53 protein-coding genes, 1 tRNA gene and 2 pseudogenes (1 of these 56 cut by a window edge) are annotated in these 55,318 nt (G+C 73.2%); 35 read left to right on the plus strand and 21 right to left on the minus strand.

From position 1 onward, the window contains the following. Together ACFVZH_RS30130 and ACFVZH_RS30135 are read left to right on the plus strand one after the other, a co-directional pair. Positions 1-726 (plus strand): hypothetical protein (locus tag ACFVZH_RS30130; protein WP_384902191.1); only part of this gene is annotated, 726 nt, incomplete at its 5' end. A 96-nt stretch (positions 727-822) separates the two neighbouring features. Beyond that, positions 823-896 (plus strand) — tRNA-Ala (locus tag ACFVZH_RS30135). A gap of 114 nt (positions 897-1,010) precedes the next feature. On the opposite strand, the gene ACFVZH_RS30140 is transcribed toward ACFVZH_RS30135, so the two are convergent. Then, complete coding sequence (locus ACFVZH_RS30140; RefSeq protein ID WP_384902193.1) at positions 1,011-1,490, minus strand: GNAT family N-acetyltransferase; 480 nt, start codon at positions 1,488-1,490, stop codon at positions 1,011-1,013. 50 nt (positions 1,491-1,540) lie between these two features. On the opposite strand from ACFVZH_RS30140, the gene ACFVZH_RS30145 reads away from it, so the two are divergent. Genes ACFVZH_RS30145 through ACFVZH_RS30155 form a run of 3 tightly spaced genes read left to right on the plus strand, consistent with a single transcriptional unit; the run spans position 1,541 to position 4,791 of the window. Continuing rightward, entirely contained in the window at positions 1,541-2,344 is an 804-nt protein-coding gene (locus ACFVZH_RS30145) for an exodeoxyribonuclease III (protein ID WP_384902195.1), read from the plus strand. A 54-nt stretch (positions 2,345-2,398) separates the two neighbouring features. Further along, on the plus strand, positions 2,399-3,103 hold the full coding sequence (locus ACFVZH_RS30150) for a response regulator transcription factor (protein WP_384902197.1): 705 nt from the start codon (positions 2,399-2,401) through the stop codon (positions 3,101-3,103). Further along, positions 3,100-4,791: a sensor histidine kinase gene (locus ACFVZH_RS30155; RefSeq protein ID WP_384902199.1), complete on the plus strand. Its 1,692-nt coding sequence runs from the start codon at positions 3,100-3,102 to the stop codon at positions 4,789-4,791. Before ACFVZH_RS30150 ends, ACFVZH_RS30155 begins: the two co-directional genes overlap by 4 nt. 102 nt (positions 4,792-4,893) lie before the next feature. Here the strand turns inward: ACFVZH_RS30155 and ACFVZH_RS30160 are convergent, their stop codons facing one another. The 6 genes from ACFVZH_RS30160 to ACFVZH_RS30185 form a co-directional block, all read right to left on the minus strand. Continuing rightward, positions 4,894-5,259, minus strand: a complete 366-nt coding sequence (locus ACFVZH_RS30160; RefSeq protein ID WP_384902200.1) for a hypothetical protein — start codon at positions 5,257-5,259, stop codon at positions 4,894-4,896. A gap of 366 nt (positions 5,260-5,625) precedes the next feature. Further along, on the minus strand, positions 5,626-6,867 hold the full coding sequence (locus ACFVZH_RS30165) for an ABC transporter permease (RefSeq protein ID WP_384902202.1): 1,242 nt from the start codon (positions 6,865-6,867) through the stop codon (positions 5,626-5,628). Then, positions 6,864-7,550 carry an ABC transporter ATP-binding protein gene (locus ACFVZH_RS30170; protein WP_384902339.1) on the minus strand — a complete coding sequence of 229 codons (687 nt, stop codon included), beginning with the start codon at positions 7,548-7,550 and terminating at the stop codon, positions 6,864-6,866. Before ACFVZH_RS30170 ends, ACFVZH_RS30165 begins: the two co-directional genes overlap by 4 nt. An 89-nt stretch (positions 7,551-7,639) precedes the next feature. Continuing rightward, complete coding sequence (locus ACFVZH_RS30175; protein WP_384902203.1) at positions 7,640-8,977, minus strand: peptidoglycan-binding protein; 1,338 nt, start codon at positions 8,975-8,977, stop codon at positions 7,640-7,642. 3 nt (positions 8,978-8,980) lie between these two features. Beyond that, positions 8,981-9,583: a hypothetical protein gene (locus ACFVZH_RS30180; RefSeq protein WP_384902204.1), complete on the minus strand. Its 603-nt coding sequence runs from the start codon at positions 9,581-9,583 to the stop codon at positions 8,981-8,983. Positions 9,584-9,717: 134 nt separating this feature from the next. Further along, positions 9,718-10,338: a MerR family transcriptional regulator gene (locus tag ACFVZH_RS30185; protein ID WP_384902340.1), complete on the minus strand. Its 621-nt coding sequence runs from the start codon at positions 10,336-10,338 to the stop codon at positions 9,718-9,720. Positions 10,339-10,526: 188 nt separating this feature from the next. Between ACFVZH_RS30185 and ACFVZH_RS30190 the strand changes: the two genes are divergently transcribed. The 5 genes from ACFVZH_RS30190 to ACFVZH_RS30210 all read left to right on the plus strand — a co-directional run bounded on the left by ACFVZH_RS30190 (position 10,527) and on the right by ACFVZH_RS30210 (position 14,898). Then, positions 10,527-12,068 (plus strand): flavin-containing monooxygenase, encoded by a 1,542-nt coding sequence (locus tag ACFVZH_RS30190; protein ID WP_384902206.1) that lies wholly within the window; start codon positions 10,527-10,529, stop codon positions 12,066-12,068. Then, on the plus strand, positions 12,065-13,000 hold the full coding sequence (locus ACFVZH_RS30195) for an alpha/beta fold hydrolase (RefSeq protein ID WP_384902208.1): 936 nt from the start codon (positions 12,065-12,067) through the stop codon (positions 12,998-13,000). Before ACFVZH_RS30190 ends, ACFVZH_RS30195 begins: the two co-directional genes overlap by 4 nt. Next, a complete protein-coding gene (locus tag ACFVZH_RS30200; protein ID WP_384902209.1) occupies positions 12,997-13,878 on the plus strand; it encodes an SDR family oxidoreductase in 882 nt (293 codons plus the stop codon). Before ACFVZH_RS30195 ends, ACFVZH_RS30200 begins: the two co-directional genes overlap by 4 nt. Positions 13,879-14,030: 152 nt before the next feature. Further along, positions 14,031-14,216 (plus strand): hypothetical protein, encoded by a 186-nt coding sequence (locus ACFVZH_RS30205; protein WP_384902211.1) that lies wholly within the window; start codon positions 14,031-14,033, stop codon positions 14,214-14,216. Positions 14,217-14,391: 175 nt separating this feature from the next. After that, positions 14,392-14,898 carry a GNAT family N-acetyltransferase gene (locus tag ACFVZH_RS30210; RefSeq protein WP_384902213.1) on the plus strand — a complete coding sequence of 169 codons (507 nt, stop codon included), beginning with the start codon at positions 14,392-14,394 and terminating at the stop codon, positions 14,896-14,898. Here ACFVZH_RS30210 and ACFVZH_RS30215 read toward each other — a convergent pair. Then, a complete protein-coding gene (locus ACFVZH_RS30215) occupies positions 14,895-18,191 on the minus strand; it encodes a S41 family peptidase (RefSeq protein ID WP_384902215.1) in 3,297 nt (1,098 codons plus the stop codon). The two genes, ACFVZH_RS30210 and ACFVZH_RS30215, sit on opposite strands and share 4 nt — an antisense overlap. A 206-nt stretch (positions 18,192-18,397) precedes the next feature. On the opposite strand from ACFVZH_RS30215, the gene ACFVZH_RS30220 reads away from it, so the two are divergent. Both ACFVZH_RS30220 and ACFVZH_RS30225 read left to right on the plus strand, forming a co-directional pair. After that, positions 18,398-18,970 (plus strand): TetR/AcrR family transcriptional regulator, encoded by a 573-nt coding sequence (locus ACFVZH_RS30220; RefSeq protein ID WP_384902217.1) that lies wholly within the window; start codon positions 18,398-18,400, stop codon positions 18,968-18,970. A gap of 104 nt (positions 18,971-19,074) precedes the next feature. Continuing rightward, the gene (locus ACFVZH_RS30225; protein ID WP_384902219.1) at positions 19,075-21,246 is read left to right on the plus strand and encodes an MMPL family transporter; all 2,172 of its coding nucleotides are present in this window, start codon (positions 19,075-19,077) and stop codon (positions 21,244-21,246) included. Between the two features lie 64 nt (positions 21,247-21,310). Here ACFVZH_RS30225 and ACFVZH_RS30230 read toward each other — a convergent pair whose 3' ends face one another. Then, positions 21,311-21,670: an SsgA family sporulation/cell division regulator gene (locus ACFVZH_RS30230; RefSeq protein WP_384902221.1), complete on the minus strand. Its 360-nt coding sequence runs from the start codon at positions 21,668-21,670 to the stop codon at positions 21,311-21,313. Positions 21,671-21,848: 178 nt separating this feature from the next. Between ACFVZH_RS30230 and ACFVZH_RS30235 the strand changes: the two genes are divergently transcribed. Genes ACFVZH_RS30235 through ACFVZH_RS30255 form a run of 5 tightly spaced genes read left to right on the plus strand, consistent with a single transcriptional unit; the run spans position 21,849 to position 26,240 of the window. Beyond that, positions 21,849-22,910, plus strand: a complete 1,062-nt coding sequence (locus ACFVZH_RS30235; RefSeq protein WP_384902223.1) for an energy-coupling factor ABC transporter permease — start codon at positions 21,849-21,851, stop codon at positions 22,908-22,910. A 1-nt stretch (position 22,911) separates the two neighbouring features. After that, on the plus strand, positions 22,912-23,673 hold the full coding sequence (gene cbiQ, locus ACFVZH_RS30240) for a cobalt ECF transporter T component CbiQ (protein ID WP_384902225.1): 762 nt from the start codon (positions 22,912-22,914) through the stop codon (positions 23,671-23,673). After that, positions 23,670-24,413: an energy-coupling factor ABC transporter ATP-binding protein gene (locus ACFVZH_RS30245; protein ID WP_384902227.1), complete on the plus strand. Its 744-nt coding sequence runs from the start codon at positions 23,670-23,672 to the stop codon at positions 24,411-24,413. Before cbiQ ends, ACFVZH_RS30245 begins: the two co-directional genes overlap by 4 nt. A 35-nt stretch (positions 24,414-24,448) precedes the next feature. Further along, entirely contained in the window at positions 24,449-25,666 is a 1,218-nt protein-coding gene (locus ACFVZH_RS30250; protein WP_384902228.1) for a serine hydrolase domain-containing protein, read from the plus strand. A gap of 55 nt (positions 25,667-25,721) precedes the next feature. After that, complete coding sequence (locus ACFVZH_RS30255) at positions 25,722-26,240, plus strand: YbaK/EbsC family protein (RefSeq protein ID WP_384902230.1); 519 nt, start codon at positions 25,722-25,724, stop codon at positions 26,238-26,240. A gap of 21 nt (positions 26,241-26,261) precedes the next feature. Here the strand turns inward: ACFVZH_RS30255 and ACFVZH_RS30260 are convergent, their stop codons facing one another. After that, positions 26,262-26,879 (minus strand): LysE family translocator, encoded by a 618-nt coding sequence (locus ACFVZH_RS30260; protein WP_384902232.1) that lies wholly within the window; start codon positions 26,877-26,879, stop codon positions 26,262-26,264. Between the two features lie 154 nt (positions 26,880-27,033). Between ACFVZH_RS30260 and ACFVZH_RS30265 the strand changes: the two genes are divergently transcribed. The 5 genes from ACFVZH_RS30265 (at position 27,034) to ACFVZH_RS30285 (ending at position 29,816) form a co-directional block, all read left to right on the plus strand. Continuing rightward, positions 27,034-27,828 carry an SDR family NAD(P)-dependent oxidoreductase gene (locus ACFVZH_RS30265; protein WP_384902234.1) on the plus strand — a complete coding sequence of 265 codons (795 nt, stop codon included), beginning with the start codon at positions 27,034-27,036 and terminating at the stop codon, positions 27,826-27,828. A 124-nt stretch (positions 27,829-27,952) separates the two neighbouring features. After that, a complete protein-coding gene (locus ACFVZH_RS30270) occupies positions 27,953-28,381 on the plus strand; it encodes a hypothetical protein (RefSeq protein WP_384902236.1) in 429 nt (142 codons plus the stop codon). Positions 28,382-28,440: 59 nt separating this feature from the next. After that, on the plus strand, positions 28,441-29,079 hold the full coding sequence (locus ACFVZH_RS30275; RefSeq protein ID WP_384902238.1) for an RNA polymerase sigma factor: 639 nt from the start codon (positions 28,441-28,443) through the stop codon (positions 29,077-29,079). Continuing rightward, positions 29,076-29,414 (plus strand): hypothetical protein, encoded by a 339-nt coding sequence (locus tag ACFVZH_RS30280; RefSeq protein ID WP_384902239.1) that lies wholly within the window; start codon positions 29,076-29,078, stop codon positions 29,412-29,414. The genes ACFVZH_RS30275 and ACFVZH_RS30280 overlap by 4 nt, the downstream gene beginning before the upstream one ends. A 108-nt stretch (positions 29,415-29,522) precedes the next feature. Then, a complete protein-coding gene (locus ACFVZH_RS30285; protein ID WP_384902241.1) occupies positions 29,523-29,816 on the plus strand; it encodes a hypothetical protein in 294 nt (97 codons plus the stop codon). Positions 29,817-29,828: 12 nt separating this feature from the next. Here the strand turns inward: ACFVZH_RS30285 and ACFVZH_RS30290 are convergent, their stop codons facing one another. From ACFVZH_RS30290 to ACFVZH_RS30300, 3 genes are all read right to left on the minus strand, one after another. After that, a complete protein-coding gene (locus tag ACFVZH_RS30290; RefSeq protein WP_384902243.1) occupies positions 29,829-30,680 on the minus strand; it encodes an EamA family transporter in 852 nt (283 codons plus the stop codon). After that, positions 30,677-31,168, minus strand: a complete 492-nt coding sequence (locus ACFVZH_RS30295) for a YbaK/EbsC family protein (RefSeq protein WP_384902245.1) — start codon at positions 31,166-31,168, stop codon at positions 30,677-30,679. Before ACFVZH_RS30295 ends, ACFVZH_RS30290 begins: the two co-directional genes overlap by 4 nt. A gap of 181 nt (positions 31,169-31,349) precedes the next feature. Then, positions 31,350-32,987 carry a penicillin-binding transpeptidase domain-containing protein gene (locus tag ACFVZH_RS30300; RefSeq protein ID WP_384902247.1) on the minus strand — a complete coding sequence of 546 codons (1,638 nt, stop codon included), beginning with the start codon at positions 32,985-32,987 and terminating at the stop codon, positions 31,350-31,352. A gap of 125 nt (positions 32,988-33,112) precedes the next feature. Here ACFVZH_RS30300 and ACFVZH_RS30305 point away from each other — a divergent pair, with 125 nt between their 5' ends. After that, positions 33,113-33,661 carry a GNAT family N-acetyltransferase gene (locus ACFVZH_RS30305; protein WP_384902249.1) on the plus strand — a complete coding sequence of 183 codons (549 nt, stop codon included), beginning with the start codon at positions 33,113-33,115 and terminating at the stop codon, positions 33,659-33,661. A gap of 79 nt (positions 33,662-33,740) precedes the next feature. On the opposite strand, the gene ACFVZH_RS30310 is transcribed toward ACFVZH_RS30305, so the two are convergent. The 3 genes and pseudogenes from ACFVZH_RS30310 to ACFVZH_RS30320 form a co-directional block, all read right to left on the minus strand. Next, positions 33,741-34,667, minus strand: coding sequence for a serine hydrolase (locus ACFVZH_RS30310; protein WP_384902251.1), 927 nt, complete (start codon positions 34,665-34,667; stop codon positions 33,741-33,743). Positions 34,668-35,205: 538 nt separating this feature from the next. Then, on the minus strand, positions 35,206-36,003 hold the full coding sequence (locus ACFVZH_RS30315; RefSeq protein WP_384902253.1) for a hypothetical protein: 798 nt from the start codon (positions 36,001-36,003) through the stop codon (positions 35,206-35,208). A 41-nt stretch (positions 36,004-36,044) separates the two neighbouring features. Then, positions 36,045-36,170 (minus strand): annotated as a pseudogene (locus ACFVZH_RS30320) (integrase); the annotation flags it as partial. A 116-nt stretch (positions 36,171-36,286) separates the two neighbouring features. Between ACFVZH_RS30320 and ACFVZH_RS30325 the strand changes: the two are divergent. After that, positions 36,287-37,408, plus strand: a pseudogene (locus ACFVZH_RS30325) (IS256 family transposase). A 35-nt stretch (positions 37,409-37,443) separates the two neighbouring features. On the opposite strand, the gene ACFVZH_RS30330 reads toward ACFVZH_RS30325, so the two are convergent. Together ACFVZH_RS30330 and ACFVZH_RS30335 are read right to left on the minus strand one after the other, a co-directional pair. Further along, the gene (locus ACFVZH_RS30330; RefSeq protein WP_384902254.1) at positions 37,444-38,010 is read right to left on the minus strand and encodes a GNAT family N-acetyltransferase; all 567 of its coding nucleotides are present in this window, start codon (positions 38,008-38,010) and stop codon (positions 37,444-37,446) included. A gap of 74 nt (positions 38,011-38,084) precedes the next feature. Then, on the minus strand, positions 38,085-39,023 hold the full coding sequence (locus tag ACFVZH_RS30335) for a MerR family transcriptional regulator (RefSeq protein WP_384902256.1): 939 nt from the start codon (positions 39,021-39,023) through the stop codon (positions 38,085-38,087). 235 nt (positions 39,024-39,258) lie between these two features. Here ACFVZH_RS30335 and ACFVZH_RS30340 point away from each other — a divergent pair, with 235 nt between their 5' ends. Beyond that, on the plus strand, positions 39,259-40,350 hold the full coding sequence (locus tag ACFVZH_RS30340) for a hypothetical protein (protein WP_384902257.1): 1,092 nt from the start codon (positions 39,259-39,261) through the stop codon (positions 40,348-40,350). A 229-nt stretch (positions 40,351-40,579) separates the two neighbouring features. Here ACFVZH_RS30340 and ACFVZH_RS30345 read toward each other — a convergent pair whose 3' ends face one another. Continuing rightward, positions 40,580-42,322 (minus strand): dolichyl-phosphate-mannose--protein mannosyltransferase, encoded by a 1,743-nt coding sequence (locus tag ACFVZH_RS30345; protein WP_384902259.1) that lies wholly within the window; start codon positions 42,320-42,322, stop codon positions 40,580-40,582. Positions 42,323-42,374: 52 nt separating this feature from the next. Between ACFVZH_RS30345 and rsmI the strand changes: the two genes are divergently transcribed. The 7 genes from rsmI to ACFVZH_RS30380 all read left to right on the plus strand — a co-directional run bounded on the left by rsmI (position 42,375) and on the right by ACFVZH_RS30380 (position 49,286). Further along, the gene (rsmI, locus tag ACFVZH_RS30350) at positions 42,375-43,262 is read left to right on the plus strand and encodes a 16S rRNA (cytidine(1402)-2'-O)-methyltransferase (protein WP_384902261.1); all 888 of its coding nucleotides are present in this window, start codon (positions 42,375-42,377) and stop codon (positions 43,260-43,262) included. Between the two features lie 138 nt (positions 43,263-43,400). Next, positions 43,401-43,820 carry a hypothetical protein gene (locus tag ACFVZH_RS30355; protein ID WP_384902263.1) on the plus strand — a complete coding sequence of 140 codons (420 nt, stop codon included), beginning with the start codon at positions 43,401-43,403 and terminating at the stop codon, positions 43,818-43,820. A 41-nt stretch (positions 43,821-43,861) separates the two neighbouring features. Further along, on the plus strand, positions 43,862-44,731 hold the full coding sequence (locus tag ACFVZH_RS30360; protein ID WP_384902265.1) for a TatD family hydrolase: 870 nt from the start codon (positions 43,862-43,864) through the stop codon (positions 44,729-44,731). Between the two features lie 72 nt (positions 44,732-44,803). Beyond that, positions 44,804-46,099 carry a ubiquitin-like domain-containing protein gene (locus ACFVZH_RS30365; protein WP_384902266.1) on the plus strand — a complete coding sequence of 432 codons (1,296 nt, stop codon included), beginning with the start codon at positions 44,804-44,806 and terminating at the stop codon, positions 46,097-46,099. A gap of 29 nt (positions 46,100-46,128) precedes the next feature. Beyond that, complete coding sequence (rsmA, locus tag ACFVZH_RS30370) at positions 46,129-47,001, plus strand: 16S rRNA (adenine(1518)-N(6)/adenine(1519)-N(6))-dimethyltransferase RsmA (RefSeq protein WP_384902268.1); 873 nt, start codon at positions 46,129-46,131, stop codon at positions 46,999-47,001. Beyond that, on the plus strand, positions 46,998-47,897 hold the full coding sequence (locus ACFVZH_RS30375) for a 4-(cytidine 5'-diphospho)-2-C-methyl-D-erythritol kinase (RefSeq protein ID WP_384902270.1): 900 nt from the start codon (positions 46,998-47,000) through the stop codon (positions 47,895-47,897). The genes rsmA and ACFVZH_RS30375 overlap by 4 nt, the downstream gene beginning before the upstream one ends. A 78-nt stretch (positions 47,898-47,975) precedes the next feature. Continuing rightward, on the plus strand, positions 47,976-49,286 hold the full coding sequence (locus tag ACFVZH_RS30380) for an acyltransferase (RefSeq protein WP_384902272.1): 1,311 nt from the start codon (positions 47,976-47,978) through the stop codon (positions 49,284-49,286). Between the two features lie 10 nt (positions 49,287-49,296). Here the strand turns inward: ACFVZH_RS30380 and ACFVZH_RS30385 are convergent, their stop codons facing one another. Together ACFVZH_RS30385 and ACFVZH_RS30390 are read right to left on the minus strand one after the other, a co-directional pair. Further along, on the minus strand, positions 49,297-49,689 hold the full coding sequence (locus ACFVZH_RS30385; protein WP_384902273.1) for a hypothetical protein: 393 nt from the start codon (positions 49,687-49,689) through the stop codon (positions 49,297-49,299). After that, a complete protein-coding gene (locus ACFVZH_RS30390; protein ID WP_384902275.1) occupies positions 49,686-49,973 on the minus strand; it encodes a hypothetical protein in 288 nt (95 codons plus the stop codon). The genes ACFVZH_RS30385 and ACFVZH_RS30390 overlap by 4 nt, the downstream gene beginning before the upstream one ends. 91 nt (positions 49,974-50,064) lie before the next feature. On the opposite strand from ACFVZH_RS30390, the gene ACFVZH_RS30395 reads away from it, so the two are divergent. From ACFVZH_RS30395 to ACFVZH_RS30405, 3 genes are all read left to right on the plus strand, one after another. Then, on the plus strand, positions 50,065-51,870 hold the full coding sequence (locus ACFVZH_RS30395) for an ABC-F family ATP-binding cassette domain-containing protein (RefSeq protein ID WP_384902277.1): 1,806 nt from the start codon (positions 50,065-50,067) through the stop codon (positions 51,868-51,870). Between the two features lie 113 nt (positions 51,871-51,983). Then, the gene (locus ACFVZH_RS30400; RefSeq protein WP_384902279.1) at positions 51,984-53,849 is read left to right on the plus strand and encodes a PQQ-binding-like beta-propeller repeat protein; all 1,866 of its coding nucleotides are present in this window, start codon (positions 51,984-51,986) and stop codon (positions 53,847-53,849) included. 13 nt (positions 53,850-53,862) lie between these two features. Next, on the plus strand, positions 53,863-55,318 hold the 5' portion of the coding sequence (locus tag ACFVZH_RS30405; protein WP_384902281.1) for a PQQ-binding-like beta-propeller repeat protein. The gene runs 440 nt beyond the window's last position; 1,456 of the gene's 1,896 nt are visible here — the first part of the coding sequence; the start codon lies at positions 53,863-53,865; the stop codon falls past the right edge of the window.

Below are 55,318 nucleotides of genomic sequence, written 5' to 3' on the forward strand. Positions count from 1 at the left end.
GGACGCGACCCGAACCGCGAGTCGAACCGAGAACCGGAACCCGCGTCCGCCCCGGCCCGGCCCGCCCCGGGCGCAGCCGAGCGCGCCCGCCGCGGCAAGGTCCTCGCCCGGCGCCGGCGCACCACGACGCTCCTCTTCGCCGGCTTCACCCTCGGCGCGGTCGTCGCGGCCGTCGGCGGCGTCACCTTCCTGTGGGCGCCCGCGGTCCCCGCGCTGCTCCTGAGCACGTACATCGTCCATCTGCGGATCCAGGAGCGGCGGCGCTTCGTCTACGTGATGGACCGGCGCCGCGCCGAGGCCGCGGCCGCCCGGCTGCGCGAGAGCCGCCGCCCGGCCCCGACGCCGGAACCGGCCGCCGACACGGCGCCCTCCCCGCAGGAGGCCGACCGCCGCGCCCTCGTCGAGCAGACCGACCACGCCGAGTGGGTGGACCAGCAGCGCGAGCGCGGCCCCGCCCGCGGCGACAGCTGGGACCCGGTCCCCGTCCCGCTGCCCACCTACGTCACCGCCCCGGTCGCGCCCCGCGCCACCAGCGGCGTCGACATCACCGACCCCGAGACCTGGAGCGCCGCGCGCTCCTCCACGGTGGCCGACCCCGCCCCGGTGCCCTCGCCGGCCCCCCGGCAGCGCACCACCCCGCCGCGTCGCCCCCGCGACCACGGCCGCACGCCCCTCTTCGACCAGTACGCCGACGAGGACGACCGCCCCCGGGCGGCCAACGAATGACCCGGCTCCGGGAGCCCGCGACGGCCCCCGGCTGACCTGCGGAGGAACGGATTTTTGCCTGGGCCGGTCGGGATGCTAATGTTTCACACGTCGCAAGGGCCTGTGGCGCAGTCTGGTAGCGCACCTCGTTCGCATCGAGGGGGTCTGGGGTTCAAATCCCCACAGGTCCACAGACAACGGGAATCCCGTCCGATCGAAAGATCGGGCGGGATTTTCGCGTTCCGGGGGCGCGCACGACGGAACCGACCCGGACTCGGCCGAGTACGGGTCGGTGGCGGTGCGGCTCAGTTCAGCGGCTTGGCGTAGCAGCGGCTGTTGGGGTAGTCGCGGTAGTGGCCGAACTTGGGGCACGCGGTGTAGCCGCTGGAGAGGTAGAGCGCGATGGCCTCGGGCTGGGCGGTGCCGGTTTCGAGGACCATGCGGGTGCGGCCGGCGGCGCGGGCGTCGTCTTCCAGGGCGGCGAGGATGCGGCGGGCGAGGCCGATGCCGCGGGCCTCGGGGACGACGTACATCCGCTTGAGTTCGGCGTCGCCGTCCGAGTAGCCCTCGGGGTTGGTGTCCTGGGTGCGCCACCCGCCGGTGGCGACGGGGCGGCCCTCGGGGTCGTACGCGAGGAGGTACAGGCCGTGGGGCGGGGCGAACATCCCGGCGTCCAGCGGTGTGGCGTCGCCCTCGTCGCCGTAGCGGACGGCGTACTCCGCCTGCACGGCGTCCTCGAGTTCGACGGCGTCCGGGTGGTCATAGGGCAGGGGATGGATGTTCATGCGGAATATCGTACATGTATGCATGGTGCGGGTGTCGGTATTCTCCCGGGATGCTCACTGTCACGTCCGTGAATGTCAATGGTCTCCGCGCCGCCGCCAAGAAGGGCTTCGTCGAGTGGCTGGCCGGTACCTCGGCCGACGCCCTCTGCCTCCAGGAGGTGCGCGCCGAGGAGGCGCAGCTGCCCGAGGAGGTGCGGGCGCCCGAGGGGTGGTTCACCGTGCACGCGCCGGCCGCCGCCAAGGGGCGCGCCGGGGTCTCCCTCTACACGCGGCGCGAGCCCGACCGGGTCCGGGTCGGCTTCGGGTCGAGCGAGTTCGACGGCAGCGGCCGGTACGTCGAGGCCGACCTGCCCGGCGTGACCGTCGCCAGCCTCTACCTGCCCTCCGGCGAGGTCGGCACCGAGCGCCAGGACGAGAAGTACCGGTTCATGGGCGAGTTCCTGCCCTACCTCAAGGAGCTCAGGGCGCGGGCCGCCGCCGACGGCCGGGAGGTCGTCGTCTGCGGCGACTGGAACATCGCCCACCGCGAGGCCGACCTCAAGAACTGGAAGTCCAACAAGAAGAACGCCGGCTTCCTGCCCGAGGAGCGGGAGTGGCTGGGCCGGGTCCTGGAGGAGGACGAGGGCGGCTACGTCGACGTCGTCCGGGCCCTGCACCCCGAGCAGGAGGGCCCCTACTCCTGGTGGTCCTACCGGGGCCGCGCCTTCGACAACGACAGTGGCTGGCGCATCGACTACCAGATCGCCACGCCCGGTCTCGCCGCCAAGGCCGTGAAGGCGTACGTCGAGCGGGCCGCGACCCACGACGAGCGGTGGAGCGACCACGCACCCGTGACCGCCGTCTACGACCTGTAGCCCATTCCCGCGCGGTACCGTTCGGAAAATGGGCGGAACCGGGTGGGGAGAGTCGTGGGCGCGCGCATTCTGATCGCCGAGGACGACGAAAAGCAGTCACGGCTGATTCGGATCTATCTGGAGCGGGAGGGAAATACCGTCCAGGTCGTCGCGGACGGACGCGCCGCATTGGAGCGGGTGCGTTCCGTCCGGCCGGATCTCGTCGTTCTCGACGTGATGCTGCCGTTCGTCGACGGACTCGACGTGTGCCGCATTCTGCGCGCCGAGGGATCGGACGTGCCCATCCTGCTGCTGACCGCGCGCAGCACCGAGGAGGACATGCTCCTCGGCCTCGACCTCGGCGCCGACGACTACCTCACCAAGCCGTACAGCCCGCGCGAACTCACCGCCCGGGTCCGCGCGCTCCTGCGCCGGTCCCGGGCGACCGGCGCCGCCACCCGCGACGAACTCCTCCGGGTGGGCGCCGTGGAGCTCGACACGGCCCGGTTCGAGGTCCGCGTCGACGGCCGGCCGGTGGCCCTGACCTCGAAGGAGTTCTCCCTCCTCGAGGCCCTGGCCCGCGATCCGGGCCGGGTCTTCACCCGCGCCCAGCTCATCGAGCGGGTCTTCGGCTTCGACAGCGACGTCCTGGAACGCACCGTCGACGTCCACGTGCGCAACCTGCGGCTGAAACTGGAGCCCGACCCGGCACGCCCCCGACACCTGGAGACCGTGTACGGCCGCGGGTACCGCCTCGCGGACGGCGGGTACGGGCCATGAGCTTCCGCCTGCGGGTCTTCACCCTCGTCCTCCTCGTCGCCGTCGCCGCCACCTCCGCCACCGCCTGGCTGACCCTGCGCCAGGCCGCCGGCCAGCTCCGCGAGTCCGCCGCCGCCGACCGGCAGTCCATCGCGGCCATCACCGAGCGGCTGCGCGCCTACGGCGCCGGCCACGGCACCTGGGATGGCGTCGCCGCCACCGTGCGCGACCTCACCGAGGAGACCGGACAGCGCATCCGCATCGGCACCGACCGGCAGGGCCAGATCGCCGACTCCGACACCCTCCTCGGCCGCGACCCGCGCCCCGGCGGCACCAGTCCGGCGCTCCTGGTCGACCCCAGGCCCGAGATGGAGCTCCCACCCACCTTCGACCCCGGCTCGATGCGCAAGGTGACCGCCTCCCTGATCCGGGTCTACGAGGCCGGCGCGACGTACGCGGCCTGTCTGACCCGGGTCGGACACCGGGTCACCGCCATCCCCGGCACGTACGCGATCCCGCTCTTCCAGGACGGCGGGAAGGCCCCCGGCGGCCCGCCCGGCAGCGCCCCCTGCCCCCGGAGCGACACCAGCGCCTCCCGCCCGGCCGACGTCGCCGCCGCCGGTGCCTGCCGCGGGCCGGGGGCCGCGGAGACCATCGCCTGCCTGCGCCGGGTCTTCACCGAGCGGACCGCCGCCGTCGCCCCCCAGCCGCTCACCGTGCGGCTCGGCGCCGTGGACGACGCCGGGCAGACCCTGGCGGTCGGCCCGGCCGTCGGCGTCGCGGCCGGGGTGACCGCCGCCGCGCTCGCCTGCGCGCTGCTGCTCAGCCGGGCCGTCCTCAAGCCCGTACGGGCCCTCACGGCGGCCTCCCGGGGGCTCGGCGAGGGCGACCTCGGGCGCCGCGTTCCGGCCTCCGGCCGGGACGAGATCGCCGAACTCGGCCGGTCCTTCAACCGGATGGCCGGCTCCCTCCAGGACAGCGAGGAGCGGCAGCGCCGGCTCGTCGGGGACATCGCCCACGAGCTGCGCACCCCCCTCGCCAATCTGCGCGGCTATCTGGAGGCCCTGCGCGACGGGGTCCTGTCGGCCGACGCCGAGCTGCTCGACTCCCTCCACGAGGAGGTGCTGCTCCAGCAGCGGATCGTGGACGACCTCCAGGACCTGGCACTCGCCGAGGCGGGCGCCCTCACGTACCACCGCAGGACGCTGGACGCGCGCGAGCTGGTCGAGACGTGCCGGACCGCGCACAGCGCCCGGGCGGCGGCCGCCGGGGTGACGCTCGACGTGGTGGGGGCGGGCCCCGGCACCGTACGCCTGCACGGGGACCCCGACCGGCTGCGGCAGGCGCTGGGCAATCTGGTCGGCAACGCGGTGCGGCACACCGCGCGCGGCGGCGGGGTGCGCCTGGAGCTGGCCGAGCGGGACGAGATGGTGCGGATCGCGGTCAGCGACACCGGCAGCGGGATTCCGGCCGCCGACCTGCCCCGGCTCTTCGACCGGTTCTGGCGGGCGGACGCGGCCCGGGGGCGGGCCACCGGCGGCAGCGGCCTCGGACTCTCGATCGCCCGGCAGATCGTGGCCGACCACCACGGGGCCGTAGAGGTGGCCAGCGAGGTCGGGGTGGGCTCGGTGTTCACCGTGGTGCTGCCGGCCCCGCGGGGCGGGACCGGCAGCGGGGTGCGGGATCAGCACGGGACGGCGGCCCCCTAAGGCCAGCACGCGTCGCGCGGCCCGGCCGGCACACGGCGCGCGCCGTGGCCGGTCAGCACGCGGCTCCGGGGCCGCGGCCGCCGGCCGAGGGGCGCCGTCCGGTCAGCACTGGACGTCGGAGCCGTGGCCGTTGAGCAGGCTGTCCTTGATCCATCCGGAGATGCCGGTGGTGTTGTCGCGGACGTGGGACCACGTGCCGTCCTGGCCGGAGACCCAGCAGTGCAGGGTGAGGCCGTGGCTCGCCTGGGCCTGGCCGCCCGAGCCGCACTCGGTCGTGGGGCTGGAGCGGATGTTCACGTAGTTCGTGTTGGTGCTGCCCGCGCGGCCGTCCTTGTTGGACCAGCCGGGGTTGTAGCAGGCGGCGGCACCTTCCGGCGCGGCCACGGCCGCCGTGGTGGGCAGGACCAGGCCGCCGGTGGCCGCGACGGCGCCGAGGGCCACCGCGGCGAGCTTCGTCCGAAGACGCATCGATCTCTCCTGAACTCTTGGTCGTTCCCGCGCGCCGAACCGGCGGGCGGGCCGTTTCGTTCGAGTGCGGAGAAAGAATTGCCCGGGGGAGTGGCGGCCTTCAATGGGCGGCCGTGCTGTCGGCCGCTTTTCGGCGGAGGGGCGCGGGAGGTATTTCCGGACGGTTCCGCGGGGCGGCGGAATTCCCCTCCTGGCTCCGGTCGCCGTGATTCCGGAGCCGTGACGGGGAGAAGAGCGGTGGGGAAATGCGTTCCGGCGCCGGACGGATTTCCCGATTCCGACGCGGGGAAACGGCCAACCGGTCCGGGGCGGCGCCCGGGGCAGGTTGGCCGCTTCCCGGGGGTGGCCCGGCGGGCGGGGACGGCGTCAGGTGCCGGCCAGCGCGACCGTCGGGGCGAGGCGGCTCGCCCGTACCGCCGGATAGAGGCCCGCGAGCATGCCGATCACCAGGGTGGAGCCCACCCCGGCGGCCGTCGCCCACACCGGGACGACCGTCGGCCAGCCCCGGCTGACGGCGTACACCGCCGTGATCACGGTCCCCAGGACGGTGCCGCCGAGGCCGCCGATCACCGAGAGCAGCAGCGACTCGGTGACGAACTGGGTGCGGATCTGGCCCCGGGTGGCGCCCAGGGCCCGGCGCAGGCCGATCTCCGGGCGGCGTTCGAGGACGGAGATCACCATGGTGTTGCCGACCCCGACGCCGCCGACCAGCAGCGCGACCCCGCCGAGACCGAGCAGCAGACCGGTCAGCGCCGACTCGGTGGCCTCGCGGGCGGCGAGCGCGTCCGAGGGGCGGGAGACCTGCACCTCGCCGGGGTTCTCCGGGTTCGCCGTGGCCGGGAGGACCGCCCGTACCGCCGCGACGGCGCCGTCGTCGGCCCGGACGTACACGGTCGAGGGGTGGCCGTCGAACCGCAGGTAGGTGCGGGCCGCCGGCCAGCCGACGAGCGCCGCGCCGTCCAGCTCGGGGGCGAGGGGTACGGGGTCGAGGACACCGATCAGGGAGAACCAGCGGTCCCCGATCCAGATCCGGGTCCCCGGGGCGTACACGTCGAGCCGGCGGGCGGCCGTCGCGCCGAGCACGACCGCCGGATAGCGCTCGGTCGCCGCGTCCAGCCAGCGGCCGTGGCGGAGCCGGCCGCCGACGGCCGGGAGCAGACCGTCGCCGGCCGCGAGGACGGTGAGGGAGCCGGTGCGTCCGACGGCGATCCGCTCGTTGCGGTAGACGTGGGCCTCGGTCGCGCCGGTGGCGGCGACCTCGCGGACCGGCGGAACGCGGTCGATCATGCGGACCGCCTCGGCCGGCAGCCGCGTCCGCTGCCCGCCCAGGGTGGCGCCGGGGGCGACCCGGAGCAGGTTGGTGCCGAGCGCGTCGAGGCGGCGGTCCACCTCCGCCTGGCCGGAGCCGGAGATGCCGACCACCGCGATCATGGCGGCGACGCCGATCGCGATGCCCAGCGCGGAGAGGAACACCCGCAGCGGGCGGGTGCGCAGGCCGGTACCGCCGAGCCGGACGACGTCGGCGGGGCGGAGCCGGGCCGGCCGCAGGGCGCCCCGGCCGTGCGGGGTCCGGCGGCCGTGCCGTCCCCGTCGGGGGGCGGGGATCATCCGAGTGCTCCGATCGCGGGTCCGGTGGAGGTGTCGGCGACCACCCGGCCGTCCCGCATCTCGATGCGGCGGGGGAGGGCGGCCGCGATCTCGCGGTCGTGGGTGATGACCACCACCGTGGTGCCGGCCGCGTGCAGCTCGCGCAGGAGCTCCAGGACCGCCGCGCCCGACGCGGAGTCCAGGTTGCCGGTCGGTTCGTCGGCGAGCAGCACCGCCGGTTCGCCGACCACCGCCCGGGCCACCGCGACCCGCTGGCGCTCGCCGCCGGACAACTGGTGCGGGAGGTGGTGGACGCGGTGGCCGAGCCCGACCCGGTCCAGGGCCGCGGCCGCGCGGGCCCGGCGGCGGCGCGAGGGGACTCCGGCGTACAGCAGGCCGTCCGCGACCGATTCCAGGACCGGGACGCCGACCGCCAGATGGAACTGCTGGAAGACGAAGCCGATCCGGGTGGCCCGCAGCGCGGAGACCTCCCGGTCGGTCAGGGCCGCCACGTCGTGCCCGTCGACCAGGACCGAGCCCGCGGAGGGCCGGTCGAGGCTGCCCATCAGGTTCAGCATGCTGGACTTGCCCGAGCCCGACGGGCCGACGATCGCGACGAGTTCGCCGCGCGCGACGCGCAGGCTCACGTCCCGGACCGCCGAGACCCCGCCGGGGTACGTCTTCGAGACCGCGCGGAACTCCACGACGGCCGGGCCGCCGCCGCTCGCCGCGGGGTCGCCCGCCGAGGGGGCTCCGGTCGCCGACGGGTCCCCGGTCGCCGGGGGAGTCGCGTTCACCGGGGGATCCTCACCTTCATGCCCGCGTGGAGAGCGGGGCCGCTCACCTCGACCATGCCGTCGGCGAACAGGCCCGTCCGGGCGGCGACGAAGCGGCCGTCCGCGGTCTCCAGGCCGTGTCCGCCCTCGGCGAGCGCCACCAGGGCGGCCACCGGGACGGTCAGCACGTCCTCGCGTTTCCGGCCGGTGTACTCGACGGTGACGGGGCCGCTCTCCAGACGGCCCAGGGCCCGCTGGTCGGGGACGGTGATCGTGACGGGGACCGTCGGGGGCGCGTCGCCGGCGCCTCCCTCGGGCGCGGCCGCCTGCCGGCCCACCGAGGCGACCTCGCCCTTCACCGGGCTTCCGTCGGGCAGACCGATGGTGACCGGGGTGCCGCGCACGGCCCAGGAGGCTTCCTGCGCCGAGGCGTTGACGACGACCTTGCGGGTCGTTCCGGTGTAGGTCAGGGCGTTGTCGCCGGCCGCCGCGCCGAGCCGGACGCCGGCCGGGCCGAGGCGTACCCGGCCGGAGGCGTAGACGACGTCGCCGAGGCCGACGCGGCCGGTCTCCGGCACGCCGAGGGCCTTCTGCCAGCGCTTGACGGCCCGTTCGGTGGAGGAGGTGAACTTCTCGTCGACGGTGAAGCCGGTGTAGCCGAGCGCGGCGAGGTTGGACTCGAACTGCAGGACGTCCATACCGCGCAGCGGCTGCGGCGTGGTGGTCGCGGCGGGCGGAGTGGCCGAGGGCGGGGTGGCGACGGTGCCGGCGCCCGAGGGAGTACCGCCCTCGCCGCCGGCCTCGCCCTTGCCTCCGGCGCCCCCCGGCGCCGGTGGTGTGGTGGAGCCGGTCCCGGGCGGCGGGGTGCCCGCCGCCAGGCCCAGTTCGCGGTACATCGGCAGGGTGCCGTAGAGCAGGACGACCGGCCGGTCGTCCACCCGCAGCAGGGTGTCGCCGCGCTCGGCGGTGGTGCCCGCCTCGGGAAGCCAGGTGACGGTGCCGGTCGCCTTGACCGGCAGCGGTATCTCGGTCCCGTACCCCAACGCGCCCTCGACCTTGGTCCGTTCGACCAGGGTGGCGCGGGTGACGGCGACCGTGGAGCCCTCCCGCGGCGGGGCGGCGGGGGTCTCGTCGCCGCCGCCGAGGCCGAGCGCGCCGACCACGGCGACCGCCGTGACCGCCACGAGGGCGGCGGCGAGGAGGACCGTACGGTTCCGGCGGCGGCCCGGGGCGCGCGGGGGCGCCGTCCCCTCCTGCCCCGGTTCCACCTCCGCGCCCTTGTCCGTGCCGGTGTCCGGGCTCGTGTCCGGGCCGGTGTCCGGGCCCGGGTCCGGGTCCGTGAACATGCCGCTCATCGCTCAGCCCTTGCCCGGGCCCTGGTCGACCGGGGCGCCGATGATCGGGGCGCAGGTGCGGGCGGCCCGCTTGGCGGCGGCGGTGGTCGAGTCCCACTGGACGTCCCCGTAGACGTTGCCGTCGGGCTCGGGGTCGGGGAAGTCGGGGGCGCCGTTCTTCTGCATGCAGTCGGCGAACGCGAACTGCGTCCTGATCTGCTCGGGGGTGAGCTTGGGGGCGAGCCGCCGCTCGATCTCCTCGGGGACCGGCGGGCTGACGGAGGAGCACTCCCGCGACGCCTTGAGGAAGGCGGGGTTCTTCTTGAGGGCCGCGCCGTCGCCGAGGTCGACCTGGCCGTTCGCGTCGGGGTCGGGGGCGTCGACGCCGTTCTCGCGCAGGCACTTCACCCAGGCCCGCCGGCCGTCGACGTACGCGGCGACCTCGTCCTTTCCGCTGCCGGACGCCTTGCCGGTACCGGCGGACGTACCCGCGGAGGTACCGGACGACGTGCCGTCGCCGGCCGTCGGGATCTTCCCGGCCTCGTCGTCGCCGCCGCCTCCGCAGCCGGTCAGCGCGAACACCGCGACCGCCGCCGCCGCGGCGAGCCGCACCCGGTTCGTCCTCATCGGTTCTCCCGTTCCTCCTGTCGGGCCCGGCCGCGGGCGCGGTGGGTGAGCCGACCGTAGGACGGAGGTCATGAAGAACTCTTGAAGAACCTGTCAGGCGATCATGAGGCCGCCGGAAGGGGCCCGGCCGGCCGTCAGGGGGTGTCGCGCAGGTGGCGGTCGAGGGCCATCGAGAGCTCCGCCTCGACCACGCTCTTCGCGAGCGGGCGGAGCCGCCGGACGTCCTCCTCGCCGGCGTGCGCCCGGAGCAGTTCGGTGAAGAGCTCCGCGAGGGCGTCGGCGTGTTCGCGGACGCGGGCGCCGGCCTTGAGGACCTCGGCGAGGGGCACGCCCTCGTGGACGAGGGCGGCGGAGACGTCGAGGAGGCGGCGGCTGATGTGGATGATCTCCTCGCCGTCGGTGACGAGGTAACCGAGGTCGAGGGCGGCGGCGAGGTTCTCGGGGGTGACCTCGCCGGCGAAGTGGTCGGCGAGCTCCTCGGGCGTGAGGCGGACGGGCTCCTCCTCGCTGGGCGCGCCGAGGGCGAGGACCTCGCGGACGTTCCGGCCGCTCTCGAAGGCGGTGGTGAGGTCGGCGATGCCGTTGAGGGTGTGGCCGCGTTCCAGGAGGGCGGCGATGGTGCGCAGCCGGGCCAGGTGCTGTTCGTCGTACCAGGCGATCCGGCCCTCGCGGCGGGGCGGCGGGATCAGGCCGCGTTCGCGGTAGAAGCGCAGGGTGCGCACGGTGATGCCGGCGGCGCTCGCCAGTTCCGCCATGCGGTACTCGCGTGTGCCGGTGCCGCTCTGCCCGCTGTCGGGTCCCGATCCTTCTGCCACGTTCGCCAGCCTATGTTGTACCGCCGGTAACTTTCCCTTGCCGTACCCCTACCGCTCGGTATGGAGCTGCTCTACAGTCCGATTGTGCCAGTGATTGCTGGCGCAATGGGCCGGGCGCGGGAGGCGGCATGGCGAAGCACGAGCACGTACGGGTGGCGGTGATCGGATCGGGGTTCGGCGGCCTGGGCGCCGCCGTCCGGCTGCGCCGCGAGGGGATCACCGACTTCGTGGTCCTGGAGCGGGCCGACTCCGTGGGCGGCACCTGGCGCGACAACAGCTACCCCGGCTGCGCCTGCGACGTACCGTCCCACCTCTACTCCTTCTCCTTCGCGCCCAACCCCGACTGGCCCCGGACCTTCTCCGGACAGCGGCACATCCGCGCGTACCTGGAACACGTCACCGACACCTTCGGCATCCGCCCCCACCTGCGCCTGAACCACGAGGTGCAGCGCATGCGGTGGGACGCCGAGACGCTGCGCTGGGAGATCGAGACCAGCGCCGGCTCCTTCAGCGCCGAGGTCGTCGTCTCCGCGACCGGACCGCTCTCCGACCCCAAGATCCCTGACATCCCCGGGCTCGCCGACTTCCCCGGCAAGGTCTTCCACTCCGCCCGCTGGGACCACGACTACGACCTCACCGGCAAGCGCGTCGCCATGATCGGCACCGGCGCCTCCGCCATCCAGATCGTGCCCGCGATCCAGCCGCAGGTCGGCAGGCTCACCCTGTTCCAGCGCACGCCCCCCTGGGTCATGCGCCGCATGGACCGGGCCATCACCGGACCCGAGCGCTGGCTCCACCGCACCCTGCCCGTCACCGGCACCCTCCGCCGCGGCCTGCTCTGGGGCATCCGCGAACTCCAGGTCGGCGCCTTCACCAAGCACCCGAACGAACTCGGCCTCGTCGAGAAGCTCGCCAAGGCCAACATCGCCAAGTCCGTCAAGGACCCGGTCCTGCGGGCCAAGCTGACGCCCTCGTACCGCATCGGCTGCAAGCGGATCCTGCTCTCCAACGCGTACTACCCGGCGGTCGCGCAGCCCAACGTCGACGTCGTCGCCTCCGGCCTGCGCGAGGTCCGCGGCTCGACCCTCGTCGGCGCGGACGGCACCGAGACCGAGGTCGACGCCGTCATCTTCGGCACCGGCTTCCACGTCACCGACATGCCGATCGCCGACCGGGTCGTCGGCGCCGACGGACGGACCCTCGCCGAGGCGTGGAAGGGCGGCATGGAGGCGCTGCGCGGCGCCACCGCCGCCGGCTTCCCCAACTTCATGACGGTCATCGGCCCCAACACGGGCCTCGGGAACTCCTCGATGATCCTCATGATCGAGTCCCAGCTGAACTACATGGCCGACTACCTGCGCCAGCTGACCCTGCTGACTTCCTCCGGGCTCGGCGGCCGCACCGCCCTCGCCGTCCGGCCCTCCGCCGTCGGCGCCTGGAACCGCAAGGTCCAGGCCCGGATGGAGCGGACCGTCTGGAAGGCCGGCGGCTGCGAGAGCTGGTACCTCGACGCCAACGGGCGCAACACCACCCTGTGGCCGGGCACGACGGGCGAGTTCCGGCGCGAGACCCGGCAGGTCGACCTCTCCGAGTACGAGGTGATCCGCGCCCCCCGGACCGCGCCGGCCGCCAAGACCCGCACCTCCCGCAAGAAGGAGGCCGCCCAGTGAGCCGCCACCTGACCTCGCTGCCCGAGTCCCGCGCCCTCACCGCCGTCTCCGCCGACGGCTCCCGCGTCCACGTCGAGGTGTACGGCCCCGAGGGCGCGCCCGCCGTCGTCCTCGCCCACGGCTGGACCTGCTCGATCGCCTTCTGGGCCGAGCAGATCCGGTCCCTCGCCGCCGACCACCGGGTCATCGCCTACGACCAGCGCGGCCACGGCCGGTCCCCGGCCCCCGCCGCGACCGGCGGCGCCGGCTACTCGACGACGGCGCTCGCCGACGACCTGGAGGCGGTGCTCGCCGCCACCCTCGGCCCCGGCGAACGGGCCGTCCTCGCCGGCCACTCCATGGGCGGCATGACGATCATGGCGGCCGCCGGCCGCCCCGGCCTCCGGCAGCACGCCGCCGCGGTCCTGCTCTGCTCCACCGGGGCCTCGCGGCTGACCGCCGAGTCCACCGTCGTACCGCTCCGGCCGGGCGGCCTGCGCAGCCGGCTGACCGCAGCCGTCCTCGGCGCGAAGGCGCCGCTGGGCCCGGTCAACGCCGTGTCGAAGAAGATCCTCAGGTACGCGACGATGGGACCGGGCTCGGCGCCGGAACGGGTCGACGCCTGTGCCCGGATCGTGCACGCCTGCCCGCGCGGGGCCCGCTACGGCTGGTCGCAGGTCCTGGCCGGGCTCGACCTCGAACCGGGGCTGAGGGAGCTCCGGCTGCCGGTGACCGTCCTCGTCGGCACCGCGGACCGGCTCACACCGCCCGTCCACTCCCAGGTGATGGCGGACGCGCTGCCGCACTGCACGGGAGTCGTCCGGCTGGCCGGCATGGGCCACATGACACCGGTGGAGGCCCCGGAGGCCGTCACCGCGCAGATCCGCGAACTGACCCTCACCTACCTGGGTGTGAAGTCCGGCGAGCAGGAGAAGGAGAGGGAGCAGGCATGAGCAGGACGAGCCTGGAAGGACAGGTGGCGGTCGTCACCGGAGGAGCCCGCGGCGTCGGTGAACTCCTCGCCCGCAAGCTCTCCGCGCGCGGCGCGAAGATCGCGCTCGTCGGGCTGGAGCCGGAGCAGCTGAAGGAGGTCGCCGGGCGGCTGCACACCGAGGCCGACTGGTGGTACGCCGACGTCACCGACCACGAGGCGATGGCGAAGGTCGCCGCCGAGGTCAAGGAGCGGTTCGGGAAGGTCGACATCGTCGTCGCCAACGCCGGTGTCGCGGCGGGCGGCCCGTTCGCCGAGTCCGACCCGGCGGCCTGGCGGCGGGTCATCGAGGTCAACCTGATCGGCGGCGCCGTGACCGGTCGGGCCTTCCTGCCCGTCCTCATGGAGTCCCGGGGGTACTTCCTCCAGATCGCCTCGCTCGCGGCCCTCACCCCGGCGCCGATGATGACGGCGTACTGCGCCTCCAAGTCGGGCGTCGAGGCGTTCGCGCACAGCCTGCGCGCCGAGGTCGCGTACAAGGGCGTGAAGGTCGGCGTCGGCTACCTCTCCTGGACCGACACGGACATGGTGCGGGGCGCCGACCAGGACGACGTGATGAAGGAGCTGCGGCAGCGGCTGCCGTGGCCGGCGAACCGCACGTACCCCCTCGGGCCGGCCGTCGACCGGATCGTGGCGGGCATCGAGCGGCGCTCGGCCCATGTGTACGCGCAGTGGTGGCTGCGCGGGATGCAGTCGGTCCGCGGCTACCTGCCCGGCATGATCGCCGCCGTCGGACAGCGCGAGATGCGGCGCTTCGAGCCGCGGCTCGCCTCGGTGCCCAAGGGGCTCGTCGGCGCGGGCGGGGCGGCCGACGAGCAGGCGCGGACGGAGCGGGCCTGACGTCCGGCCCGGTCCGGCCCGGCCGTCCCGAGCGGGGGTCGACACGGACCGTGACTGATCGAAATGCGTGGAATGTTTGCCCGTGCAAGGCTGGTCGAGGCCAGGGGGCACAGCGCCCCCTCCCCCTCACAGCCTTCTAGGAGTGAACTTCCATGGGCATGCAGGACCAGTTCAAGGACAAGGCGGAGCAGCTCAAGCAGCAGGCCCGGCAGGCCGCGGGCAAGGCGAAGGACGAGGCGTCCGAACGCGCTTCCCAGGGCCGCGACCGCTCCGACGCGGAGAGCCGCCGGGCCCAGCAGGAGGCCCAGGACCGCATGGACCAGGACTACGACGCCTGACGTCGGCCCGTCCTTGAAGGAGGCGCACCCGGGACAACCGGGTGCGCCTTCGCATGTGCGACCCCTGCCGCCCGCCGCCGGTCCCGGTCGCGGTGGGCTCGTGGCGTGGTCGCGGGGGGAATCGTGGCGCGTAACTCGCGCGCGTCGGGGGCCGGATCTTCGTACCGTGAGCGGCATGGCCGTACTTGAGCGACTCCGATCCGACCACGCGCCCGCCCTGCTCGCGTTCGAGCGGGAGAACCGGGGGTACTTCGCCGCGTCCGTGCCCGACCGGGGGGACGCGTACTTCACCGATTTCGAGGACCGGCACCGGGCGCTGCTCGACGAGCAGGAGACCGGCACGATCCACTTCCACGTGCTGGTGGGCGAGGGCGGGGAGGTCCTCGGGCGGTTCAACCTGGTGGACGTCGCCGACGGGGCCGCCGAGCTGGGATACCGGGTGGCCGAGAAGGCGACCGGGCGGGGTGTGGCGACGGCCGGGGTCCGGGAGGTGTGCCGGCTGGCGCGCGAGGAGTACGGGCTGCGCCGGCTGACCGCCGTCACGACCCTCGACAACGACGGGTCGAGGGCCGTGCTCGGGCGGGTCGGCTTCGGCGCGGTCGGGAGCGTGACGATCGAAGGGAACGCGGGGACGTCGTACGAGCTGGACCTGGCCGACGGCGTCGGCCGGACCGCCGCCTAGGGCTCCTGCCTCGGCGGCAGTTTCGGGCGGGAGCGGTCCGGGAGGGAGTCGTAGCCCGGGGGGCTCGCCGCCGGGTTCTCCGCGAGGAGCGAGAGGGCGACCTCGACCGCGTCGTCGAGCTGCGCGTACCGGCCCTCGGCCCAGTCGAGGGGGGTGCGCAGGACCGCGAGGTCGGGTTCGACGCCGTGGTTCTCCAGGGACCAGCCGTACTCGGGGAACCAGGCCGCGTTCATCGGGACGGTGATCTGGGTGCCGTCGCCGAGCCGGTGGCGGCCGGTCATGCCGACGACCCCGCCCCAGGTGCGCTGCCCGACGACGGGACCGAGGCCGAGCAGCTTGAACGCGGCGGTGATCATGTCGCCGTCGGAGGAGGTGGCCTCGTCGGCCAGCGCGACGACGGGGCCGCGCGGGGCGTTGGAGGCGTACGAGACGGGCTGGGCGTTCCGCGTGAGGTCCCAGCCGAGGATCCTGCGGGTCAGCTTCTCGATGACGAGTTCGCTGATGTTGCCGCCGGCGTTGCCGCGCACGTCGACGATCAGCGCGGGCCGGGACACCTCCATGCGCAGGTCGCGGTTGAACTGGGCCCAGCCGGAGCCGCCCATGTCGGGGATGTGGAGGTAGCCGCAGCGGCCGCCGCTGAGCTCCCGGACCACGGCCCGGCGTTTGGCTACCCAGTCCTGGTAGCGCAGCGGACGTTCGTCGACGAGCGGGACGACGGCGACGCGGCGGGCCCGGCCCTCGCCCTCGGCGGGGGTGAAGGTGAGCTCGACGGTGGTGCCGCCGGTGCCGGAGAGCAGTGGGTACGGGCCGCTGACCGGGTCCACGGGCCGGCCGTCGACATGGGTGAGGACGGCGCCCTCGCGGATGCCGGTGCCGGCGAGCGGGGAGCGGGCCTTGGAGTCGGAGGACTCGCCGGGCAGGATCCGCTTCACCGTCCAGCCGGCCTCCCGGGGCACCAGGTTGGCCCCGAGGAGGCCCATGGGGCGCTGGTAGTGCGGCGGTCCCTCGTTGCGGCGGGCGGGGGTGACGTACGCGTGGGAGGTGCCCAGTTCGCCGAGGACCTCGCGGAGCAGGTCGGCGAACTCGTCGGGGGAGGAGACCCGTTCGACGAGCGGCCGGTACTGGTCGAGGACGGCCGTCCAGTCGACGCCGCCCATGGCGGGCTCCCAGAAGTAGGCGCGGACGATCCGGCCGGCCTCGTCGAACGCCTGCCGCCACTCGGCGGCGGGGACGATCTCGTGCAGGATGCGCCGCAGGTCCAGGTAGACGGTGGAGTCGCCGTCGCCGGACTCGGTGGCCGGTACGGCCCGCAGCTCGCCCTCGTCGGCGACGACGAGCCGGGTGCCGTCGCCGCTGACCGCGAACCAGTCGAGGTCCTTGGCGAGTTCGGTCTTGCGGGCCTTGGTGATGGTGAAGTGCTCCAGGGTGGGGCGGCCCGAGGTGTCGGCCGGGTTGGCGAAGGTCTCGCCGAGCGCGCCGGAGATGGGCCAGCGCAGCCAGACCAGGCCGCCGCCGCTGACCGGGTTCAGGGCGGAGTACTTGGAGGCGGAGACCGGGAACGGGGTGACCCGGTCGGGCAGTCCCTCGATCTCGACGGTGACCGTGCCGTCGCCGGTGTCCGTCTCGTCGTCGGCGGGGTCGAGACCGCCCGCCGCCGGGCGCCCGTCGGGGAGCAGCGCGAAGGGGGAGGGCGTGGCGGAGGAGAGCGGGACGAGGTAGGGGCGGCAGCCGAGCGGGAACGACAGGTCGCCGGTGTGCACGTCGTACACCGGGTCGAAGCCGCGCCAGGACAGGAAGGCGAGGTAGCGGCCGTCGCGGGTGAAGACGGGGTTCTCGTCCTCGAAGCGCCCGTTGGTGACGTCGACGACGGTGCGGGCGCCGGGTCCCGAGATGCGGGCCATCTTGATGGAGCGCAGGGAGCGGCCGATGCCGGGGTGGGACCAGGTGAGCCAGGCGCCGTCGGGGGAGAAGGCGAGGTCGCGGACGGGGCCGTTGACGGACGCGATCAGCTCGGTGACCTCGCCGTTGGAGTCCTCGGTGGCGTCGAGGAGGAGGAGCCGGCCGTCGTGGGAGGCGATGGCGAGCCGTTCGCCGTCGGGGTCGGCGATGAGTTCCTCGACCCGGCCGAGGCCGCCGGAGGCGAGCCGGCGCGGCGGCCGGTCGCCGCTGGCGCGCGGCAGGTAGGCGATCTCGACGGCGTCCTCGCCCTCGGCGTCGGTGACGTACGCGACCTGGCCGCCGCTGCCGAGCATCTCGGGGAGCCGGACGCGGACGCCCGGCTCGTCGATGATCGTGCGGGCCGGGCCGTCGCGGTGCGTCAGCCAGTACAGGCTGCCGCGCACGGAGACGGCGCTGGCGCGGCCGGTCTCGTCGACGGAGAGCGCGTCGATGTGGTGGGCGGCCGGCACCTGGTAGGCGCGCCGGCCGACGCGCTGTCCGCCGAGCCGGACCTCCAGCCGCCGGGGCCGGGAGCCGGCGGTGAGGGCGTCGACGATCCACAGGTCGCCGGCGCACTGGTAGACGACCCGGCGTCCGTCGCTGGAGGCGTGCCGGGCGTAGAACTCGTCGTGGTCGGTGTGCCGGCGCAGGTCGGTGCCGTCGGGCAGGCAGGAGTAGAGGTTGCCGACGCCCTCGTGGTCGGAGAGGAACGCGATCCGGCCGTCGACGGCCATGGGGCAGTCGAGGTGGCCGCCGATGTCGGGCAGCAGCCGTTCGCCGTGCAGCCAGAGGCGTCCGGTGGCACCGCCCCGGTACCGCTTCCAGGCGGCCGGTTCGTGCGGCGGCCTCCCGGTGAGGAGGAGGGTGCGGCGCTCCCCCTCGTGTTCGGCGCCGTGCTCGGTGACGGCGATGTCGGAGACCGGGCCCCAGGGCATCCGGCCGCCGGGGGAGCCGTCGGTGGGGACGGTGTAGCCCCACGAGTAGTACGAGAACGGCTGTCCGTGCGACGAGACGGCGAGGATGTCGGACCGGCCGTCCTTGTCGGGGGGCGTCCAGCCGCAGACCCGGGTGTCGGTGGAGCCCCAGTAGCTGAGCCGCCGGGCGGCCCCGCCCTCGACGGGGACGAGATGGATCTCGGGGTCGAGGCTGCGCCAGTTCGTGTACGCGATGTGGCGGCCGTCCGGCGAGAAGCGCGGGTGGCCGACCCGCGTCCGGTCGACGGTGAGCCGCCAGGCCCGGCCGGGGCGGTCGCCCTCGGGGGCGAGCGGGGCGATCCAGAGGTCGTCCTCGGCGGCGAAGCACAGCAGATCGCCGTGGAGGTGCGGAAAACGGAGATACGCGACGTCGTCACTCACCTCCTCATGCTTTCCGCGGGGAGGGGGTCAGGCAACTCGTACGTGTATGCGGGCGTCTCCCGGGGTGTGGCTCGCGGGCCACTCGTATCCGGACGGGGGGCGGCTCGGGTGTGGCCCAGGACACGTACGAAACGGTTTCGTTTCGCTGACGGGGTGGGTATCTTCGTACTGTACGAAACCGTTTCGTTCGGATCGGAGACCGGATCATGGCACGCAGCAGACTCACTCCCGAGCGGGAGTCCGAGCTGTACGCGGCCGTGCTCGACCTCCTCCGCGAGGTCGGCTACGACGCCCTCACCATGGACGCCGTCGCCGCCCGCACCCACTCCAGCAAGGCCACCCTCTACCGCCAGTGGGGGAGCAAGCCGGAACTGGTCGCCCGGGCGATGCGGCACAACAAGCCGGTCGACATCACCGAGATCGACACCGGCTCGCTGCGCGGCGACATCGAGGAGATGCTCGCCCACACCGACGACTGCCAGATGGACAAGGACGCCGCGCTGATGCGGGGTCTCGCCCATGCCGTCCACACCCACCCCGAACTGCACCGGGCACTGCGCGAGCTGCTCATCGAACCCGAGATGAACGGCCTCGACGAGGTGCTGCAGCGAGCGGTCCGCAGGGGCGAGGTCGACGCCGCCAACCCGGCGCTGAAGCTCGTCCCGCACATGCTGATCGGCGCGTTCATCGCCCGACCGCTGATCGAGGATCAGCCGGTCGACCGCGCCTTCCTCAGCGCCTACTTCGACGCCGTGGTGCTCCCCTCACTCGGCGTCTGATCACCCGCAGTACCGCCAGACCCTTCTCCACCTGACTTCGCACCGCTCACGACGTCGGGCCGGCTCCCCATGCCCTGTCCCACCCCACACTGGGAGACGCCCCCGTGGCCACGTTCCTCTACAAACTGGGCCGTTCCGCCTTCCGGCGCCGACGGCTCGTCGCCCTCCTCTGGGTGGCCCTCCTGGCGGTCGCCGGGATCGGCGCCGCCACCGCACCCGTCGCCACCTCCAGCTCCTTCTCGATCCCCGGCACCGAGGCACAGCGCGCCTTCGACCTGCTCGAAGAGCGCTTCCCGGGCGCCGGCGCCGACGGAGCCACCGCCCGCGTCGTCTTCAAGGCGCCGGCCGGCCAGAAGGTCACCGACCCGGCCCACAAGGCCGTCGTCGAGGAGACCGTCGCCGCGCTGAAGTCCGGCTCGGACCAGATCGTCTCGGTCGCCGACCCCTTCACCGCGAACGCCGTCTCGCAGAACGGATCCACCGCCTACGTCTCCGTCGCGTACAAGGTCAACGCCATGGAGCTGACCGACGAGACGCGCGAGGCGCTGATCCAGGCCGGTGAGAGCGCGCAGGGCAAGGGCCTGACCGTCGAGGTCGGCGGCGACGCCCTGCAGACCATGCCGGAGACCGGCGCGGGCGAGATCGTCGGCGTGGTCATCGCCGGCATCGTGCTGGTCATCACCTTCGGCTCGCTGGTCGCCGCCGGACTGCCGCTGCTCACCGCGATCGTCGGCGTCGGCATCGGCGTCTCCTCGATCGCGGCGCTCGCCAGCGTCCTGGACCTCGGCAGCACCACCTCCACCCTCGCGATGATGATCGGCCTCGCGGTCGGCATCGACTACGCCCTCTTCATCGTCTCCCGCTACCGCGCGGAGCTCGCCGACGGCCGGGAGAAGGAGGAGGCCGCGGGCCGCGCGGTCGGCACGGCCGGCTCCGCCGTCGTCTTCGCCGGCCTCACCGTCGTCATCGCCCTGGTCGGCCTGGCCGTCGTCAACATCCCGATGCTGACGAAGATGGGCTTCGCCGCCGCCGGCACGGTCGTGATCGCCGTACTGATCGCGCTCACCCTGATCCCCGCCCTGCTCGGCTTCGCCGGCGACAAGGTCGTCGGACGCAAGGAGCGCAAGGGCCTGAAGAAGGACGACGGCAAGCCGAACGGGGGCACCCGCTGGGCCCGGTTCGTCATCCGCCGTCCCGTGACGGTGCTGCTCGTCGGCGTCCTCGGCCTCGGTGCGATCGCGCTGCCCGCCGCCTCCCTGGAGATGGGCCTCCCGGACGACGGCGTCAAGCCGACCTCCACCACCGAACGACGGGCGTACGACACGCTGTCCGACGGCTTCGGCCCCGGCTTCAACGGTCCGCTCCTCGTCGTCGTGGACGGCGACAAGGCCACCGCCGACAAGACGGTCTCCACCATCAAGGGCCTGGAGGGCTGGGCGGCGGTCACCCCGCCGACCCCGAACAAGGCCGGCGACGCGGCGATGATCACGGTGGTCCCGAAGGACCGGCCGTCCTCCGTCGAGACCGAGAACCTGGTCCACGACATCCGCGAGGCCACCGGCGACGACGTCCTCGTCACCGGCGCCACCGCGATGAACATCGACTTCTCGCAGAAGATGAACGACGCCCTGGTGCCGTACCTGGCCCTCGTCGTCGGCCTCGCCTTCGTCCTGCTGACCCTGGTCTTCCGCTCGGTCCTCGTCCCGCTGAAGGCGGCCCTCGGCTTCCTGCTCTCGGTGGTCGCGGCCCTCGGCGCGGTCGTCGCGGTCTTCCAGTGGGGCTGGCTCGGCAGCCTCTTCGGGGTCGAGCAGACCGGCCCGATCATGTCGATGATGCCGATCTTCATGGTGGGCGTGGTCTTCGGTCTCGCGATGGACTACGAGGTCTTCCTCGTCACCCGCATGCGGGAGGCGTACGTCCACGGCGAGCGGCCCGGCGAGGCGATCGTGACCGGCTTCCGGCACAGCGCCCGGGTGGTCGTCGCCGCCGCGGTGATCATGATCGCGGTCTTCTCCGGCTTCATCGGCATGACCGACCAGATGATCAAGATGATCGGCTTCGGCCTGGCCGTCGCGGTCCTCTTCGACGCCTTCGTGGTCCGCATGGCGATCGTCCCGGCCGTCCTGGCGCTCCTCGGCCACAAGGCGTGGTGGCTGCCGAAGTGGCTGGACCGGATCCTGCCGAACGTGGACGTGGAGGGCGAGGGCCTCGCCCGGTCCTCCGGTGAGGACTCGGGCTCGGGCCCGGGCACCAAGCCGGACCTCGTGAAGGTCTGACCCTCCGGACCCGTCCGGTCCGGCCCCCGGACCCCCGGACCTCCCGGTCCGGCCCCGTACGCCGTCAGCCCGTCGTCACCGACGCGCCGGCGGCGTACGTGTGCCGGAGGAAGCGGAGCAGGGCCGTGGTGTCGAACTGGACGACGGTGACCCCGTCGCCGGTGTGGAGCTCCACGACCGTCTGGACCCGGCCGCAGGGCCAGACCCCGATGTCGCCGCGGCGGGCCGGGGCGCGCAGGCCGGTCTCCAGGAGGGTGCGGGGGAAGGACCACTCCACGGCGCCGGGGAAGCCGAAGCGGACCGTCGCGGGGGAGGAGTCGGGGTCGTATCGGAGAGACACCGGCACCGGGCGGGAGAGCGGGGCGTCGCTGATGATCCGGCCCTTGGCGTAGTCGTCGACTTCGCGGGCGTGCGCGGCGTCCATCGGAGGCTCCTCACGTTTTGTCCTCTTATCGACCAATGTCCCACTCCTTCCCGGTCGGTGCGCGTCGCATGCCCCGACGGCCGAGAGTGTGCGCGGGGTCACGTGCCTCCGCGCGCCGCCGTACTGTGACCGGTGCGCTCTTGCAACCTCTTCGCAGGAGCGCTCTATCATTCGGGACGTGCATGTACCTGACGGATTCATCAACGCCCCCGTATCGGCCGCGGCCGGAGTCCTCGCCGCCGGCGCCGTCGCCGTCAGCCTGCGCGGAGCCCGCCGCGAGCTGGGGGGCACCTCCCGTGCCGAAGGCCACGGGGGAGAGCGGACCGCGCCCCTCGCCGGTCTCGTGGCGGCCTTCATCTTCGCCGTCCAGATGCTGAACTTCCCGGTCGCCGCCGGGACCAGCGGACACCTGCTCGGCGGCGCGCTCGCCGCGATCCTCGTCGGCCCCTGGACCGGCGTCCTGTGCATAGCCGTCGTCCTGCTGATGCAGGGCATCCTCTTCGCCGACGGCGGCCTCACGGCCCTCGGCGTGAACATCACCGTCATGGGCGTCGTCACCGTCGTCGTCGCCTACGCGCTCTTCCGCGGCCTCGTCCTCGTGCTGCCGCGCACCCGCCGCTCGGTGACCGTGGCGTCCTTCGCCGCCGCGCTCGTCTCCGTACCCGCCGCGGCCGCCGCCTTCACGCTCGTCTACGCGATCGGCGGCACCACCGACGTCCCGGTCTCCAAGGTCCTCACGGCCATGGTCGGCGTCCACGTCCTCATCGGCATCGGCGAGGCCGTCATCACCATGCTGACCGTCGGCGCCGTCGTCGCCGTCCGCCCCGACCTCGTGTACGGCGCCCGCGGCCTCACCACCCCGCTCAAGCTCCGCGTCGACGGCGAACTCGTCGACGCCGCCCCCGCGGCCCCGGCCGCCACCCCGGCGGGCTCCCCGAGGAAGCTGTGGATCGGCGGCCTCGTCACCGCCCTCGTCCTCGCCGGCTTCGTCTCCTTCTACGCCTCCGCCAGCCCCGACGGCCTGGAGAAGGTCGCCGCCGACCAGGGCATCGACAGCAAGGTCGAGGACCACGCGGCCGCCGACTCCCCGCTCGCCGACTACGGCGTCAAGGGCATCGAGGCCCCCCGGCTCTCCGGCGGCCTGGCCGGCGTGATCGGCGTGGGCGCCACCCTCGCCGTCGGCACCGGCGCGTTCTGGGTCGTCCGCCGGCGCCGCGCGCACGCAGAGACGACGGCCTGACATGGGAGCGGGGCACGCCCACAAGCTCTACCGGCACGCGCACTCGCCGGTCCACGAGCTGCCCCCGCACACCAAGCTCGCCGCCGTCCTCGGCTTCGTCCTGGTCGTCGTCGCCACACCCCGCGAGGCCGTCTGGGCCTTCGCCCTCTACGCCGTGCTCCTCGCGGCCGTGGCGGCGAAGGCCCGCGTGCCGGCCGGCTTCCTGCTGAAGCGGCTCGTCATCGAGGTGCCGTTCGTCGCGTTCGCGCTGCTCATGCCGTTCGTGGTCCCCGGCGAGCAGACGACCGTCCTCGGCGTCTCCCTCTCCGTCCCCGGCCTGTGGGGCGCCTGGAACGTGCTGGCCAAGGGCACGCTCGGCGTCGCCGCCTCCGTACTCCTCGCCTCCACCACCGAACTGCGCGCCCTGCTCCTCGGACTCCAGCGGCTCAGGCTCCCGCCGATGCTCGTCCAGATCGCCTCGTTCATGATCCGGTACGGCGACGTCATCACCGACGAGATGCGCCGCATGTCCGTCGCCCGCCGCTCGCGCGGCTTCGAGGCGAAGGGCGTCCGCCACTGGGGCGTCCTCGCCAAGTCCGCGGGCGCGCTCTTCATCCGCTCGTACGAGCGCGGGGAACGGGTCCACCTCGCCATGGTCAGCCGCGGCTACACCGGCACCATGCCCGTCATCGACGAGGCGACCGCCACCCGGACCCAGTGGGCGTACGCCGCCGCGCTCCCGCTCACCGCGCTCCTGATCTGCCTCCTGGGATGGACCCTATGACCGCCCCCTCGCTCGAAGTCCGCGGCCTCGCGTACGCCTACCCCGACGGCCACCAGGCCCTCTTCGGGGTCGACCTGACCGTCGGACGCGGCGAACGGGTCGCCCTCCTCGGCCCCAACGGCGCCGGCAAGACCACCCTCGTCCTCCACCTCAACGGCATCCTCGCCGGCGGCGCCGGCGGCGTCACCGTCGCCGGGCTGCCCGTCGGCAAGAAGCACCTCGCCGAGATCCGGCGCAAGGTCGGCATCGTCTTCCAGGACCCCGACGACCAGCTGTTCATGCCGACCGTCCGCGAGGACGTGGCCTTCGGGCCCGCGGCCGCCGGCCTGCGGGGCGCCGAGCTGGAGGCCGTCGTCCGCAAGGCCCTCGAACGGGTCGGCATGGCCGAGTACGCCGACCGCCCCCCGCACCACCTGTCCTTCGGGCAGCGCCGCCGGGTCGCCGTCGCCACCGTCCTCGCCATGGAGCCGGAGATCCTCGTCCTCGACGAGCCGTCCTCCAACCTGGACCCGGCCTCGCGCCGCGAGCTCGCCGACATCCTCCGCTCCCTCGACGTCACCGTCCTCATGGTCACCCACGACCTGCCGTACGCCCTGGAGCTCTGCCCGCGCGCGGTCATCCTCAGCGAGGGCGCCATCGCGGCCGACGGCCGGACCGGCGACATCCTCGCCGACGAGGAGCTGATGGCCAGGCACCGCCTGGAGCTGCCGTTCGGCTTCGTGCCCGGCTCCGTCGCCTGACCCCGGAATCCGGCCCTCTCCCGCCACGTTGCACCATGGGAGCCGGTCGTACGAAAGGGAGTGTGAGTCGGGTGGACGTCCAGGGCACGGTGGCGGCGGGCTGGGAGCCCGTCAGGGACGCCTTCCTGCGCAACTTCGACCAGCGCGGCGAGCGCGGCGCGGCCGTCGCCGTCCACCGCGACGGCGTCCAGGTCGTCGACCTGTGGGCGGGCGCGAAGTCCGCCGACGGCGAGGGAAGGGACGGCGAGGAGCCGTGGGCGGCGGACACCGCCCAGGTCGTCCGCTCGGCCACCAAGGGCGTCGCCGCCGCCGTACCCCTGCTCCTGCACGAGCGCGGGCTGCTCGACCTCGACGCACCCGTCGCCGCCTACTGGCCCGAGTTCAAGGCCGCCGGCAAGGACCGCGTCACCGTACGGCAGCTGCTCGCACACCGCGCCGGCGTCCCCGTCCTCGACCACCCGCTCACCCTCGCCGAAGCGGTCGACCTCCCCACGGCGACCCGCGCCATCGCCGCCCAGGCCCCCGTCTGGGAGCCCGGCACCGCCCACGGCTACCACGCCCACACCTTCAGCTGGCTCCTCTCCGGCCTCGTCCACCGGGTCACCGGCCGCACCATCGGCCACTGGGTCGCCGAGGAGATCACCGGCCCCCTCGGCCTCGACCTGTGGATCGGCCTCCCGGACGCGGAGGCCCACCGGGTCGGCCGGCTCGGCCCCGTCGAGGAGATCGAACCGCCCGGCGGCGGCGCCCTCCGGCTCCGCCCCAAGCGCTCGGTCTCCGAGGCGTACACGGACCCGAACTCCCTCACCCGGCGCGCCTTCGGCGTCATCGACCCCAAGCCCGACGAGAACGACCCCGCCTACCGGGCCGCCGAACTCCCCGGCTCCGCCGGTGTCGCCACCGCCCGCGCGCTCTCCCGCTTCTACGCCGCCACCCTCGGCCCCGTCGACGGCGCCGGCCGCCTCTTCGCCCCGGCCACGCTCGACCTCGCCCGCACCGAGGAGTCCGCGGGCCCGGACCGCGTCCTCCTCGTCTCCACCCGCTTCGGCCTCGGCCACATGCTGCACGGCCCGGCCTGCCCGCTCCTGGGCCCCTCCTCCTTCGGCCACCCCGGCCGCGGCGGCTCCCTCGGCTTCGCCGACCCCGACTCCGGCATCTCCTTCGGCTACGTCACCAACGGCATGCGCAAGACCGTCACGGCCGACCCCCGGGCCCAGGCCCTGGTGCGGGCGGTCCGGGCGGCGGCGCTCTGACGAGTAGGGTCGACCCGCCGGAGCAGGACACCTTGTCGCAAGGGGAGCGAGACGCATGACCGCCGACGACCTGGCCCACGACCCGCAGGCCACGCACGCCACCTACGAGAAGCTGCTCGCCCTGCTCGACGAGCACGGCGCCGCCTACCGGGTGATCGAGCACGCCCCCGAGGGCGCCACCGAGGCGGTCAGCGCGCTGCGCGGCCACGAGCCCGCCCAGGCGGCCAAGTGCATCATCGCGATGGTGAAGATCGGCAAGAAGGAGAAGCGCTTCGCGCTCGTCGTCGTCCCCGGCGACCGGCGGATCGACCTCGCCGCGGTGAAGGCGCTGTACGGCGGCACGTACGTCTCCTTCGCCTCCCCGGAGATCGCCGAGGAGCTCGCGGGCTCCCCGAGCGGCACCATCCTGCCCTTCTCCTTCGACGAGCGCCTCGACCTGTTCGTCGACCCGGACCTGCTCGTCCACGAGGAGTTCTACTTCAACGCGGCACGGCTCGACCGCTCGCTCGCCCTGTCCGCGAAGGACTACGCGTCGATCGCCGAGCCGCGTGTCGAGCGGGTGTCGACCGACTGACGGTCCCCGCCGTCCGGCGGGTCAGGCGACGGCCGGGGTGAGCGCGAGCACCATCCCGAGCCCGACGAGCACCGTCCCGATCACCTTGTTGAGCACGGCCTGCTTCCGCAGCAGCCGGGCCCGCAGGCTCTCGTGGGAGAAGAACACCGCGGCGAGACCGAACCACACCAGGTGCGCGAACGACATGAACAGGCCGTAGCCGACCTGCTGGAAGACGGGGGTGTCGGCGCTGACGACCTGCGTGTACGTGCTCAGCACGAAGAGCATCGTCTTCGGATTGAGCGCGTTCGTCAGGAAGCCGGTGCGCAGCGCCCCCGCCTTCGACAGCCCGGCGTCGCCCGACAGGTCGATGTCCACCTGGGACTTCGCGACGAACGTCTTGTACCCGATGTACACGAGGTACGCGGCGCCGATCAGCTTCATCGCGGTGAACAGCATCGGTGAACGGCTCACCAGCAGCCCCACGCCCAGCATCGTGTACGTGACGTGGACGAGGACGCCCAGGGCGATCCCGACGGCCGCGAGCACCCCCGCCGTCCGCCCGTACAGATAGCTGTTGCGGACGGTCATCGCGAAATCCGCGCCAGGGCTGATGACAGCCAGAACCGTGATGACCGCTACGGCGATCAGCTGACCCATGTTCCCGATCCCCCACATCGTCCCGCACCCCGGACCGGAGCGGACCCGTGACGCTAGTCGATCGGCCGCCGGACGCGCGAGGGCGAGGTGACAGAGTCGGCGGAGCGGACCGGCCCTCTGGTGCGCCCGGCGCGTTCGGTGCTGAGATCCCCCCATGGCAACGGAACGGGAACCCGCACGGCGGTTCGAGGGATACGCGGCACTGGTCACCGGCGCGGCGCGCGGCATCGGCGCGGCCACCGCGCGACGCCTCGCGGCGGAGGGCGCCCGGGTCCTGGTCACGGACATCGACGAGGAGGAGGCCCGCAGGACGGCCGCGGAACTGCCCGGGGCGGTGGCCCTGCGCTGCGACGTCGGCGACCGGGCGGCGGTGGAGGCCGCGATCGCGTACGCCGTGGAGACCTTCGGCGGCCTCGACGTCCTCGTCAACAACGCCTTCGCCCCCGTCGCCCCCGACCGGGCCCGGTTCGAGGACGAGCCCGAGGACGGCTGGGCAGGTCAGCTCGACGTCACGCTGATGGGCGCCGTCCGCTGCTCCCGGGCCGCGCTGCCGCACCTCGCCGCGGCCGGCGGGCACGGCGTGATCGTCACCATCGGCTCCGTCAACGCCGAGGCGGACTTCGGCAACCACGCCTACAGCGCCGCCAAGGCGGGCCTCGCCTCCTTCACCCGCACCCTGGCCGGCGACGCCGCCCCGCGCGGCGTCCGCGTCAACCAGATCAACCCGGGCACGATCGCCACCACCGCCTGGGCGGGCAGGGAAGCCGCCCTCGACGCCCTCGCCGACCGCGTCTACCCGCTCGGCCGCGTCGGCACCCCCGCGGACGTGGCCGCCGCCGTCGCCTTCCTCGCCTCCCGCGACGCGTCCTGGATCACGGGCACGGTCCTCCGGGTGGACGGCGGACTGATGGCGGTGAACACCCACTTCGCGGAGGTGCTGGGCGACTGACGGCGTCCCGGAGGAAATTCCGGACCGGGACGCAACCCCGGGAGGCGCCGCACGTCTGGTGGGTTGAAGGCGCCCTTCACCGCACGCACCCAGACCGTGTCCCCTCACCTCCTCGGGAGAGCCCATGTCCAGCCACGCCCAGCGGACCTTCCGCGCCCGCCCCCGGGTCCTCGGCGCCGTCACCGGTGTCGCCCTTCTCCTCGGCGGCGCCTTCGCCGTCCAGGCCGCCGCCGACTCCGGCGCGCGGCCGGCCCCGGCCGCGCCGAAGGTCGCGGCGGACGGAGACGCCGCCCCGCAGGCCCCGAGCGCGGCCCCGGCACCGCAGGCGGCGCCGAAGGTCGTGCAGGCGCCCCGGCCGGCCCCCGCCCCGGCCACCGCCTCCGCCCCGGCCCCGGCGCACGCCCCGTCGGTCGTCCCGGCCCCCGCCCCGGCCGTCGCCCCCACCCCCGCCACGGCGCCCGCCGCCACCCCCGCCCCGGCCACCGCCGAGACCCCCGCTCCGGCCCCGGCCGCGCCCCGGGTGATCCGGCCGGGCACCGGAACCGCCAAGTAGCAGCAGACAAGGGGCGGGCGGGCAGCCGCCCGCCCGCCCCGCACCCCGGAACGAGGCTCATGCAGTACGCGACAGCGCGGTACGCGGCACCCGTGGCGCCGGCCTGGTGGTCCCGCCTGCTCGCCCGCGTGTCCGGCACCGCGGACCGGCCGGCGGCGGTCCGCGCGCGCCGACTGCACGCCGTGCCGGACCTGTCCGACGACGGGCGCCCGCCCTCCCTCACCGAGCTGTACCGGGCCCGGCGGCTCGACATGGTGCGGCTCGCGCTCTTCCTCGTCGACGACCTGCACACCGCCGAGGACGTCGTCCAGGACGCCTTCGCCGCCGTCTGCCGCCGGTACGGCACCTCGCTCGCCGGCCTCCAGGACCCCGGGGCGTACCTGCACACCGCCGTCGTCAACGCGGCCCGCTCCGTCCTCCGTCGGCGCCGCACCGCCCGCGCCTACACCCCACCCCACCAGGGCGCCGGCCCGCCCGTCGACGAGGCCCTGCTGCTCGCCGAGGAGCACCGCCACGTCCTGGACGCCCTGGCCGAACTCACCCACCGCCAGCGGGAGGTACTCGTCCTGCGCTACTGGTCGGAGCTGACCGAGGCCCAGATAGCCCAGACGCTCGGCCTGTCCCGCGGCACGGTGAAGTCCACCGCGAGCCGGGCCCTCGACGCCCTGGAGAAGAGACTGGAGGCGGCGGACCGATGACCCCGCACCCCGACGCGACCGCCCGCCCCGCCACCGAGGACCGCCTGCGCGCCGCCCTCACCGCCCGCGCCTCCCTCCTCACCCCGCACGACCTCCGGCCCGCCGCCCCGCCCGGGGGCCGCACCTGGGGAACCCGCCGCGTCCACGGCGCGGTCCTCGCGGCCGCCGTCGCCGCGGCCGTCGCCGTCCTCCTCACCCTCGTCCCCACCGGGACCCCGACGACCTCCGTCCCGCCCGCCCGCAATCCGTCCCGCAGCACCGCCCCGGCCCCGCCGGCGACTCCGGCCCCCGCGCCGCCGGCCCCGTCCGTCACGGCGCCCGGCCCGCTGCCGTAGGGACGCGCCCGTCGCGAAGCGGCGTGTCCCCGAGCGGTCCACCGGGAAAGCTGGTGTCGGCGGAGGTTGCCGTGGAGGGGGAGTCGGATGCGTCGTGAGGGAATTGCGGTGACCCGTGTGGCGGGGGCCTACCAGCGGACCGGTCGGCGGCCGAAGCTGTGGGCGCTGCGCGAGGACCGGAGCGGGAGCGGGACGGTCACCGAGGCCGAGTGCACCACCTGCCTGGACGGCTCCGGGGCGGCGGACGACGGCAGGGGCCCCGCCGTGTGGTGCCTGGCGCACGCGCAGGAGACCGGGCACACCGGCTTCCGCCGTATCCGCACGGACTTCTTCCGGGCCTCCTGCGAGGGCACGGGCGCGTCCGTCGCCGACGGCGCGGGCGCGTCCGTCAACGGCGGTTGAGGCGGCGCCGGTTCAGCCGGCGCGCAGCATCAGGCCGATGCCGACGGCCATCAGTCCGGCCGCCGCGACCCGGGGGCCGCCGAAGCGCTCCTTGAAGAAGACGGCGCCGATGGCGGCGCCGACGATGATCGAGGACTCGCGGAGAGCGGCGACGGGCGCGAGGGGCGCCTTCGTCTGGGCCCAGAGGACGAGCGCGTACGCCGACACCGACAGGGCCGCGCCGGTGAGACCGCGGACGGCGTACGGGCGGAGCCGCGGGAACAGGTCCGCGCGATGGCGGTGGAGGGCGTACGCGGGGATCGCGAGGCCCTCCAGGATCATCAGCCACGCGAGGTAGCCGAGCGGGGTGCCGGAGGCGCGGACCCCGACGCCGTCGACGACCGTGTAGAGGGCGATCGACAGGCCGGTGGCGCCCGCGGCGAGCAGGGCCGGCCAGTGCGGGCGCGCGCCCTTGCCCCGGATGCCCCACAGGGCGAGGCCGGTCAGACCCGCGCAGGCCACGGCCACCCCGAGGAGCTGCCAGCCGCCCGGCACCTCGTGCAGGAAGACGGCCGCCAGGACGGTCACGACCAGCGGCGCCGTACCGCGGGCGATGGGGTACATCTGGCCGAAGTCGCCCAGCGTGAACGACCGCATCAGCAGGGCGTAGTAGCCGATGTGGAGCAGCGCGGAGGTGGCCAGGTACGGCCACGCGCCGGCCGCCGGCAGCGGTACGAAGAGCGCCGTGGCCAGGCCGAGCAGCGCCCCGCCGCCCGAGATCAGCGTGAAGGAGAGCAGCTGGTCCTTGATGCCGTGGGCGATCGCGTTCCAGCCGGCGTGCGTGACGGCGGCGACGAGGACGGCGAAGGTGACGAGCGGCGTCACGCCGAGGGCTCGCGGACGTCGACCAGTGTGCCGCCGGCGTGGGCCACCAGCGTCTTCGGGTCGAGGGCGAAGACCGTGTGCGGGGTGCCCGCCGCCGCCCACACCACGTCGTGTGCGAGAACGCCCCGGTCGGCCAGGACCCGGGTCCGCGTGCGGTGGCCGAACGGCGGGACGCCTCCGATCGCGTACCCGGTCGTCTCGCGGACCGCCTTCGCGTCGGCCCGGGTGACCTTCTCCGCGCCCAGCTCCTGCCGTACCCGCTCGACGTCCACCCGCGACGCCCCGTCCATCAGCACCAGCACCGGCACCCCGTCGGCCGCGAAGACCAGCGACTTCACGATCTCGGCGACCCGGCACCCGATGGCGTCGGCGGCCTGCTGGGCGGTGCGGGTCTCGTCCGGGAAGCGCCGGATCTCGACGTCGAGACCCAACTCCTGGAGGGCGGCGGCGAATCGGGGGTGCGCGGGGGAGGCGTCGTCAGCGGTCATGACGGCACGCTAGCGGTCGGTGTACCGGGCACGCGACCCGCTTTCGCGCCCGCCCCGCCCCGGCCGCCCGATCGCCGCGCCCGCGCCGCTCGGCGCCATTCCGGCTGCCCGCGCCGCCCGGCGCAACGCCACTCCGGCCGCCCGCCCGTCCCGCCCGGCGCCCCGTCACTCCGGCTGTCCGTCACCCCGCCCGCAGCACCGCCGCCACCACCTTGCCCGCCGAGTCGCCGCCGTGGCCGCCGGACTCCACGACCGACGCGGCCGCGAGATCGCCGGAGTAGCCGGTGAACCAGCTGTTGGAGGTGGACTGGTCGTCGACCTCGGCGGAGCCCGTCTTGGCGCCCTTCGGGGAGGAGACCCCGGCCATCGCCTCCGCGGCGGTGCCGTTCGTCGCCGCGGCGGTCATCATGCCGCGCAGCCCCCGGGCGATCTCGGGAGAGAGCCGGTCGGCCTTGGCGAACTCCCGGTCGTCGAGGCTCCTCGCCACCAGGTACGGCTGGAGGAAGCCGCCGTTCTTCGCGGTCGCGGAGAGCGAGGCGACGTTGAGGGCGCTCATCGTGATCTTGCCCTGGCCGATGTACGAGGCGGCCGTCTCGCCCCCGGACGACTCGGGCACGCTGCCGTCGGCCGCCGGGACGCCGACCTGCCAGTTGAGGCCGATGCCGAAGGAACGGGTGGCGGTCGTGCCGAGGACGGTGTCCTCGACGTCCCTCTCGCCGAGGGGGCCCAGCGCCTTGATGAAGGCGGTGTTGCAGGAGCGGCGGAAGGCGTCGGTGAGGGTGCCCCCGTCGATCTTGAAGTGGGCCAGGTTGTGGAAGGGGACGCCCTTCCAGGTGACGTCGGGGGGACACTCGACCCGGCTGCCGGGCATGGCCAGACCCTGCTGCATCATCATCGTCGCCGTGACGATCTTCATCGTCGAACCGGGGGCCTGCCGGCCGAGGAACGCCGTGTTGAAGCCGGCGGCCGGGCTGTTGGCGACCGCCCGTATCGCGCCGGTGGACGGCTCGATCGCGGCCACCGCGGCCGTTCCGTACGCCTTGACCGCCTTCTCGGCCGCCGCCTGGACGTCCGCGTCGATGGTGGTCTTCAGGGTGCCCGGTCGGCCCTTCGTCAGGACGAGGACCGTGGTGTCGGGGACGGTCGTGCTGCCCGAGTCGATCCAGGTCTCGATGCCGGTCGTGCCGCCGGCCTTCGCGCCGTAGCGCTTGCGCAGCTCGTCGAGGATCGGCCCGAGCGAGGGGTACTTCTCCGCCGTCAGCTCCTTGCCGTCGTGGTCGACGGCCTTGACGGAGGCGGTCTTCGCGACGCCGGTGCGCAGGGTGCCGTCGGCGGTCAGCTTCGGGTGGAGCACGGTCGGCAGCCATCTCACCAGCGGGCGGCCGGTGCTCTCGCCCCGGACGACGGTCAGCTCGGAGGCGTACGACCAGGGCTTCGAGACGCCCTCGTAGGTGACGGTCGCCTTCACCGTGAACGGCACCTTCGCGCCGACCGGCGTGCCCGGTGTGATCGTGGCCTGCGAGACGGCCGCGCCCTCGCGGTAGGCGAGGACGGCGGGCCCCGCCGCGACCGGGTCGTTCGTCAGCTGGGCGGCCTTGTCCGACTCGCCGGCGGCCCAGGCCGTCAGGAACTCCCCGGCGGTCGTGGTCACTTCCTCGTTCGTGACGGGCCCCGTCCTGGGCGCGTCGTCGGAGCGGGTCCCGATGTCCGAGTCCCCTCCCGTGACACCGTTCCAGAGGTTGTAGCCCCCGTATCCGACCCCGCTCGCCACGACGACGAAGATTCCTCCGACGATCGTGACCTTCACTCCGCTGCGCATGACTGCGCCTCCCCTCCCCAGGTGGCCGTCCAGTCAAGCAGCGGCCCTTCCGTGTGTCGAGCAACTACCGCTATATCCGTCACACTTGACCCTTGGGCCACAGGAGTCCCGCTAGCCTCACGGGCATGACCGATCCCGCAGCCCTCGCCCGGACACCCGCCCCGATCAGGACCGAACGGCTCGTGCTCCGCCGGTCCGAGGCCCGGGACCGCGCCGCGTTCATCGAGCTGTTCGCCTCGCCCGAGGTCGGCACCCACATCGGCGGCGCCCGGCCGCGCGACGAGCTCGAACGTGCCGTGCCCGAGGTCCCCGGGCGCCGCCCCGGCCTCTTCGTCATCGAGCTCGACGGAGCGATGATCGGCATGATCACGCTCGACCGGCGCGCCGCGGATCGTCCGGGGCACGTCCGCCCGGACGCCGGGGAGCCCGAACTCGGCTACCTCCTCCTGCCCCACGCGTGGGGGCACGGGTACGCCGCCGAGGCGTGCGCCGCCGCGCTCGACTGGGCCGCCGTCGCCCTTCCCGCCGAGCCGGTGGTCCTCTGCACCCGGACCGCCAACGACCGCGCGATGCGCCTCGCCGCGAAGCTGGGCTTCACGGAGGTCGAGCGGTTCGAGGAGTACGGCGCCGAGCAGTGGTTCGGCGTACGCCCCCCGCTCCCCCCGGCGGGCTGAACCCCGGGCACGGCCCGATCCGGCTGCGGGCGGCCGACCAGGGCCGTCGTGCGTGCCCGCCTCGCGCGCGATCAGGGCGTCAGCCCTGGGGCGGCACCGCGACGTGCGCCTCCCTGGGCGTGGTGGTCGGCGTGTAACGGGACGCGGCGGGCGCGGTCGGGAACAGATCCCGGTGGATCACCTTGGCCACGGCCTGGATCGTGTTCACGCCGTAGGTCATCGTGCTGTTGCCGTCGGTGAGCACGGAGAGGGTGTAGTCGTGGCCGCCGCCCTGGAACGTGCCGACGCTGTGCACGCGCCAGCCGCGCGTGGCGCGCTGCAGCCAGCCGTTCTTGACGTGCACGGACACGGAGGAGGGCGCGCCGGCCGGGGTCCCCCACCTCTGCGAGGTGACGACGTTCCCCATGAGCTTGAGGATGTAGGTGCGGGAGCCGTCGCTCAGGACCGAGTTCCTGGCGGTGATCAGCGAGAGCAGTCGCTGCTCGTCGGCGACGTTGATCCGGGTGAGCCCCCAGTAGCCGCCGGATCCCGGCACCGTCCGAGTCATGCCGGCAGCCGCCAGGAAGCCCTTCACCTTGGTGACACCGAGCTGGTTCCACAGGGACGTGGTGGCCGCGTTGTCGGACTTGGTGATCATGGCGGTGGCGAGGCTGGACTCGCGTGCGGTCAGATACCGATTGGTCTTCTTGGCGTCCCAGAGGAGCGTGGCGAGGACGGTCACCTTCACGACGCTGGCCGAGTCGTACGAGGCCGTGGCGCGCAGGGTGCAGGTGGTGTTCGTGGTGCGGTCGTGCAAGCCGACGGCGAAGGTGCCGGTGCGCGTGGCGAGGGCGGCGTTGAGGTCCTTCTGCAGCTTGGCGGCGAGCCCGGCCTTGCCCGACGTGCAGCTGACCTGCGGCGCGGTGGCGGCGGAAGCAGGCGCCGCGCCCGCGACGACGGGCACGAGCATCCCGGCCGCGGCCACGACCGGAAGCATGCGGACACGCAGGGATATGCGGTGAGTCATGAGGGTCCCCCTGGGAACGGAACGAACGCGCCTGCGGCGCACTCGTCCTGAATGACTCGCGAGCATGTCGGATGGTTGTACGAATCCAGCGAAACCGGGGCGCCCGAACCGGGGGATCGGGCGCCCCTCGCGGACACGGCCGTCCGCCGACCGTCCCAGGGCCGCCGGTGCTCGCCGGCAGCCACCGACGACAGCCGAGAGGGCGCGACCGCCGGTCGCGCCCTCTCGCCGTCATTCCCCCGCTACACCCAGGTGTCGAGCCACATTCGATTCCGCCATTGGTCCAGCGGAATGGGGGTGCCGGTGTAGATGGGCCAGAAGTAGATGAAGCCTCGCGAATCCCGGCCCGCACGGCCCTGACCAGTGACTCCTTCGGCGTCTGGGGCCGCCATGCCGAGGCTGGGCCGTCCCTGGGCCGTGACGGTCGCAAGCAGGGCGACCTCGGCGACCTTCGTCCGGTAACTGTTTCGCCGGCGGGCAGATGGTTTTCGTCCTAGCACGGCAGCGCGGACCGTCGGGAGTTCGTCCGCCGGGGGGATCAGGCGCGTTGGAAGCCGTCGACGGCCATGGAGATGGTGAGGGCCAGGAAGGCGAGACCGACGGCGATGATGGCCAGGAAGACGAGCGTGCCCGCCGCCTTGGCAATCCACGATTTCGCATGGACCGGGTCGGCGGGGTTCCTCGGGTGGTAGGCGACCTTGATGGTCGGCGCGCTGCCGGAGATGTACGCGCGGCGGACCACGCCGTGCAGGTCGGTGTAGGCGTAGTCCCTGGGGCCGCGGCGCACCGCCTCGACGGTGATGCCGTACCGGGGGTAGGTCCACTCGCGGTACTGCATGGACAGGAGCGCGACCCCGAACGCGACGATGCCCACGGCGATGGGGGTGAACACCAAGAACGCGACCGCGCGGCTCACCGACTCCACGATGCCCAGGGGTACGGCCACCCCGACCGCCACCAGGCCGGTGACCCACGCCGTGAGCCTGAACGCGCGCGTGTACCAGTCGTCATCGGACCCCGCCGGCGCGCTGTCGGTGACGAGAGCCGTGCCGTCGGCCGCCCGCTCCTCCGGCAGGAGCGCGGTGACGGCGTCGGCGAACGCCGTGGCCGCCACCTCACTCACGCCCCGGACCTTGTACGTGACCGGGGTCGTCCCGGCCGGGGCGGTCAGCTCCACGGCAAGGGCACGGCCCTCGGCGCCGACTCGGCGGACGGCCTGGAGCGGGATCCGCTTCTCCTTGCGCCGCCGGCTCAGGACGAGGACGTCGTCCTGAGCCTGGAGGGTGGTACCGGCGCGGCCCCGGAGGACGGGTATCGGTGAGGTGTTGGTGGACATGGGCGTTGATAGTAGGGCGGGGACGGCTTTCAGGCGTGGGGTTACCTGTACAGAGCCTCCACAGCCTTCCGGGTTCGCCCCTCGCTGCTCGGCATGAGGTGGGTGTACGTCCGAAGTGTGAACCCCGGGTCGGAGTGGCCGAGGTACTGACTCAGGGCCCGGATGTTCGAGCAATGCTCAGATCCTGTGGATCGGGCCCGGGAGGACGTACTTTCCCGGGTGATTGATCGATAGGTCACCGAGCAAGACTGACGTTCGCGGCGTCGGTCGGGAAGGCACGTCCGTGCTCACCGTAGTCAACGAAGACGGCGCCACGCGAGACGGGTCGTCGCTGCTGGACGAGATCGTCCGGGAGGGCGCCCGCAGGATGCTGGCCGCGGCGCTGGAAGCCGAGGTCAACGCATACATCGCCGAGTTGGCCGACCAGCGGGACGAGAACGGGCGGCGGCTGGTAGTGCGCAACGGCTATCACCAGCCGAGGAAGGTCACCACCGCGGCCGGGACCGTGGAGGTGAAGGCCCCGCGGGTGAACGACAAGCGCACCGACCTTGATACGGGCGAACGCAGGCGGTTCTCCTCGGCGATCCTGCCGCCTTGGGCCTGAAGGTCCCCGAAGATCAGCGAGGTGTTGCCGCTGCTCTGCCTGCACGGGTTGTCGTCGGGGGACTTCGTGCCCGCGCTGGAGCAGTTCCTTGGCAGTTCGGCCGGGCTTTCGCCGGCCACGGTCACGCGGCTGACGGCCCAGTGGCAGGCCGACCACGCCGCCTTCATGGACCGCGATCTGTCGGCCACGGACTACGTGTACGTGTGGGCCGACGGCATTCACCTGCGCATTCGCCTGGAGGAGGCCAAGGCTGCCGTGCTGGTGGTGATGGGCGTGCGGGCGGATGGCACCAAGGAGCTGATCGCGATGGCCGATGGTTATCGCGAGTCGACGGAGGCGTGGGCGGGCCTGCTACGCGACTGTGCCCGCCGGGGCATGCGCGCCCCGGTGCTGGCCGTCGGGGACGGCGCGCTCGGCTTCTGGAAGGCCCTGACCGAGGTGTTCCCCGACACCCGCGAACAAAGATGCTGGGTTCACAAAACCGCAAATGTTCTCGATTCCCTGCCGAAGTCGGCCCAGCCCGCGGCCAAGCGCGCGATCCAGGACATCTACAACGCCGAGGACAAGGAGCAGGCCCGCAAAGCCGTCGAGTCGACGTTCGCCACCGTGCGGCTGCGGACCAAGGTGACGAAGGGTGCCGGCAGCCGGGCCGCCGGGCTGGCGATGGTCTTCAAGCTGGTCGAGTCCGCCCAGGCCCGCTGGCGGGCTGTGAACGCACCCCACCTCGTCGCTCTGGTCCGTGCCGGGGCCCGCTTCGAACGCGGCCACCTCGTCGAACGCCCCGAGACCCTCTCGGCATGAGCAGCCTCAGCCGATCCGCAGAAGCAGGGAGGATCTCAGGCACTCGTGCGCCGTACGTGCAGGTGGCCATCGCGAGGGAAGGAGGGCGGCGCCGCGGGCAGGACGCTGTCGAAGTCGTACCGGCTCTTCTGCGCAACCCGGCACGATGCCAGGTTGTTCACCTGGTGCAGGAGTTCGAGACGCTCCAGCCCGTCGGCTTCGAAGGTGTCGAAGGCCCAGCTGGTGAGTGCCTCCAGAGCGCGGGGGGCCACTCCCCGCCCTCGAGCGTGCGCCGCGGTCCAGTAGCCCACCTCGGCCGCCGGTTTGCCGGAGGTGACTTCCTTGAGGACCATGTTGCCCACCAACTGTTCGCGAACTGAACCGGGTTGTGCCTCAAGGACGGCGAAGCCGAACCGGTCCCCCGCTGCCCAGCCCCGCTGCTGGGCCTGCACCCACCATGCCCCGTCAGCATCGTTGTCCACGACAGAGCTCGCCCACTGGCGCAAATCCGGATCCTGGCTCACCTCGACCAATGCGGCAACGTCCTCCATGCGCCAGGGGCGAAGAACGAGAGCGGGAGAGGCCGGCGTCGCGGCCACCTGAAGTACGACGGGGGCGTTCATAAACCGATCGCGTGCGGCGGCGTTTTCACCCGACGTCAGCCGCGTCCGACCCATGCCGCCTTGCGACCGCACCGTCATTGCTGTGTCCGGACGCGCAGAGCCTGGACGGACCAGTCGAACACTGGAGCCAGACTCTCCGGGGCCGGCCAGCCGTTGACCACTGCGAGGAGCTGGAGGTATCGCTCCCTGCGGGGGTCATTCACGCTCTCCAGCCGAGTCGCCAGCCGGCGGCGAAGCTCGATGTCGTCGGGGCGGCCGAGGAGGTGCGCGTAGTGCGCCGTGAACGCCGCGACGATCGGATCGGCCTGGGGCGAGGCCGGGTCGATTCCAGCCGTCAGGGCCGGGCCGACCTGGTCACGGACGGCTGCGGCGATGTCGCGGCGCGGGCCCATCGTGTCGCTTCGGGCCTGCTCGGCTGCCTGGTCCTCGGTCATCCGCCGCACGGCGGCGCGGAAATCCGGGTCCAGGGACATTTCAGCCAACTCCACCCACGCCTGGACCTGCTCCGCCTCCGGGTTGTCGGGCAGCTCGGGGGTCATCGAGCGCATGACCCCCGCGAATGCGGGGGCGGCGTCAAGACCGCCGAAGACGGCGTCGAGGAAATCGCCGATCAGACGTCGGCGTTCGTCCTCGGAGAGCTGGGCCAACCGGTGCATGAGTTCCGTCTCCTCAGGTGTGGACCCGCGCTCGGCCACCGCCGTCAGCACCGCGCGCCGCAAACGCAGGACGCGGATCTGCACTGCCAGTGCTTCGGCGTGCGCCGCGGCGACCTCGGGAAGCGAGAGCTCGCGGTCCACGACCTTGCGGATCGTGGGAAGGTCCAGTCCCAGCTCGCGCAGGGTCCGCACGAGGTCCAGGCGTGCGACGGCACCGATGTTGTAGAGGCGGTAGCCGGCCGGGCTGCGGTCCGTCGGCGCCACGATTCCGCGATCGGAGTAGAACCGAATGGTCTTGACCGTGAGACCGGTCCGCCGAGCGAGCTCGCCGATCGAGTAGAGCGTGTCGCCGTCCATGCCCCCACCTTTGCGTCTCCCCCTACTGGAGACTCAAGCCCCTATGCCTGCCAGCAGCCAACCACTCCTCATCCACAAGTCTTGACAATTCCTCTTGCAATACCAGGAGGTCGCAACTGCGGCGTTGTCGCGCATCCTGCCGCAGGCGGGTCGGCCCCGTGACGGGAGGAAAAAACGCGTTGGCGCACGGTCGCCGAAGTGGGATGATCCGCCTGTTTCGCGGACAGGAGGATGTTTGTTCGTATTCGTCTGTGCGGGGTGCGAGGCGGAGCTGACCGCCCCCCTGCACCGGGTTGAGTTTCCCGACCACGCCCACCAGAACTACGGCAACGGCGTGTCGATGCCGGTCCTGATGGACGAGGGCACCTTCGCCGTCGACCCGCTGCCGTCCGGGCCGCCGTGGCGCCGATGGGAGGACCTCCCGGAAGGGGAGGCCGAGGCGCTGGGCTGGTACGCGCCGGTCTGGGGGATTTCGTGCGGTCTTCCCGGGGCGGTGCTCATCGCGCCTGGAGACTCGTGGGGGACGGTACTGGTGCCCGAGCGGCGCGGCGAGGGGTCCTGCTGCGGCATCAACGGGGCCGACGGCCCGAACCTAGCGTGCCTGGCATGCGGCGCCCTGGTCGCCACCCGCATTGACGACTGCTCGCTCTGGCAGGCGGTGTGGCTGGATCCGGCCGCGGTACGCCGTGTCGCGGCCGGATCGCCGCCGGAGCCGCTCACGTGGGAGGCTCTGCTTGCCGAGCGCCGGATCGTCCCGTCCGTGGACCAGCTCGGGCACTGGAGCCCGGTCTGGGAGGCGGCGGTCGGCGCGGCCCTGGCCGGTGTGGTGGCGGCCTCGGAGGGCCGGCCTGTGGACGTGCCGGAGGGTCGGGTGGCGGAGATGTTCCGGCACACGCTGGACGGTCTGCTGCCGTGGGTCCCGGGGGCACGGGCGAAACGGATGGTCCTGGCGGGGCCCGGACTGCCTGCGCCGGATGGGCCCGCGGACCTCATCCTCGTACCGCGGCACCCGGAGACGGGCGAGGCGTGGGGCCCGGCGGCGGAGCGGGACAGCCGACGGCCGGTCGTCGTGCCGCTGGCCGCTGCCGTGTGGCTGTGCCTCGCCTTCGGCGAGCCGCCGCCGCTGCCATTGCCGGCGAGCGGACGCCTGGCCCGGGACGTCCTGCGCGACGAGCCGCTGCCGCTGCGCCCAAACTGGATCTTTCGCCCTGACGGGGCGGTCTTCGCACGGACCCTCGCCCGGCAGCCGGAGGCGCGTGCCCCCTGGCTGCGCGACGTCCTCGACGGCCTCCGCCACCGCCGGCCCCAGTACCAGGGGCTTTTCTAGGGGTGTTTGGAAAGTCGGTCTGGCTCGCCGGGCAGACGGCACTACTTTCCGGACGCCCTCTAGCGAGGCCGCTAAAGCTAGCGGGGCGCCCTTTAACGCTGGAGGGGTAAGCGGAGCCGTCCCGGGCCGTCTGTGGGCCGTCGAGGGGTCGCCGGAGCCCACTGACGGCCACCGACAACAACCGAGAGGGCGCGACCGCCGGTCGCGCCCTCTTGGTGCAATTTCCCTGCTACACCCAGGTGTCGAGCCACATTCGATTCCGCCATTGGTCCAGCGGAATGGGGGTGCCGGTGTAGATGGGCCAGAAGTAGATGAAATTCCAGACGATGAGAAGGACGAGGCATCCGGCTGCCACCGCGCCGAATGTGCGGCGTCTTTCGGATGAACCGCGGGGGCCGATGAGGGCGCCGAGCATCATGGCCACCGCGAGACACAGGAAGGGCACGAAGACGACGGCGTAGAAAAGGAAGATGGTGCGTTCCTGGTAGAGGAACCAGGGGAGCCAGCCGGCCGCGATGCCGCAGGCGATGGCGCCGGCGCGCCAGTCGCGGCGGAAGGCCCAGCGCCACAGGACGTAGAGGATGGCGAAGCAGGCGGCCCACCAGAGGAGGGGGGTGCCGAGGGCCAGGACCTCCTGGGCGCACTTCTCCTTGGCGGTGGCGGGGCAGCCGGCGGTGCCGGGGGCGGGGGACTCGTAGAAGTAGGAGACGGGGCGGCCGAGGACGATCCAGGACCAGGGGTTCGACTGGTAGGTGTGCGGCGAGGTCAGACCGACGTGGAAGGTGTAGACCTCGGACTCGTAGTGCCAGAGGCTGCGCAGCCAGTCCGGGAGCCAGCCCCAGGCGCCGCCGCCGGTCAGCTTGTCGTGGTCGGCGGCCCAGGTGCGGAAGTAGCCCTTGTCGCTGACCAGCCAGCCGGTCCAGGTCGCCAGGTAGGTGGCGATCGCCACCGGGACGACCGACACGAACGCCGGGACGAGGTCCTTCCTGAGGACCGCGAGGTGCGGGCGGACGGCGCCGGCGGTGCGGCGGCCGGCCACGTCCCACAGGACCGTCATCAGGCCGAAGCCGACCATGACGTACAGGCCGTTCCACTTGGTCGCGGCCGCGAGCCCGAGGGACACGCCCGCCGCGAGCCGCCACGGCCGCCAGCCCAGCCGCAGCGACTCCGCGATCTCCGCGTCGGGCCGCAGCACCCCCTCCTCGTCCTCGGGGAGGGCGGCCGCGAGCCGCTGCCGGGTCCGGTCGCGGTCGATGACCAGGCAGCCGAACGCGGCGAGCACGAAGAACATCAGCACCTGGTCGAGCAGCGCCGTGCGGCTCATCACGAAGTGCAGTCCGTCGACGGCGAGCAGCAGGCCCGCCAGGCAGCCCAGGAACGTCGAGCGGAAGAGACGGCGGCCGATCCGGCAGAGCATGAGCACCGACAGGGTGCCGAGGAGCGCCACCATGAAGCGCCAGCCGAACGGCTCGAAGCCGAAGAGCTTCTCGCCGACGCCGATCATCCATTTGCCCATCGGCGGGTGGACGACGTAACCCGGGTCGGTGGGGACGAGCACCGCGCCCGGGTCCGTCAGGATCGTCTTGTCGATGTCCTTCGGCCAGGCGCCCTCGTACCCCTGGTTGATCAGGGCCCAGGAGTCCTTGGCGTAGTACGTCTCGTCGAATATCACCGCGTGCGGCTTGCCCAGGTTCCAGAACCGCAGCAGGCCCGCGACCGCCGTGACCAGGAGCGGACCGCCCCAGGCCAGCAGCCGCCAGAGCCGTTCGGCGGGCCCGGGGCCGAGGCCGAGGAGCGACCACACCCGCTCGGAGGGGCGGGTGTAGGACGGCACGAGCCGCTCCCGCAGTCCGATGGGTGCGGTGCTTCCGGCGGGCGGCACGTAGCCGAAACGCCGCAGCCGCTGCTGCCACGAAGAGGGCTCTGCCACGGTGTGCCGGCCCTCCAGGGTCTCGGGTGCGGTACTGGTCACCGCGCCATCGTAGGGAACGCGCCTGTGCGCGTCGCCTGTCCGGGCTGGGAGGATGTCCCGTGTGACAGGAACGCTGGTACTCGCAGGGACCCCCATCGGTGACATCGCGGACGCTCCGCCCCGACTCGCCACCGAACTGGAGAACGCGGACATCGTGGCCGCCGAGGACACCCGGAGGCTGCGCGGACTGACCCGGGCGCTCGGCATCCACACCACGGGCCGGGTCGTCTCCTACTTCGAGGGCAACGAGTCCGCCCGTACGCCGGAGCTGGTCGAGGCGCTGGTCGGCGGCGCCCGCGTGCTGCTCGTGACGGACGCGGGCATGCCGTCCGTCTCCGACCCCGGCTACCGGCTGGTCGCCGCCGCCGTCGAGCAGGACATCAAGGTCACGGCCGTCCCCGGCCCGTCCGCCGTGCTCACCGCGCTCGCCCTCTCCGGGCTGCCCGTGGACCGCTTCTGCTTCGAGGGCTTCCTGCCGCGGAAGGCGGGCGAGCGCCTCGGGCGGCTGCGCGAGGTCGCCGACGAGCGGCGGACCCTCGTGTACTTCGAGGCCCCGCACCGTCTCGACGACACCCTCGCCGCGATGGCCGAGGTCTTCGGCGCCGAGCGCCGCGCCGCCGTCTGCCGCGAGCTGACCAAGACGTACGAGGAGGTCAAGCGCGGCCCGCTGGCCGAGCTGGCCGCCTGGGCCGCCGAGGGCGTACGGGGCGAGATCACCGTCGTCGTCGAGGGCGCCCCGGAGACCGGGCCCGCCGAACTCGACGCCGAGGAGCTGGTGCGCAGGGTGCGGGTGCGCGAGGAGGCGGGGGAGCGCCGCAAGGAGGCGATCGCCGCCGTCGCGGCCGACGCGGGACTTCCCAAAAGGGAGGTGTTCGATGCCGTGGTCGCGGCAAAGAATGCGGATGCGTCGGGCCCCGGAAAGGGTAAAGGACTAATCTGAAAGGCAAAGCCGAACCCGGCGCCTGGACTCTTCGCAGGGCGCTTGGCAAGGGAAGAGCCAAAAGCCTTCCATGGTTCCTCCCCCGCTGATGCGCTCCAGCCCGAAAAGGCGTCCACTGGTCAGTGGAGAGGAGCTGGCATGAGCGAGAGCACCGGCACCGGCATATCCGTCGCCCATGAGGCGTACGCCTTCGCCTGCATGCACTGTGGATACGGCTGGGAGCAGGCGTACGACATCGAACACCACGTCGACGCCGCCGGTCAGGCATTCGTCGTCTACAAGGCCGAGGGAGAGCGGGTCCCGTCCCCGCTGTCCAGTCCCACCTGCATGAACTGCGGCGGCCACGTCGTCCGCATCATGCGCGCGGGGCAGGTGTCGTCGGTGCTCGACCTGATCGCCGCGACGGAGAAGCACCGGCGCGGGGCGAAGGAGACCAGGCCGGTCGGGTTGGCCGGGCCCATCGGCCAGGAACTGACCGAGGACATCCCCGAGAAGCCGCCGGTGCCGCACCACTGGCACCTGTCGGACCTGCTGCATCCGTTCCGCCACGGCAAGTAACGCTTTGGCGGTGGCACTCATGGCCCTCGTACGATCGGGCCATGAGTGCCAAGGACGCCCCGCCGCCGCTGCCCGAACCCCTCCTCGTGGAGGTCGCGGACTCGCACACCCACCTGGACCTGCAGTCCGGGACCGTCGAGGAGGCCCTGGTCAAGGCCGCCGCCGTCGGCGTCACCACGGTCGTGCAGGTCGGCTGTGACGTGAAGGGCTCCCGGTGGGCCGCCGAGACGGCCGCCGCCCACGAGAACGTGCACGCGGCCGTCGCCCTGCACCCCAACGAAGCCCCGAGGATCGTCCTCGGCGACCCCGACGGCTGGTCCCGCCAGGGCGCCCGCGAGGGCGGCGGCGACGCGGCCCTCGACGACGCGCTCGCCGAGATCGACCGGCTGGCCGCCCTGCCGCACGTCCGCGGAGTCGGCGAGACCGGCCTCGACTTCTTCCGTACGGGACCGGACGGCATCGCCGCGCAGGAGCGTTCCTTCCGCGCCCACATCGAGATCGCCAAGCGACACGGCAAGGCGCTGGTCATCCATGACCGGGAGGCCCACGCCGACGTGCTGCGCGTCCTCGACGAGGAGGGTGCCCCCGAACGGACCGTCTTCCACTGCTACTCCGGCGACGCCGCCATGGCCGAGATCTGCGCCGCCAAGGGCTACTACATGTCCTTCGCCGGCAACGTCACCTTCAAGAACGCCCAGCCGCTGCGCGACGCGCTCGCCGTCGCCCCCCTCGACCTCGTCCTCGTCGAGACCGACGCCCCCTTCCTCACCCCGGCGCCCTTCCGCGGCCGCCCCAACGCCCCCTACCTGATCCCCGTCACCCTCCGGGCCATGGCGCAGGTCCGCGGGATCGGGGAGAACGAACTCGCGGAGGCGATCGCCGTGAACACGGCCCGCGCCTTCGATTACTGATCCATAACGGTTACGTGTCGTAGTCGGGTCGTCCGGGAGAGTGACGACGAGCGGGGCTAGGGTCCCGGCCTCGTGAGTACTTCCCAGGGCAGTCACCGAGCCGGACGGCGGGGCGCGGCCGCGACCCTGCCCCTGCACGACCAGCCGACGCAGGCGGCGCCCCTCGTCACACCCGGCGCCGGGCCGGCCCCCGGCACCGTCCCCGGCCAGGGCTCCCGCGTCGGCTCCCGGCGCGCGGCCCGGCGCCGCAAGGCCGGCGGGGCCGGCGGATCCGCCGCCGAGGGGCTGCGCAAGCTCGTCCCGCAGGCCCTCGTCGTCGCCTTCCTCGCCGGCGGCACCAGCGCCTTCGTCGCCGACGACAAGGCGGTCCGGCTCTCCGTCGACGGCGTCCCGCGCACCCTGCACACCTTCGCCGACGAGGTCGACGAACTCCTCGCCGACGAGGGCCTGACCGTCGGCCCGCACGACATCGTCGCCCCCGCCCCCGGCGAGGCGCTCGCCAGCGGCGACGAGATCGTCGTCCGCTACGGCCGCCCGGTCGCCCTCACCCTCGACGGGCAGCGCCGCCAGGTGTGGACGACCGCCCGGACCGTCGAAGGAGCCCTGCGCCAGCTCGGGGTCCGCGCGGAGGGCGCCCACCTCTCGGTCTCCCGCGCGGCGCCGATCTCCCGGCAGGGCCTCGCCCTCGACGTCCGGACCGAGCGGACGATCACCTTCCTCGCCGACGGACGGGAGCGGACCGTCCGCACCAACGCCGCCACCGTCAGGGAGGCACTCGTCGAGGCCGGGATCACCCTCTCCGGGCAGGACACCACCTCCGTGCCCCCCGGCGCGTTCCCGCGCGACGGCCAGACGGTGAACGTGCTGCGGATCACCGGCTCCCGGCAGGTACGGGAGGAGGCGATCCCGTACGCCGTCGAGACGGTCCGCGACCCGGAACTCTTCGCCGGCACCGAGACCGTCGCACGCCAGGGCGTGCCCGGCGTCCGCCGCGTCACCTACAGCCTGCGCACCGTCAACGGCGTCCGGCAGAAGCCCCGCAGGATCGGCGAGGAGGTCGTCCGCGGGCCGGTCGCCCGCCAGGTGCGGATCGGCACCCGGCCGCTGCCCACCTCCGTCGCAGGCGCCGACGGACTCGACTGGGGAGCCCTCGCCGCCTGCGAGTCCGGCGGCCGCCCGGACGCCGTCGACCCCTCGGGGACGTACGGCGGGCTCTACCAGTTCGACCCCGGCACCTGGCACTCCCTCGGCGGCAGCGGCACCGCCCAGAACGCGCCCGCCGCCGAGCAGACGTTCCGGGCGAAGAAGCTGTACGTGTCACGGGGGGCGGGCCCGTGGCCCCACTGCGGCAGGCGGCTGTACCGGTGACCGCGCCGGACAGGGCCTAGGCTGTACCGGTGAGCACCACCACCGGCCCCGAAAGCCCCGACGCCCTCCTCGGCCCCGCCGACATCCGTGAGCTGGCCGCCGCCCTCGGCGTGCGCCCCACGAAGCAGAAGGGCCAGAACTTCGTCATCGACGCCAACACCGTCCGGCGGATCGTCCGCACGGCCGAGGTACGGCCCGACGACGTGGTCGTGGAGGTGGGACCCGGCCTCGGCTCCCTCACCCTGGCGCTCCTCGAAGCCGCGGACCGCGTGACGGCCGTCGAGATCGACGACGTGCTGGCCGCCGCGCTGCCCGCCACGATCCAGGCCCGCATGCCCGCCCGCGCCGACCGCTTCGCGCTCGTCCACTCCGACGCGATGCACGTCCAGGAGCTCCCCGGCCCGGCGCCGACCGCGCTCGTCGCCAACCTGCCGTACAACGTCGCCGTGCCGGTCCTCCTCCACATGCTGGAGAGGTTCCCGACCATCGAGCGCACCCTCGTCATGGTCCAGGCCGAGGTCGCCGACCGGCTCGCCGCCAAGCCCGGCAACAAGGTCTACGGCGTGCCGTCCGTCAAGGCCAACTGGTACGCCGAGGTGAAGCGCGCCGGCTCCATCGGCCGCAACGTCTTCTGGCCCGCGCCCAACGTCGACTCCGGCCTCGTCTCCCTGGTCCGCCGCACCGAGCCGCTCGCGACCACCGCCACCCGCCGGGAGGTCTTCGCCGTCGTCGACGCGGCCTTCGCCCAGCGCCGCAAGACGCTCCGCGCGGCCCTCGCGACCTGGGCCGGCTCACCCGCCGCCGCCGAGGACGCCCTCGTCAAGGCCGGCATCTCCCCACAGGCCCGCGGCGAATCCCTCACCGTCGAGGAGTTCGCCCGCATCGCGGAGGCGAAGCAGTGACGGTGACCGTACGAGTTCCCGCCAAGGTCAACGTCCAGCTGGCGGTCGGCGCGGCCCGGCCCGACGGCTTCCACGACCTCGCCAACGTCTTCCTCGCCGTCTCCCTGTACGACGAGGTGACGGCGACGCCCGCCGAGACGCTGACGGTGACCTGCGAGGGCCCCGACGCCGACAAGGTGCCGCTGGACCGCACCAACCTCGCCGCGCGCGCCGCCGAACTGCTCGCCGCCCGGCACGGCATCTCCCCGGACGTCCACCTCCACATCGCCAAGGACATCCCCGTCGCCGGAGGCATGGCCGGCGGCAGCGCGGACGGCGCGGGCGCGCTGCTCGCCTGCGACGCGCTCTGGGGCCTGAACTCCTCCCAGGAGGACCTCCTGGAGATCTGCGCCGAACTCGGCAGCGACGTGCCGTTCAGTCTGGTCGGCGGCGCGGCGCTCGGCACCGGGCGCGGCGAGAAGCTGACGGGGCTCCCGGTCGGCGGGACCTTCCACTGGGTGTTCGCCATCGCCGACGGCGGGCTGTCGACGCCGGTGGTGTTCGGCGAGTTCGACCGCCTCGCCGAGGGCGTCGAGATCCCCGAGCCGACCGCCTCCCCGGCCCTCCTCGCCGCCCTGCGGACCGGCGACACCACCGCCCTCGCGGCCGCCCTCGCCAACGACCTCCAGGCCCCGGCGCTCTCCCTGCGCCCGTCGCTCGCCGCGACCCTGGCGGCCGGCACCGAGGCGGGCGCGCTCGCCGCGCTGGTCTCCGGCTCGGGTCCGACGACGGCGTTCCTGACGAAGGACGCGGAGGCGGCGGAGTCCGTCGCCGCCGCCCTGATCGCCTCGGGCACGTGCAGGACGGCCCGCGCGGCGACGTCACCGGCGACGGGCGCCACTGTTCTGGCGGACTGACCGCCCGCCGCGGGTACTCAGCCGCGGCTGAGTACCCGCGCCCTGTCGGTCCCGGCTCCCGCGCGGGACCGTACCCCCATGGGAAGCAGCAGAAGCCGTCTCGGCGCGCGTGAACTCGCCGCCGCCACACCGGCGACGCGGGACCGGTACGTCGACCTGCTCCGGGTCGCCTCGCTCGCGGTCGTCGTCCTCGGCCACTGGCTGATGGCGGCCGTCACCGCCGACGGGCAGGTCGGGAACCTCCTCGCCGTCGTGCCGGAGCTCCAGGTGGTGACCTGGGCGTTCCAGGTGATGCCGGTGTTCTTCTTCGTCGGCGGGTTCTCGCATGCCCTCGCCCACCGGTCGCGGCCGCAGTACGCGGCCTTCCTGCGGGCCCGGCTCCAGCGGCTGCTGCGGCCGACGATGGTGTTCGTCGGGGTGTGGGGCGCCGCCGCGCTGGTGCTCCAGCTGTCCGGCGTGGACGGCGGCCTCGCGGGGGTGGCGCTGCGGCTCGTCACGCAGCCGCTCTGGTTCATCGGGATCTACCTGGCGATGGTCGCCTTCACACCGCCGCTGATGCGGCTGCACGAGCGGTGGGGATGGGGCGCGTTCGGGGCGCTCGCGGGCGGCGCGGTCGCGGTGGACGTCCTGCGGTTCGCGGCGGACGTCCCGTACGTCGAGTTCCTCAACTTCGCGTTCGTGTGGCTGGCGGTCCACCAGCTCGGTTTCCTGCGCGCGGACGGCATGATCCGCCGTCCGGCCCTGCTGGCCGGCGCGGGCCTGGCCGGCGCGACCGCGCTCGTCGCGCTCGGGCCGTACCCGCTGTCCATGGTGGGGATGCCCGGCGAGAAGGTGTCGAACATGGCGCCGCCGACGCTCGCCCTGCTCTGCCACGGGCTCTGGCTGGTCGGCGCGGTCGAGCTGCTGAGGGGCCCGGGCGCGCGGTTCGTCGCCCGCGCGGGGGTGTGGCGGGCGGTGGTCGCGGCGAACGGGATCGCGATGACGGCGTTCCTGTGGCACCTGACGGCGATGCTCGGGGTGTACGGGGTGATGCTCGGGTCCGGTCTCGGGCTTCCGGCTCCGGCGTCCGGTGCCTGGTGGGCGCAGGTCCCGCTCCGGTTCGCGGCGGCCGCCGTGCTCACGGCGCTGCTCGTGGCGGTCTTCCGCCGCTTCGAGGCGCCGGTCCCGGCCGCCCCGGCGACCGACACGGGCGGCCCGCTCGCCGCGCTCGGCATCACCCTCGCGCTCCTCGGCGTCCTGGGCCTCTCCCTGACGGGCTTCGCCGGGCTCCTCGACGGTCACTCGGCGACCCTGATCGCCGTCCCGGTGACGGCTCCGGCGGCCGTGGGGCTCGCGCTGGTGGGGTGGCTGGCGGTGGAGCGGGCGGGGCGGGGCCGGCGGATCGGCTGAAGGGCAGGGTTCAGTCGGCGAGGCGCTCGTCGTCGAAGTCCACGGTCACGGTCCCCGGTGGGTAGAGGTCCGCCCGGTCCGTCAGGATCAGGTCCAAGGCGGGGCGACGGGGTGCGGGCAGCGCGGTGTGGAGGGCGTGGCAGACGTCGGGCCCGCCGAAACCCCCGCGAACCATCCGCGCCACGGTGACCGACGCCACCGTGTCCAGCGGGACGACGTCGATGCCCGGCAGCGCCAGGGTCGCGTCACCCGCGCCTTCGTCCTCGGTCTCGGCCTGGAGCAGGCACAGGGCGGGCACCTGGAGGTGGCGGAACGGCGACGCCGCCGCGTTGTCGGCGACCCGCTGGAGCTTGCGGTGGCCGCGTGCGAGGGCGAGTACGGCGGAGGTGTCGAGGATGATCACGCCGCGGTGTCCCCGAGTGCCCGGCGGGCGTTCGCGGCGGCGACCTCGTAGACCTTGTCCAGCGCGTTCGGGGTCGCGTCGAACTCTGCGTCGGTGAGTGTGGAGTGCATGCGCTCACGCATGATCCGCCGGCTCTCGGCCACCTTCTCCCGCGCCTGCGCGGCGGTGAGCTGGGTCGCGGCCAGCTCGGTGACGAGCGCTCCTATCGTGGTGCCCCGCTCGCGGGCCAGTGCGGCGAGGTGATCGCGGGTGGTGTCGGGCACCTTGATGGTGGAGTCGGCCATACAGCCACGGTACACCGCTGGTACACCGGGAGTGTACCGGCGGTGGCGACGTACCCTGGGACGTCGATCGATCCCCCGTACAGGAGTCAACGTGGCCGTCAACCTGGTCAATGTCGAGGCAGTCAGCAAGGTGTACGGCACCCGTGCCCTGCTCGACGGGGTCTCGCTCGGTGTCTCCGAAGGGGACCGGATCGGGGTCGTGGGCCGCAACGGCGACGGCAAGACCACCCTGATCCGGATGCTCGCCCGGCTGGAGGAGGCGGACACCGGCCGGGTCACCCACAGCGGCGGGCTGCGCCTGGGCGTGCTCACCCAGCACGACTCGCTCGACCCGAAGGCCACCATCCGGCACGAGGTCATCGGTGTCATGGCCGATCACGAGTGGGCCGGCAGCGCGAAGATCCGCGACGTGCTCACCGGGCTCTTCGGCGGGCTGGACCTGGCGGGCTTCGAGAACGGTCTCGACACCGTCATCGGCCCGCTCTCCGGTGGCGAGCGGCGGCGGATCGCGCTCGCCAAGCTCCTCATCGAGGACCAGGACCTGATCGTCCTCGACGAGCCCACCAACCACCTCGACGTCGAGGGCATCTCCTGGCTCGCCCAGCACCTCCAGACGCGCCGCTCGGCCCTCGTCTGCGTCACCCACGACCGCTGGTTCCTCGACCAGGTCTGCACCCGCATGTGGGACGTGCAGCGCGGTGACGTCCACGAGTACGAGGGCGGCTACTCCGACTACGTCTTCGCCCGCGCCGAGCGCGATCGGATCGCCGCCACGGAGGAGACCAAGCGGCAGAACCTGATGCGCAAGGAGCTGGCCTGGCTGCGGCGCGGCGCCCCCGCCCGCACCTCCAAGCCGCGCTACCGCATCGAGGCGGCCAACGAGCTCATCGCCGACGTGCCGCCGCCGCGCGACACCAGCGAGCTGATGAAGTTCGCCAACGCGCGCCTCGGCAAGACGGTCTTCGACCTGGAGGACGTGACCGTCACCGCCGGTCCCAAGACCCTTCTGCAGCACCTGACCTGGCAGCTGGGCCCCGGTGACCGCATCGGCCTCGTCGGCGTCAACGGAGCGGGCAAGACCTCACTCCTGCGGGCGCTCGCCGACGCGGCCGTCAGCCAGGGCGAGACGCAGCCCGCCGCGGGGCGGATCGTCGTCGGCAAGACCGTCCGGCTCGCCTACCTCTCCCAGGACGTCACCGAACTCCCCGCCACGCTGCGGGTCCTGGAGGCGGTGCAGCAGATCCGCGACCGCGTCGACCTCGGCAAGGGCCGCGAGATGACGGCCGGACAGCTCTGCGAGCAGTTCGGCTTCTCCAAGGAGAAGCAGTGGACGCCGGTCGGCGACCTCTCCGGCGGCGAGCGCCGCCGGCTCCAGCTGCTGCGGCTGCTGATGGACGAGCCGAACGTCCTCTTCCTCGACGAGCCCACCAACGACCTCGACATCGAGACCCTCACCCAGCTGGAGGACCTCCTCGACGGCTGGCCGGGCTCCATGGTCGTCATCTCCCACGACCGGTTCTTCATCGAGCGCACCACCGACAAGACGCTCGCGCTGCTCGGCGACCGGACCCTGCGGATGCTGCCGCGCGGCATCGAGGAGTACCTGGAGCGGCGCCGGCGCATGATCGAGGCGGCCGTCCCGACGCCCGCCGCGGCGCCCGCGCAGGCGAAGCCCGGCGTCTCCGCGGCCGACGCGCGCGCCGCGAAGAAGGAGCTCCAGAAGGTCGAGCGGCAGCTCGACAAGGTCTCCCAGAAGGAGGCGAAGCTGCACACGCAGATCGCCGACAACGCCACCGATTTCGAGAAGGTGGCGAAGCTCGACGCGGAGCTGCGGGAACTCGTCGGGGAGCGCGAGGAATTGGAAATGCGCTGGCTCGAACTGGCCGAGGACGCATAACGAGGGCATCACAGGCCGGTCCTCCCTTGGGTACAAGGGGCGGACCGGTCGCTTTTGCGCCATCGCGTGAGTGGTAGAAAGAAAACCCGTTCACGTCAAGGGGGAAACCGCTGATGACCCAGCCGCCCAGCAACCAGCAGCCGGGGGGCTTCGGAGCCCCTCAGGACCCGAACCAGGGCCTCCCGCCCGTGCCGCCGGTCCCGCCGCAGGCGCCGCCGGTGCCGCCGACCCCGCCGCCCACCGCGCCGGGGCCGTACGGGCAGCAGCCGCAGCCCGGTTACGGGTACCCGCAGGCGCCGGGCCAGCAGCCGGGCCAGCCGGCCGCGCCGGGTCCGTACGGGCAGCAGCCGGGCCAGCCGGGTCCGTACGGACAGCCGCCGCAGCAGCAGCCGTACGGCTACCCGCAGCAGGGCCAGCCGCAGGGCCAGGGCGGCCAGCCCGGTCCGTACGGCCAGCAGGCGAGCCCCTACGGCGGTTACCCCACCCAGCCGATGTACCAGGGCGCCCCGACCCCGCCGCCCGCCTCCGGTGGCGGCGGCCTCAAGGGCCGGACCGGTGTCGTGGCCGGCGTGGCCGCCGCGGCCGTCCTGATCGCCGCGGTCACGACCTGGGCCGTGGTCTCCGGCGGGGACGACGAGAAGGACCCGATCGCCGGTCCCACCGCCACCGCGAGCACCTCCGCCGGCCCCAAGCCCACCGAGTCGGTGGACCAGGGCGACGGCTCCGGCGACGGCCGCGGCGGAAGCGACGACCTCAACGCGGACCGCAAGCCCGGCGAGGCCAAGGTCGGCTGGCTGCTCAAGAACGACGTCGACCTGCCCCGCAACGGCTCCGACGTCCACGGTCCGTGGATCGTGGGCGACACCGTCGTGAAGGCCATGTACAAGGGCGTCGACGGGTACGGCCTGAGCGACGGCAAGCGCAAGTGGCACGTCGACCTGCCGTTCGAGCTGTGCGCAGCCCCGCCGGAGCCCGCCGCCGACGGCAGCATGGTCTTCGGCTACGCCGAGAGCGCCAAGGACGGCGCCAAGTGCACCGAGCTCCAGAAGATCGACCTCAAGACCGGCAAGGCCGGCTGGAAGAAGACCGTGCCGAAGGCCACGGGCTTCTTCGCGTTCTCCGACAACACCCTGGCGATCAGCGGCAACACGGTCACCGCGGCCGGATCCAGCAGCGCGTACGGCTTCTCGCTCGCCGACGGCCGGCAGCTCTTCAAGGGCGCCACCACCGGCTGCAAGCCCGTCGCCTACGCGGGCGGCAGCAAGCTGATCGCCGCCATGGACTGCCCCTCGGGCAGCACCGGCAAGAAGGTCCAGGCGGTCGGCCAGGTCGACCCCAACACCGGCAAGCCCCGGTTCACCTTCCAGCTGGAGGCGAACTGGGAGGTCGACAAGGTCTACTCGGTCGACCCGCTGGTCGTCTCGGCCACCCAGCGCGAGCAGAAGAAGTGGAGCATCTTCGCGCTCGACGCCAACGGCAAGCTCCGCTCGCAGATCCAGGGCGGCGGCGACAAGTTCGCGCCCAGCTGCGGTGGCAGCTTCGTCATCTTCGGCAAGAACCTCCAGGGCTGCACCGGCGTCGCCGCCGACGCGAACACCTTCTACATGTCGACCGAGACCGACTACGGCAAGCCCAACGAGGTCGTCGCCTTCGACCTGAAGACCGGCAAGCCCAAGTGGCGTTCCAAGGCCCCGGGCGAGCAGTCCATGACCCCGCTGCGCATGGAGGGCGGTCAGGTCCTGCTGTACGTGGACCCGTCGTACGACAAGGGCGGCGCCGTCGCCACCCTCGCCCCGACCGGCGGCGCGCCGCAGATCCTGCTCCAGCACCCGGCGTCGACCGCCTCGATCGAGAGCAGCTTCTACAGCGCGGGTTACGCCTACGGCAGCGGCACCTTCGTGGTGGCGAGCGGGCGTGTGTCGGCGTCCAACGACAAGGACGAGATGCAGGTCAAGACGATGATGGCCTTCAGCAAGTGAGGTACACGGACCGATGACGCAGCCACCCCCGCCCCCGCCGAACCAACCCCCGGATCCCCAGGGCGGCTTCGGCGCCCCGACGCCGCAGCAGCCTGAGCCGGGTTACGGCTACCCGCAGCAGCAGCAGCAGCAGCAGCAGCCGACGGAGCCCGGCTACGGCTACCCGCAGGGCGCGCCTCCCGTGCCGCAGCCGCCGGTGCCTCCGCAGCAGCCGCCGTACGGCTACCCCACGCAGCCGCAGCAGCCGCAGCAGCCGCAGCAGTACGGCTATCCCGCCCAGCCGCAGCAGCCGCAGCCGTACGGCGGTTACCAGCAGCCGCAGCAGCCGCCGTACGGCTACCCGACGCAGCCGCAGCAGCCGCCGTACGGCTACCCGACGCAGCCGCAGCAGCCCTACGGCGGCTACCAGCAGCCGGCGCTCACCCCCTCGGCGCCGGGTGGCGGGAAGCTGTCCGCCCAGCTCCAGATCGTGATCGCGGCGGTCGTCGCCGTCGCGGTGATCATCGGCGTGGGCATCTGGTACGCCGGCTCCGGCGGCGACGGCAAGGACGACGAGGCCAAGGGCACCGGCGGCACCACGCAGGGCGCCACCGGCGGCGGCGGGAACGGCGCCGGCGGGATCGGCGGCGGCGGCAAGGAGAAGCCGCCGGCGAACACCCAGGCGAAGATGGCCTTCCAGGTCCCGCAGCCGAAGGTCCCGGACGTCACCGACGTCTCCGGCTCCTGGATCACGGACAAGGCGTACGTGAAGCCGGGCGTCAACTCGATCGTCGCCTACGACCTGGACAAGGGCACCCCGCTCTGGACGCTGCCGCTGACCGGCCAGGTCTGCGGCGCCTCCCGGCACGTCAGCGCCGACAACAAGGTGCCGATCCTCTTCGAGGCCACCAAGCGGGTCGCGCCGCGCTACTACCAGCAGTGCACCGAGATCGGCCTGGTCGACCTGAACACCGGCAAGCTGGTGTGGTCCACCTCGATCACCGGCGGCTCCGCCGGCGACCAGAAGGCCCGGTTCAGCGAGGTCACGCTCAGCGGCACGACCGTCGCGGCCGGCGGCACCGACGGAGGCGCCGCCTTCGACCTCGCCAACGGCAACCCGCGGTGGAAGCCGCAGGTCAACGACGAGAACTGCTACGACATGGGGTACGGCGGCGGCGCGGGTCTGGTCGCGGTCCGCAAGTGCGGTCCGTACAGCAGCCAGTACGTGCTGGTCCAGAACCTCAACCCGACCACGGGCGCCCCGGTCTCGCAGTACAAGATGCCGACCGGTGTGAAGTACGCGTCGGTCGTCTCCACCAAGCCGCTGGTCGTCGCGGCCGACGTCGGCGAGACCGCCGGCGACGGCAGCGGCATCTCGGACTTCTTCTCCCTCGACGAGAAGACCGGCAAGCTCAAGGCGAAGATCACCGCGGACGCCGACCAGTACGCGGCCCGCTGCCGCTCGACCCGGGTCGAGGCGTGCTCGCAGG

Source organism: Streptomyces sp. NPDC059534 (assembly GCF_042743475.1).
In the GTDB taxonomy this organism is placed as follows: domain Bacteria; phylum Actinomycetota; class Actinomycetes; order Streptomycetales; family Streptomycetaceae; genus Streptomyces.

Excerpts from the sequence above, each read along its gene's own strand:
- ACFVZH_RS30140 (WP_384902193.1), bottom strand. The coding sequence starts at position 1,490 with ATGAACATCCATCCCCTGCCCTATGACCACCCGGACGCCGTCGAACTC.
- ACFVZH_RS30145 (WP_384902195.1), top strand. The coding sequence starts at position 1,541 with ATGCTCACTGTCACGTCCGTGAATGTCAATGGTCTCCGCGCCGCCGCC.
- ACFVZH_RS30155 (WP_384902199.1), top strand. The coding sequence starts at position 3,100 with ATGAGCTTCCGCCTGCGGGTCTTCACCCTCGTCCTCCTCGTCGCCGTC.
- ACFVZH_RS30160 (WP_384902200.1), bottom strand. The coding sequence starts at position 5,259 with ATGCGTCTTCGGACGAAGCTCGCCGCGGTGGCCCTCGGCGCCGTCGCG.
- ACFVZH_RS30165 (WP_384902202.1), bottom strand. The coding sequence starts at position 6,867 with ATGATCCCCGCCCCCCGACGGGGACGGCACGGCCGCCGGACCCCGCAC.
- ACFVZH_RS30175 (WP_384902203.1), bottom strand. The coding sequence starts at position 8,977 with ATGAGCGGCATGTTCACGGACCCGGACCCGGGCCCGGACACCGGCCCG.
- ACFVZH_RS30180 (WP_384902204.1), bottom strand. The coding sequence starts at position 9,583 with ATGAGGACGAACCGGGTGCGGCTCGCCGCGGCGGCGGCGGTCGCGGTG.
- ACFVZH_RS30185 (WP_384902340.1), bottom strand. The coding sequence starts at position 10,338 with ATGGCGGAACTGGCGAGCGCCGCCGGCATCACCGTGCGCACCCTGCGC.
- ACFVZH_RS30190 (WP_384902206.1), top strand. The coding sequence starts at position 10,527 with ATGGCGAAGCACGAGCACGTACGGGTGGCGGTGATCGGATCGGGGTTC.
- ACFVZH_RS30200 (WP_384902209.1), top strand. The coding sequence starts at position 12,997 with ATGAGCAGGACGAGCCTGGAAGGACAGGTGGCGGTCGTCACCGGAGGA.
- ACFVZH_RS30205 (WP_384902211.1), top strand. The coding sequence starts at position 14,031 with ATGGGCATGCAGGACCAGTTCAAGGACAAGGCGGAGCAGCTCAAGCAG.
- ACFVZH_RS30210 (WP_384902213.1), top strand. The coding sequence starts at position 14,392 with ATGGCCGTACTTGAGCGACTCCGATCCGACCACGCGCCCGCCCTGCTC.
- ACFVZH_RS30220 (WP_384902217.1), top strand. The coding sequence starts at position 18,398 with ATGGCACGCAGCAGACTCACTCCCGAGCGGGAGTCCGAGCTGTACGCG.
- ACFVZH_RS30230 (WP_384902221.1), bottom strand. The coding sequence starts at position 21,670 with ATGGACGCCGCGCACGCCCGCGAAGTCGACGACTACGCCAAGGGCCGG.
- cbiQ (WP_384902225.1), top strand. The coding sequence starts at position 22,912 with ATGGGAGCGGGGCACGCCCACAAGCTCTACCGGCACGCGCACTCGCCG.
- ACFVZH_RS30245 (WP_384902227.1), top strand. The coding sequence starts at position 23,670 with ATGACCGCCCCCTCGCTCGAAGTCCGCGGCCTCGCGTACGCCTACCCC.
- ACFVZH_RS30250 (WP_384902228.1), top strand. The coding sequence starts at position 24,449 with ATGGGAGCCGGTCGTACGAAAGGGAGTGTGAGTCGGGTGGACGTCCAG.
- ACFVZH_RS30255 (WP_384902230.1), top strand. The coding sequence starts at position 25,722 with ATGACCGCCGACGACCTGGCCCACGACCCGCAGGCCACGCACGCCACC.
- ACFVZH_RS30260 (WP_384902232.1), bottom strand. The coding sequence starts at position 26,879 with ATGGGTCAGCTGATCGCCGTAGCGGTCATCACGGTTCTGGCTGTCATC.
- ACFVZH_RS30265 (WP_384902234.1), top strand. The coding sequence starts at position 27,034 with ATGGCAACGGAACGGGAACCCGCACGGCGGTTCGAGGGATACGCGGCA.
- ACFVZH_RS30270 (WP_384902236.1), top strand. The coding sequence starts at position 27,953 with ATGTCCAGCCACGCCCAGCGGACCTTCCGCGCCCGCCCCCGGGTCCTC.
- ACFVZH_RS30275 (WP_384902238.1), top strand. The coding sequence starts at position 28,441 with ATGCAGTACGCGACAGCGCGGTACGCGGCACCCGTGGCGCCGGCCTGG.
- ACFVZH_RS30280 (WP_384902239.1), top strand. The coding sequence starts at position 29,076 with ATGACCCCGCACCCCGACGCGACCGCCCGCCCCGCCACCGAGGACCGC.
- ACFVZH_RS30295 (WP_384902245.1), bottom strand. The coding sequence starts at position 31,168 with ATGACCGCTGACGACGCCTCCCCCGCGCACCCCCGATTCGCCGCCGCC.
- ACFVZH_RS30300 (WP_384902247.1), bottom strand. The coding sequence starts at position 32,987 with ATGCGCAGCGGAGTGAAGGTCACGATCGTCGGAGGAATCTTCGTCGTC.
- ACFVZH_RS30305 (WP_384902249.1), top strand. The coding sequence starts at position 33,113 with ATGACCGATCCCGCAGCCCTCGCCCGGACACCCGCCCCGATCAGGACC.
- ACFVZH_RS30310 (WP_384902251.1), bottom strand. The coding sequence starts at position 34,667 with ATGACTCACCGCATATCCCTGCGTGTCCGCATGCTTCCGGTCGTGGCC.
- ACFVZH_RS30315 (WP_384902253.1), bottom strand. The coding sequence starts at position 36,003 with ATGTCCACCAACACCTCACCGATACCCGTCCTCCGGGGCCGCGCCGGT.
- ACFVZH_RS30330 (WP_384902254.1), bottom strand. The coding sequence starts at position 38,010 with ATGAACGCCCCCGTCGTACTTCAGGTGGCCGCGACGCCGGCCTCTCCC.
- ACFVZH_RS30335 (WP_384902256.1), bottom strand. The coding sequence starts at position 39,023 with ATGGACGGCGACACGCTCTACTCGATCGGCGAGCTCGCTCGGCGGACC.
- rsmI (WP_384902261.1), top strand. The coding sequence starts at position 42,375 with ATGTCCCGTGTGACAGGAACGCTGGTACTCGCAGGGACCCCCATCGGT.
- ACFVZH_RS30355 (WP_384902263.1), top strand. The coding sequence starts at position 43,401 with ATGAGCGAGAGCACCGGCACCGGCATATCCGTCGCCCATGAGGCGTAC.
- ACFVZH_RS30360 (WP_384902265.1), top strand. The coding sequence starts at position 43,862 with ATGAGTGCCAAGGACGCCCCGCCGCCGCTGCCCGAACCCCTCCTCGTG.
- ACFVZH_RS30380 (WP_384902272.1), top strand. The coding sequence starts at position 47,976 with ATGGGAAGCAGCAGAAGCCGTCTCGGCGCGCGTGAACTCGCCGCCGCC.
- ACFVZH_RS30390 (WP_384902275.1), bottom strand. The coding sequence starts at position 49,973 with ATGGCCGACTCCACCATCAAGGTGCCCGACACCACCCGCGATCACCTC.
- ACFVZH_RS30400 (WP_384902279.1), top strand. The coding sequence starts at position 51,984 with ATGACCCAGCCGCCCAGCAACCAGCAGCCGGGGGGCTTCGGAGCCCCT.